Source organism: Pusillimonas sp. T2 (genome assembly GCF_002236805.1).
Taxonomy (GTDB): Bacteria; Pseudomonadota; Gammaproteobacteria; order Burkholderiales; family Burkholderiaceae_B; genus Neopusillimonas.
Window position 1 is genome coordinate 575,895 of record NZ_NIQA01000001.1, and the last position, 57,671, is coordinate 633,565.

49 protein-coding genes, 1 tRNA gene and 1 riboswitch (2 of these 51 cut by a window edge) are annotated in these 57,671 nt (G+C 57.1%); of the genes, 18 read left to right on the forward strand and 32 right to left on the reverse strand.

Going from position 1 to position 57,671, the window contains the following annotated elements; all coding sequences use genetic code 11:
- Positions 1 to 762, forward strand: partial view of a glutamate 5-kinase gene (proB, locus tag PuT2_RS02635; RefSeq protein WP_093969464.1) — the 3' portion only. The gene continues 375 nt to the left of window position 1, outside the view; the window shows 762 of its 1,137 coding nt (coding positions 376-1,137); the start codon falls outside the window, past its left edge; its stop codon occupies positions 760 to 762.
- A gap of 19 nt (positions 763 to 781) precedes the next feature.
- Here the strand turns inward: proB and PuT2_RS02640 are convergent, their stop codons facing one another.
- Positions 782 to 1,543 (reverse strand): helix-turn-helix domain-containing protein, encoded by a 762-nt coding sequence (locus tag PuT2_RS02640; protein WP_093969465.1) that lies wholly within the window; start codon positions 1,541 to 1,543, stop codon positions 782 to 784.
- Between the two features lie 115 nt (positions 1,544 to 1,658).
- On the opposite strand from PuT2_RS02640, the gene PuT2_RS02645 reads away from it, so the two are divergent.
- Both PuT2_RS02645 and thiC read left to right on the forward strand, forming a co-directional pair.
- Entirely contained in the window at positions 1,659 to 2,039 is a 381-nt protein-coding gene (locus PuT2_RS02645; protein WP_158214000.1) for a helix-turn-helix domain-containing protein, read from the forward strand.
- A 104-nt stretch (positions 2,040 to 2,143) separates the two neighbouring features.
- Positions 2,144 to 2,239, forward strand: a riboswitch (TPP riboswitch).
- A 44-nt stretch (positions 2,240 to 2,283) separates the two neighbouring features.
- Positions 2,284 to 4,197, forward strand: a complete 1,914-nt coding sequence (gene thiC / locus PuT2_RS02650) for a phosphomethylpyrimidine synthase ThiC (RefSeq protein ID WP_093969467.1) — start codon at positions 2,284 to 2,286, stop codon at positions 4,195 to 4,197.
- Positions 4,198 to 4,255: 58 nt separating this feature from the next.
- Here the strand turns inward: thiC and PuT2_RS02655 are convergent, their stop codons facing one another.
- The 3 genes from PuT2_RS02655 to ilvD all read right to left on the reverse strand — a co-directional run bounded on the left by PuT2_RS02655 (position 4,256) and on the right by ilvD (position 7,074).
- On the reverse strand, positions 4,256 to 4,546 hold the full coding sequence (locus PuT2_RS02655) for a type II toxin-antitoxin system RelE/ParE family toxin (RefSeq protein ID WP_093969468.1): 291 nt from the start codon (positions 4,544 to 4,546) through the stop codon (positions 4,256 to 4,258).
- Positions 4,534 to 4,824 (reverse strand): CopG family ribbon-helix-helix protein, encoded by a 291-nt coding sequence (locus PuT2_RS02660; RefSeq protein ID WP_093969582.1) that lies wholly within the window; start codon positions 4,822 to 4,824, stop codon positions 4,534 to 4,536. Before PuT2_RS02660 ends, PuT2_RS02655 begins: the two co-directional genes overlap by 13 nt.
- 384 nt (positions 4,825 to 5,208) lie before the next feature.
- On the reverse strand, positions 5,209 to 7,074 hold the full coding sequence (gene ilvD, locus PuT2_RS02665; RefSeq protein WP_093969469.1) for a dihydroxy-acid dehydratase: 1,866 nt from the start codon (positions 7,072 to 7,074) through the stop codon (positions 5,209 to 5,211).
- A 221-nt stretch (positions 7,075 to 7,295) separates the two neighbouring features.
- Between ilvD and PuT2_RS02670 the strand changes: the two genes are divergently transcribed.
- From PuT2_RS02670 to PuT2_RS02680, 3 genes are all read left to right on the forward strand, one after another.
- A complete protein-coding gene (locus PuT2_RS02670; protein ID WP_093969583.1) occupies positions 7,296 to 8,333 on the forward strand; it encodes a zinc-dependent alcohol dehydrogenase family protein in 1,038 nt (345 codons plus the stop codon).
- A 141-nt stretch (positions 8,334 to 8,474) separates the two neighbouring features.
- Entirely contained in the window at positions 8,475 to 8,921 is a 447-nt protein-coding gene (locus tag PuT2_RS02675) for an OsmC family protein (RefSeq protein ID WP_093969470.1), read from the forward strand.
- 14 nt (positions 8,922 to 8,935) lie between these two features.
- Positions 8,936 to 10,759, forward strand: coding sequence for a hypothetical protein (locus PuT2_RS02680; protein ID WP_093969471.1), 1,824 nt, complete (start codon positions 8,936 to 8,938; stop codon positions 10,757 to 10,759).
- Here the strand turns inward: PuT2_RS02680 and PuT2_RS02685 are convergent.
- Positions 10,719 to 11,807: a cupin domain-containing protein gene (locus PuT2_RS02685; protein ID WP_216820790.1), complete on the reverse strand. Its 1,089-nt coding sequence runs from the start codon at positions 11,805 to 11,807 to the stop codon at positions 10,719 to 10,721. The two genes, PuT2_RS02680 and PuT2_RS02685, sit on opposite strands and share 41 nt — an antisense overlap.
- Before the next feature lie 199 nt (positions 11,808 to 12,006).
- Between PuT2_RS02685 and PuT2_RS02690 the strand changes: the two genes are divergently transcribed.
- Positions 12,007 to 12,972, forward strand: coding sequence for a cation diffusion facilitator family transporter (locus PuT2_RS02690; RefSeq protein WP_093969472.1), 966 nt, complete (start codon positions 12,007 to 12,009; stop codon positions 12,970 to 12,972).
- Between the two features lie 11 nt (positions 12,973 to 12,983).
- Here the strand turns inward: PuT2_RS02690 and catA are convergent, their stop codons facing one another.
- The 6 genes from catA to ispB all read right to left on the reverse strand — a co-directional run bounded on the left by catA (position 12,984) and on the right by ispB (position 17,604).
- Entirely contained in the window at positions 12,984 to 13,895 is a 912-nt protein-coding gene (catA, locus tag PuT2_RS02695; RefSeq protein WP_093969473.1) for a catechol 1,2-dioxygenase, read from the reverse strand.
- Between the two features lie 27 nt (positions 13,896 to 13,922).
- Positions 13,923 to 14,213 carry a muconolactone Delta-isomerase gene (gene catC / locus PuT2_RS02700; RefSeq protein WP_093969474.1) on the reverse strand — a complete coding sequence of 97 codons (291 nt, stop codon included), beginning with the start codon at positions 14,211 to 14,213 and terminating at the stop codon, positions 13,923 to 13,925.
- Positions 14,214 to 14,234: 21 nt separating this feature from the next.
- The gene (locus PuT2_RS02705; protein WP_093969475.1) at positions 14,235 to 15,356 is read right to left on the reverse strand and encodes a muconate/chloromuconate family cycloisomerase; all 1,122 of its coding nucleotides are present in this window, start codon (positions 15,354 to 15,356) and stop codon (positions 14,235 to 14,237) included.
- Between the two features lie 133 nt (positions 15,357 to 15,489).
- On the reverse strand, positions 15,490 to 16,380 hold the full coding sequence (locus tag PuT2_RS02710; protein WP_093969476.1) for a LysR family transcriptional regulator: 891 nt from the start codon (positions 16,378 to 16,380) through the stop codon (positions 15,490 to 15,492).
- A 163-nt stretch (positions 16,381 to 16,543) separates the two neighbouring features.
- A tRNA-Pro gene (locus PuT2_RS02715) sits at positions 16,544 to 16,620 on the reverse strand.
- Positions 16,621 to 16,638: 18 nt separating this feature from the next.
- Positions 16,639 to 17,604, reverse strand: coding sequence for an octaprenyl diphosphate synthase (gene ispB / locus PuT2_RS02720; protein WP_093969477.1), 966 nt, complete (start codon positions 17,602 to 17,604; stop codon positions 16,639 to 16,641).
- Positions 17,605 to 17,742: 138 nt separating this feature from the next.
- On the opposite strand from ispB, the gene PuT2_RS02725 reads away from it, so the two are divergent.
- Both PuT2_RS02725 and PuT2_RS02730 read left to right on the forward strand, forming a co-directional pair.
- Positions 17,743 to 18,609, forward strand: coding sequence for an ATP-binding protein (locus PuT2_RS02725; RefSeq protein WP_093969585.1), 867 nt, complete (start codon positions 17,743 to 17,745; stop codon positions 18,607 to 18,609).
- A complete protein-coding gene (locus PuT2_RS02730; protein WP_093969478.1) occupies positions 18,602 to 19,567 on the forward strand; it encodes a Nudix family hydrolase in 966 nt (321 codons plus the stop codon). The genes PuT2_RS02725 and PuT2_RS02730 overlap by 8 nt, the downstream gene beginning before the upstream one ends.
- A gap of 58 nt (positions 19,568 to 19,625) precedes the next feature.
- Here the strand turns inward: PuT2_RS02730 and PuT2_RS02735 are convergent, their stop codons facing one another.
- The 7 genes from PuT2_RS02735 to PuT2_RS02765 form a co-directional block, all read right to left on the reverse strand.
- Positions 19,626 to 21,071, reverse strand: a complete 1,446-nt coding sequence (locus PuT2_RS02735) for an efflux transporter outer membrane subunit (protein ID WP_093969479.1) — start codon at positions 21,069 to 21,071, stop codon at positions 19,626 to 19,628.
- A 6-nt stretch (positions 21,072 to 21,077) separates the two neighbouring features.
- On the reverse strand, positions 21,078 to 24,179 hold the full coding sequence (locus tag PuT2_RS02740; RefSeq protein ID WP_093969480.1) for an efflux RND transporter permease subunit: 3,102 nt from the start codon (positions 24,177 to 24,179) through the stop codon (positions 21,078 to 21,080).
- Positions 24,176 to 27,277, reverse strand: coding sequence for a multidrug efflux RND transporter permease subunit (locus PuT2_RS02745; protein WP_093969481.1), 3,102 nt, complete (start codon positions 27,275 to 27,277; stop codon positions 24,176 to 24,178). The genes PuT2_RS02740 and PuT2_RS02745 overlap by 4 nt, the downstream gene beginning before the upstream one ends.
- A gap of 8 nt (positions 27,278 to 27,285) precedes the next feature.
- Positions 27,286 to 28,512 carry an MdtA/MuxA family multidrug efflux RND transporter periplasmic adaptor subunit gene (locus PuT2_RS02750; RefSeq protein ID WP_093969482.1) on the reverse strand — a complete coding sequence of 409 codons (1,227 nt, stop codon included), beginning with the start codon at positions 28,510 to 28,512 and terminating at the stop codon, positions 27,286 to 27,288.
- Between the two features lie 154 nt (positions 28,513 to 28,666).
- A complete protein-coding gene (gene zapD, locus PuT2_RS02755; protein ID WP_093969483.1) occupies positions 28,667 to 29,419 on the reverse strand; it encodes a cell division protein ZapD in 753 nt (250 codons plus the stop codon).
- Positions 29,420 to 29,449: 30 nt separating this feature from the next.
- Positions 29,450 to 30,058, reverse strand: a complete 609-nt coding sequence (gene coaE, locus PuT2_RS02760) for a dephospho-CoA kinase (protein WP_093969484.1) — start codon at positions 30,056 to 30,058, stop codon at positions 29,450 to 29,452.
- Positions 30,059 to 30,090: 32 nt separating this feature from the next.
- On the reverse strand, positions 30,091 to 30,873 hold the full coding sequence (locus tag PuT2_RS02765; protein ID WP_158214001.1) for an A24 family peptidase: 783 nt from the start codon (positions 30,871 to 30,873) through the stop codon (positions 30,091 to 30,093).
- On the opposite strand from PuT2_RS02765, the gene PuT2_RS02770 reads away from it, so the two are divergent.
- Complete coding sequence (locus PuT2_RS02770; RefSeq protein WP_093969486.1) at positions 30,872 to 31,519, forward strand: copper resistance protein NlpE N-terminal domain-containing protein; 648 nt, start codon at positions 30,872 to 30,874, stop codon at positions 31,517 to 31,519. The genes PuT2_RS02765 and PuT2_RS02770 overlap by 2 nt on opposite strands.
- 46 nt (positions 31,520 to 31,565) lie before the next feature.
- Here PuT2_RS02770 and PuT2_RS02775 read toward each other — a convergent pair whose 3' ends face one another.
- The 4 genes from PuT2_RS02775 to PuT2_RS02790 form a co-directional block, all read right to left on the reverse strand.
- Positions 31,566 to 31,802, reverse strand: a complete 237-nt coding sequence (locus PuT2_RS02775) for a response regulator transcription factor (protein ID WP_093969487.1) — start codon at positions 31,800 to 31,802, stop codon at positions 31,566 to 31,568.
- 144 nt (positions 31,803 to 31,946) lie between these two features.
- On the reverse strand, positions 31,947 to 32,792 hold the full coding sequence (gene panC, locus PuT2_RS02780) for a pantoate--beta-alanine ligase (RefSeq protein ID WP_093969488.1): 846 nt from the start codon (positions 32,790 to 32,792) through the stop codon (positions 31,947 to 31,949).
- 23 nt (positions 32,793 to 32,815) lie between these two features.
- The gene (locus PuT2_RS02785) at positions 32,816 to 33,694 is read right to left on the reverse strand and encodes a ScpA family protein (protein WP_093969489.1); all 879 of its coding nucleotides are present in this window, start codon (positions 33,692 to 33,694) and stop codon (positions 32,816 to 32,818) included.
- A gap of 5 nt (positions 33,695 to 33,699) precedes the next feature.
- Positions 33,700 to 33,888, reverse strand: a complete 189-nt coding sequence (locus tag PuT2_RS02790; protein WP_093969490.1) for a DUF3460 family protein — start codon at positions 33,886 to 33,888, stop codon at positions 33,700 to 33,702.
- A gap of 139 nt (positions 33,889 to 34,027) precedes the next feature.
- On the opposite strand from PuT2_RS02790, the gene PuT2_RS02795 reads away from it, so the two are divergent.
- Positions 34,028 to 35,401 carry a DHA2 family efflux MFS transporter permease subunit gene (locus PuT2_RS02795; protein ID WP_370318058.1) on the forward strand — a complete coding sequence of 458 codons (1,374 nt, stop codon included), beginning with the start codon at positions 34,028 to 34,030 and terminating at the stop codon, positions 35,399 to 35,401.
- Between the two features lie 25 nt (positions 35,402 to 35,426).
- Here PuT2_RS02795 and PuT2_RS02800 read toward each other — a convergent pair whose 3' ends face one another.
- Entirely contained in the window at positions 35,427 to 36,269 is an 843-nt protein-coding gene (locus PuT2_RS02800) for a helix-turn-helix transcriptional regulator (protein ID WP_093969492.1), read from the reverse strand.
- 3 nt (positions 36,270 to 36,272) lie between these two features.
- Positions 36,273 to 40,052, reverse strand: coding sequence for a methionine synthase (gene metH, locus PuT2_RS02805; protein WP_093969493.1), 3,780 nt, complete (start codon positions 40,050 to 40,052; stop codon positions 36,273 to 36,275).
- Positions 40,053 to 40,187: 135 nt separating this feature from the next.
- Here metH and PuT2_RS02810 point away from each other — a divergent pair, with 135 nt between their 5' ends.
- The 4 genes from PuT2_RS02810 (at position 40,188) to PuT2_RS02825 (ending at position 43,886) form a co-directional block, all read left to right on the forward strand.
- Positions 40,188 to 40,991, forward strand: coding sequence for a thiazole synthase (locus tag PuT2_RS02810; protein WP_093969494.1), 804 nt, complete (start codon positions 40,188 to 40,190; stop codon positions 40,989 to 40,991).
- Positions 40,988 to 41,797 (forward strand): bifunctional hydroxymethylpyrimidine kinase/phosphomethylpyrimidine kinase, encoded by an 810-nt coding sequence (thiD, locus tag PuT2_RS02815; RefSeq protein ID WP_093969495.1) that lies wholly within the window; start codon positions 40,988 to 40,990, stop codon positions 41,795 to 41,797. The genes PuT2_RS02810 and thiD overlap by 4 nt, the downstream gene beginning before the upstream one ends.
- 70 nt (positions 41,798 to 41,867) lie before the next feature.
- Complete coding sequence (locus tag PuT2_RS02820) at positions 41,868 to 42,548, forward strand: protein-L-isoaspartate O-methyltransferase (protein WP_093969586.1); 681 nt, start codon at positions 41,868 to 41,870, stop codon at positions 42,546 to 42,548.
- Complete coding sequence (locus PuT2_RS02825; protein WP_093969496.1) at positions 42,549 to 43,886, forward strand: TolC family outer membrane protein; 1,338 nt, start codon at positions 42,549 to 42,551, stop codon at positions 43,884 to 43,886.
- An 18-nt stretch (positions 43,887 to 43,904) separates the two neighbouring features.
- Here the strand turns inward: PuT2_RS02825 and rfaE2 are convergent, their stop codons facing one another.
- The 6 genes from rfaE2 to ubiE form a co-directional block, all read right to left on the reverse strand.
- Positions 43,905 to 44,390, reverse strand: a complete 486-nt coding sequence (rfaE2, locus tag PuT2_RS02830; RefSeq protein WP_093969497.1) for a D-glycero-beta-D-manno-heptose 1-phosphate adenylyltransferase — start codon at positions 44,388 to 44,390, stop codon at positions 43,905 to 43,907.
- A gap of 16 nt (positions 44,391 to 44,406) precedes the next feature.
- The gene (locus PuT2_RS02835) at positions 44,407 to 45,261 is read right to left on the reverse strand and encodes a ferritin (RefSeq protein ID WP_093969498.1); all 855 of its coding nucleotides are present in this window, start codon (positions 45,259 to 45,261) and stop codon (positions 44,407 to 44,409) included.
- 120 nt (positions 45,262 to 45,381) lie between these two features.
- Positions 45,382 to 46,938 carry a ubiquinone biosynthesis regulatory protein kinase UbiB gene (gene ubiB / locus PuT2_RS02840; RefSeq protein ID WP_093969499.1) on the reverse strand — a complete coding sequence of 519 codons (1,557 nt, stop codon included), beginning with the start codon at positions 46,936 to 46,938 and terminating at the stop codon, positions 45,382 to 45,384.
- Positions 46,938 to 47,573: an SCP2 domain-containing protein gene (locus PuT2_RS02845; protein WP_093969500.1), complete on the reverse strand. Its 636-nt coding sequence runs from the start codon at positions 47,571 to 47,573 to the stop codon at positions 46,938 to 46,940. Before PuT2_RS02845 ends, ubiB begins: the two co-directional genes overlap by 1 nt.
- A gap of 166 nt (positions 47,574 to 47,739) precedes the next feature.
- A complete protein-coding gene (locus PuT2_RS02850; RefSeq protein ID WP_093969501.1) occupies positions 47,740 to 48,708 on the reverse strand; it encodes a Tim44 domain-containing protein in 969 nt (322 codons plus the stop codon).
- Positions 48,709 to 48,786: 78 nt separating this feature from the next.
- A complete protein-coding gene (gene ubiE, locus PuT2_RS02855; protein ID WP_093969587.1) occupies positions 48,787 to 49,563 on the reverse strand; it encodes a bifunctional demethylmenaquinone methyltransferase/2-methoxy-6-polyprenyl-1,4-benzoquinol methylase UbiE in 777 nt (258 codons plus the stop codon).
- Between the two features lie 135 nt (positions 49,564 to 49,698).
- On the opposite strand from ubiE, the gene phoB reads away from it, so the two are divergent.
- Both phoB and phoR read left to right on the forward strand, forming a co-directional pair.
- Positions 49,699 to 50,418: a phosphate regulon transcriptional regulator PhoB gene (gene phoB, locus PuT2_RS02860; RefSeq protein WP_093969502.1), complete on the forward strand. Its 720-nt coding sequence runs from the start codon at positions 49,699 to 49,701 to the stop codon at positions 50,416 to 50,418.
- Between the two features lie 2 nt (positions 50,419 to 50,420).
- Positions 50,421 to 51,725: a phosphate regulon sensor histidine kinase PhoR gene (gene phoR, locus PuT2_RS02865; protein ID WP_093969503.1), complete on the forward strand. Its 1,305-nt coding sequence runs from the start codon at positions 50,421 to 50,423 to the stop codon at positions 51,723 to 51,725.
- A 20-nt stretch (positions 51,726 to 51,745) separates the two neighbouring features.
- Here the strand turns inward: phoR and PuT2_RS02870 are convergent, their stop codons facing one another.
- Both PuT2_RS02870 and PuT2_RS02875 read right to left on the reverse strand, forming a co-directional pair.
- Positions 51,746 to 55,690 carry an FAD/FMN-binding oxidoreductase gene (locus PuT2_RS02870; RefSeq protein WP_093969504.1) on the reverse strand — a complete coding sequence of 1,315 codons (3,945 nt, stop codon included), beginning with the start codon at positions 55,688 to 55,690 and terminating at the stop codon, positions 51,746 to 51,748.
- Between the two features lie 71 nt (positions 55,691 to 55,761).
- Positions 55,762 to 56,244, reverse strand: coding sequence for a YqaA family protein (locus PuT2_RS02875; protein WP_254046917.1), 483 nt, complete (start codon positions 56,242 to 56,244; stop codon positions 55,762 to 55,764).
- A 92-nt stretch (positions 56,245 to 56,336) separates the two neighbouring features.
- Here PuT2_RS02875 and ilvA point away from each other — a divergent pair, with 92 nt between their 5' ends.
- A protein-coding gene (ilvA, locus tag PuT2_RS02880; RefSeq protein WP_093969506.1) for a threonine ammonia-lyase, biosynthetic crosses the window boundary here: on the forward strand, positions 56,337 to 57,671 show its 5' portion. Its footprint extends 174 nt past the window's final position; 1,335 of the gene's 1,509 nt are visible here — the first part of the coding sequence; it begins with the start codon at positions 56,337 to 56,339; the stop codon falls past the right edge of the window.

Here is a 57,671-nt window from a genome sequence, read left to right on the forward strand (position 1 = left end):
ACAACGCTATATACCTTGCTGTCGCTGGGTGTGGTGCCCATCGTCAACGAAAATGACACCGTCGTCACCGATGAAATTCGGTTTGGTGACAACGACACATTGGGCGCACTCGTTACCAATCTTATCGAAGCCGACGCGCTGATCATTCTTACTGATCAGGCCGGTCTGTTCAGCGCCGACCCGCGCAAAAACCCCGAAGCCGAACTGATTCAGGTCGCACAAGCCGGAGACCCAGCACTGGAAGCCATGGCCGGCGGCGCCGGCAGCGGCATCGGAACAGGCGGCATGCTGACCAAAGTAATGGCAGCGCGCCGCGCCGCCAATAGCGGCGCCCACACCATCATTGCGTCAGGGCGCGAGCCGCACGTCTTGCAGCGGCTTGCCAACGGCGAACGTATAGGCAGTGAACTACGCGCCCTGCTCCCGGTCAGATCCGCGCGTCAGCGCTGGATTGCCAATCATCTTCGGCTGCGCGGCAAAGTCACGCTTGACGACGGCGCAGTCAAAGCCTTGACCAGTGGTCGCAAAAGCCTCCTGCCAATTGGCGTCATTCATGTCGACGGTGATTTCGAACGGGGTGATGTCGTGGCCTGTATCGACCAGCAAGGACGCGAATGCGGGCGAGGCCTGATCAATTATTCGGCCACTGACACCCGGCGCATCATGCGCCAGCCCACCGCACGCATTGCCGAAATTCTCGGCAGCATGTCGGATGCCGAACTGATGCATCGTGACAATATGGTGTTTTTGCGGCAATCGTAGGTCGGCCAATAACAACTGATTACGCCATCGGCCCCACAAACATATAGCCCGAGCCGTGTAAAGAGCGCACTGGCAACTCGAGGTTTCGAGCCTGAAACTTGCGACGCATTCTACTGACAAGCACGCTTAATCGTTCGCGTTTGGCGCCATCGGCTTCTGCCGCCAAATAACTGCCTGCGGCTTTCAGCAGTTGCTCGTGTGTTGCGCTACGCTCGTCAGACGATGCCAACGCCAGCATGAAGGCGCGCTCGGTCGTGGTCAACGGTACCTCTTGGCCTTCAGGGCTGACCAATTTCCAGGCATTTTCTGTAAAACGCCACGCGGGCGGAGCATCGAACAACTGTGCAGCGGGGTCACTACCCGTCATACGACGCAACAGCGCAAATACGCCAGCCACCACAAGGCGATCGGACGCATTTGGTGTGAAATACATATCAATGCCAGACTGCAAGGCTAATAGTTGAGTGTCTTCGTGCAAGTCAGGGACGAATGCCGCAATACCCATGTGCGGAAAATCTACGCGCAACAAGTGTGCCAACGCGGCATTTTCGGCCAGCAAGCCGCACAGCACGGCAAACATACGTGGCCTGCTATCTTCGTCATCAAGCGCACGCTTTCGCGCTATTAAGGCCGCTTTTGACAATAATTGCGATGCGCTCTTACAGCTGACCCGTTCGAAGCCAGCAGCGCCCAAGGTCGTGCAACACGCCACCAGACCTTGCTCGGAGACCTGGGCTGGCGTGTCTTTCGGCTCGTACCAAAGTATTAACGGCAACGACATTTTGATCACACCTCACGAAACGTAATAAAAAATCTAATCGATAATTTACCCGAATATCACATACGTAATTTTAATTATTACCAACGTGATTGAACTAGGCGCTTCAATCACGTTTGTGAACACCTTAGCCGAACGCCTCAAACACGCTCGAAATTTGCGCAACCTGACCCAGAAAGAACTGGCGCAGGCAGCGAAAATCTCTCAGGGCGCAATTTCCAATTACGAAACTCGGTTGCGCGCCAGCCCACGACAGTTGTTGAAATTGGCCGCCGCACTGAAGATAAGCCCGTCATGGCTGGCAGAAGGCATCGGCGCCATGGAGATCCCGGCCAGTTCTGCGTTAACGCTGCAAGACAACAGTCTGGCGAACCACGCAGCTCAAGTCTGGCCCTTTGAACGCATCAGCGTAGCCGACGTCCAGTCCTTGTCGGCAGAGCAACGACGCATGATCGAAGACGTCATCCTGACCTGGACACAAAACGTCAGAACCGGTTAACGCAGCACATCTCTAGCTAAGGGCTTTAGCCAATCGCGTCTTCCGATGACGCTACATAACGCTTCGGGCGGGCTGGCGCAATTTGCACCAATCTCCTATACTGCGCGCTCATGCAGGGGTACTTGCCTTCGGGCAGGTTGAGACAAACCCTTTGTACCAGTACGGATAATGCCGATGCTGGGAGCAAAATCCTTCAGTACCGTTGCCTCCCTATTCGGCTCCATAGCGTCATTTTGGAGCAACCATGACCACCCTCCCCCCCCTTTCCGCCTCGGCAATCGCCGACCCGGCCGCTGTTCAAGCCTTCCCCAACGCCCGCAAAATCTACCAAACGGGTTCCCGTCCGGATATCCGCGTGCCGTTTCGCGAAATTTCTCAACACGCCACGCCCGACGTAGGCGGAGAGGAAGCCAACCCACCCATTACGGTGTACGACACCAGCGGCCCTTATACCGATCCGGACGTCATCATTGATATTCGCAGAGGCCTGGCCGAGGTCAGAACGCCATGGATCGAAGAGCGCAATGACACTGAGCGTTTGCCTGGACCAAGCAGCGCATTTGGTCAGGCCCGCCGCCAAGACCCAACGACAGAAGCGCTACGCTTTGATTTGAAGCGTTTGCCACGCCGCGCAATACCCGGACGTAATGTGACGCAAATGCACTACGCACGTCAGGGCATTGTCACACCGGAAATGGAATACGTAGCGATTCGCGAAAACTTGCGCCGGGATGCCTACCTGGACAGCCTGAAGGCACTCGGCCCCAAGGGCGAACGCATGTACCGGCAACTGACACGAGAGCACCCCGGCGCACCTTTGGGTGCCAATATTCCGACCATCATCACGCCCGAATTCGTACGCGACGAGATTGCGCGCGGACGAGCGATCATTCCGGCCAACATCAACCACCCCGAACTTGAGCCGATGATCATTGGCCGTAACTTTCTGGTGAAAATTAACGCCAACATCGGGAATTCGGCACTGCAATCAGATATTGCACAGGAAGTCGAGAAAATGACGTGGGCCATTCGCTGGGGCGGCGATACGGTCATGGACTTGTCGACCGGCAAAAATATCCATGAAACCCGCGAATGGATCATCCGGAACTCACCGGTACCGATAGGGACCGTACCGCTTTACCAAGCCTTGGAAAAGGTAGACGGAAAGGCCGAGGAACTGACGTGGGAAATTTTCCGCGACACCTTAATCGAGCAAGCCGAGCAAGGGGTGGACTACTTCACAATTCATGCCGGCGTGCGGCTGCCCTTCATACCACTCACAGCAGAACGCCTGACCGGCATTGTCTCGCGGGGTGGGTCGATCATGGCCAAATGGTGCCTGGCGCATCACCGCGAAAGCTTTTTATACGAGCACTTCGAAGAGATATGCGACATCATGAAAGCGTACGACGTCAGCTTCTCGCTGGGGGACGGTTTGCGGCCGGGGTCCATTCACGACGCCAATGATGAAGCGCAGTTTGCCGAACTACGTACATTGGGCGAACTGACGAAAATTGCCTGGAAGCACGACGTACAGGTCATGATCGAAGGTCCGGGCCATGTGCCCATGCACCTGATCAAACGAAACATGGACGAGCAGCTCAAGCACTGCCATGAAGCGCCCTTTTATACGCTTGGCCCCCTGACGACCGACATTGCGCCAGGTTATGACCACATCACATCAGGCATTGGCGCCGCACTGATCGGCTGGTACGGTACCGCCATGCTGTGCTACGTCACACCCAAAGAACACCTTGGATTGCCCAACAAGAAAGATGTCAAGGACGGCATCATTACCTACAAAATTGCGGCACACGCTGCCGACTTGGCTAAAGGGCATCCGGGCGCGGCCATTCGCGACAACGCCCTGTCCAAGGCGCGCTTCGAGTTCCGCTGGGAAGATCAGTTCAACCTGGGCCTTGACCCCGACACTGCACGCGATTTTCACGACCAGACGTTACCCAAAGCTGCCATGAAAACCGCGCACTTCTGCTCGATGTGCGGCCCGCATTTTTGCAGCATGAAAATTACACAAGATGTACGGGAATACGCCGCCGGGCGCGGTATCGAAGCAGAAAAAGCCTTGCAGCTAGGAATGCAGGAAAAGGCCGTAGAGTTTGTGAAACAAGGTCAGCGGTTGTATACCAGCGTCAAATGACGCACAGGCCGGCAGCGCAAAACGCTGCCGGCGTTGAGCAGTACAACCCCAATACATCTCAGAACCCGATTTCTTTCTGATGGCGCACTGCCAGGATCGTGACGAACTGCAGGCCTACGCGGTAGCGGGCCACATAACCGCTGTCACCAAAGTCAATGATCCAGTCTCGGAACTCGTCAGCCATGCCATCGACCGGTCGCCCCACCCCCGGTTGCTGTTCCAGTACTTTGACGCCTTGACGTATCGCCGTAACAGCACGTTTTGCGGCGTCCGGATTGCGTGATGCGAGAAAGCGATAAAGGCGCTGAACATCCTGCAGCGCAGAAGGCGACCAAATCAGACGTGACATTCGGGAGGCTCAGTGTCTTGACCTTGTTCGAGCTGGGCCATCCACCCATCAGCCTCATCGGCGGTGACGTGCAAACCGTTTGAGCGGAAAGCTTCCCACGCATTCAGTGCATCTTGCCTGAATACTTCCCGCTTCTCTTCTCGGTCTACATACTGTTTAATCGCCTCGCGCATCAACCAATGAGGGGTGCGTTGACGCGCATCGGCCAAGCGCTTTATGCGAGCTTTGGTGTCTTCGTCGATCTTGATCGCCACCGGACGCATGGTGGTATCAGCCATGGCGTTCTCCGCAGGGGTATTTATAGGTATTACCTTACCATACCTACCTATTGTTTGCCATCTGTCGGAAATCCCCTGCATCTGTCCAGCTGGCAACTGATTTGGCTTCTTTCGCAAACAGCGCATCCCTGGCCGTACCGGCAACGCCTGCGAAAGGACGCTCATGATGACCGAACGATGAATGACACAAACCGAACTGGGCGAGCGCTGGCGAATTAGCAAGGCAACGCTGAAACGTTGGCTGGATTGGCCTCTACGGGCGTAAAGAATACATAACGCGGCGCACTTCGTCGGTGAGATCGATAGAAGCACCCCTACGGGCGTGGGGTAGACAGAATAAAAAACGGGGCCAAAGCCCCGTTTCTTTCAACACAACTTACCGCTTTACTTGCGCGTCAGCTGGCTGATGTCGCGTACCGCACCGCGGTCAGCCGAGGTGGCCATTGCAGCGTAGGCAAGCAACGCCTGAGACACCACACGCTCGCGGCTTACCGGCTTCCAGGCTTTATCTCCACGCGCTTCCATAGCCGCGCGGCGCTGTTCGAGCTCGGCATCGGAAATCGCCAGATTGATGGTGCGATTCGGGATGTCGATTTCGATGGTATCGCCATCGTTGACCAAACCGATATTGCCGCCTTCGGCCGCTTCGGGTGATGCATGACCGATAACCAGCCCCGACGACCCGCCGGAAAAACGGCCATCGGTAAGCAATGCCGACGACGCGCCCAAACCCTTGGATTTGAGGTAAGACGTGGGATACAGCATTTCTTGCATGCCGGGGCCGCCTTTGGGGCCCTCGTAGCGAATAATGACAACGTCGCCTGCCTTGACTTGGTCTTCAAGAATGCCTGCAACGGCGTCTTCCTGGCTTTCGTAGACGCGGGCCTTGCCCGTGAACTTGAGGATGCTGTCATCAACGCCAGCAGTCTTGACAATACAACCGTTAGGCGCCAGGTTGCCATACAACACCGCCAAGCCGCCATCTTGCGAATAGGCGTGTGCCTTGTCACGAATACAGCCGCTCTCGCGATCGAGGTCGAGTGCGTCATAGTAGCGGTCTTGGCTGAACGCGACCTGGGTAGGAATACCGCCTGGCGATGCGCGGAAGAACTCGAGCACTTCGGGATTCACGTCGGGCGACTTGACGTCCCATTGTTTGATGGCATTGCCCAGCGTGCCGCTATGTACGTTACCTACGTCAAGATTCAGCAGACCGGCGCGGGCCAGTTCGGCCAAAATACCGATAATGCCGCCGGCGCGATGCACGTCTTCGATGTGGTATTTGTCGGTTGCCGGCGCCACTTTAGACAAACAAGGGACACGACGCGAGATATGGTCGATGTCGGACATCGTGAAATTGACACCGGCCTCTTGGGCAGCGGCCAACAGGTGCAACACCGTATTGGTCGACCCGCCCATAGACACGTCGAGCGTCATAGCGTTTTCGAAGGCTTCGAAGGTGGCAATACTGCGCGGCAATACCGAGACATCGTCTTGTTCGTAGTAACGCTTGCACAGGTCGACCACCAGCTTGCCGGCGTTTTCGAACAGCGTTTTACGGCGCGCATGGGTAGCCACAATGGTGCCGTTACCGGGCAACGACAGACCCAGGGCTTCGGTCAGACAGTTCATGGAGTTGGCCGTGAACATGCCCGAACACGAACCACAAGTAGGGCACGCGCTACGTTCGATTTCGGCGACTTCGGCGTCGGACACTTTGTCGTCGGCCGCTTTGACCATGGCGTCTACCAGGTCAAGCTTCATGATGATTTTTTTGCTGGTGGGGTCGATCACCTTACCCGCTTCCATGGGGCCGCCCGACACAAAAACCACTGGAATATTCAGGCGCATCGCGGCCATGAGCATACCGGGGGTGATTTTGTCGCAATTGGAAATGCACACCATAGCGTCGGCACAATGGGCATTGACCATGTACTCGACTGAGTCGGCGATAAGTTCGCGCGAGGGCAGCGAATACAGCATGCCGCCGTGGCCCATGGCGATGCCGTCGTCGACCGCAATAGTGTTGAACTCTTTGGCCACGCCGCCGGCTGCCTCGATTTGGCGGGCAACCAGTTGCCCCATGTCTTTAAGATGCACGTGACCCGGCACAAACTGGGTGAACGAATTGACGACGGCAATAATGGGTTTTTCGAAGTCGCCGTCTTTCATGCCGGTGGCACGCCAAAGCGCGCGGGCACCGGCCATGTTGCGGCCGTGAGTCGAGGTACGGGAACGATATTGGGGCATGGAAATTCTCTGCAAATGTTGCGCTTGAATTCTTCAATGATACCAAGTATGAAGGGCTAGCGTTGATCAAAATCAAACTCTGCAAGCCCCTGATATGCAACGATGAACATATGTTCAAGGCGTGACCTGCAACAGCACTGGCCATAAGCCATACCGCCGGCGGCCCAAACACACTGCCGCTGGCATTACCCAAGGAGCCCGCAATGTCGTTACCCCAAAAGATGAATGCCATGGTGTACCACGGCCCCGGCCAAAAGGCCTGGGAGTCAGTCGACACCCCAAAAGTCCTGCACCCCACTGACGCCGTCATCCGCGTAACCAAAACCACTATTTGCGGCACCGACCTGCATATTCTGAAAGGCGACGTGCCTGCGGTAACAGATGGCCGCATTCTGGGGCACGAAGGGGTGGGTGTTGTCGAGGCTGTCGGCGACGCCGTCAGCAACTTCAAACCCGGCGACCGGGTACTGATTTCGTGCATAACCTCTTGCGGCAAATGCGAATACTGCAAAAAGCAAATGTATTCACATTGCGAAGACGGCGGCTGGATTCTGGGCCATTTAATTAATGGCACGCAAGCCGAATATGTACGCATTCCCCATGCCGACAACAGCCTGTATCCGATTCCGGCCGGGTCCGACGAAGAAGCCTTGGTCATGTTAAGCGACATTTTGCCCACCGGCTTTGAAATCGGCGTGCTGTATGGTGCTGTCAAGCCAGGTGACACCGTGGCCATTGTGGGAGCCGGCCCGGTAGGCATGGCGTCTTTGCTGACGGCGCAGTTCTATTCGCCCGCACGCCTGATTATGATCGACGTTGACGACGCACGCCTTGAAATGGCCATGAAGTTCGGTGCCACCGAAGTCATCAACAGCACCAAAGCCGATGTTGCCGCGCATATCAAGGCGACGACCAAAGACGGCGTTGACGTGGCCATAGAAGCCGTGGGTATCCCACAAACCTTCGACGTCTGCCAGAACATCATCCGCCCCGGGGGGCATTTGGCCAACGTCGGCGTACACGGCACCAGCGTCGACCTGCAAATCCAGAAGCTCTGGATCCAGAACGTCACCATCACCACTGGCCTGGTCAATACCAACACCACCCCCATGCTGCTCAAAAACGTAACATCGGGTCGCCTGCAACCCGAGGGGTTGATTACGCATCGCTTTAAATTCAACGATTTCCCTCAGGCCTACGAGGTCTTCGGAAACGCTGCCAAAGAAAAAGCGATGAAAGTCATTATCAGCAGCGATTAAACCCGGCTACTCGGCGCAATAATAGCGACGCAGGGCAGTAGACATGGATCTTGAATGGCGCTCAAATAGAGCGCCATTTTGTATTCAGACTCGAGAGCTAGCAGGTATGATTACCTGACTTTTTATTTTATCGAGACCGCCATGTCCGAAAACGCCATCTCCGTTCATCTACGTCAGCAAAAAGACTTCCAATTCGAAATTTCTTTTGGCGAGGGCATCCCCACCGTACTGGGCGACGAACCGGCACCCATCGGCGAAGGCAAAGGTCCCTCTCCCGCGCAATTTCTGGCGGCTGCCGTCGGCAACTGTTTGTCCGACTCCCTGTTTTTTGCGATTAAAAAGTACAAGCAAGATCCCCAGCCCATCCAGTGCAAAGTCACGGCCGAAATCGGCCGCAACGAACAGGGGCGCTTGCGCATCACGCATATGCAGGCCACGCTTACGCTCGGTGTCCCGGCCACATCACTGCAACACATGGACCGCGTTCTATCGTCGTTCGAAGCCTTCTGCACCGTTACGCAAAGCGTGGGCCAGGGTATCCCCATCAGCATCGAAGTATTCGATAGCGAAAACACTCGACTCAAGTAGAAGCGGGGTCGCGTGTGCGTGCGGGTTATCGCTTTGGGTTGGCTCAACACGACCAGTCACTGACGCTGCAGTTCAAGGCGTTATCGCCGACGCTGTCACTCGAGACACTTGATGCCCGGCTGGCGGCCTTACTGGCTTTCGGGCCGGGGCCCTTGCCCCTGCGCCCCGATTGGGCACCAGACAAGACCTTGGCAATGGCGCTGTCGGCCCGCATTTTACAAGTCGCCGCCGAGCTTCAACGCTCGGTACACTTGCCTGCGTTTGATGCCGGCAAAGTCTTGACGTGCGACCCTATGCCCGACCAGCCTGGGGGCTGGGTCATGACACTGGCGGTACCGGCCATCGACTACTTTGCGCCCCCCATACTTCATCAACTGTACTCACGTGTGACGACGCTGGTACTGAACTTGGCGAACCCGGCCCACATCCCCGGCAACATTGAACAGCTCTCTAACGAAGTCGACACTGAAATCCGCCTGCCGGCCAGATCCGCAGTCCCGCTCAGCCAGTCCACGTATCATTTGCTGCGCACGGCTCAGGCAGCAGGGATGCCATGGCGACACACTGGCAATGGTATTTTTCAGATAGGTTGGGGCGAACGTCAGACGCGCGTTCGCAGCAGCCAGCTATGGGGCGATACGGCCTTGGGCTGCGAAACAGCCCAACACAAATACTGGGCGGCGCAATGGCTAAACCAGGCCGGCCTACCCGCCGCCCAACACGGTGTCGCAAACACCGAAGCCCAGGCGTTTGAACTGGCCCGACAGTTGGGCAACAAAGTTGTCATCAAGCCGGTTGATCGCGATCGGGGCGAGGGCATTACCGTGCTGCCTCAGGGCGAAGAAGCCCTACGCCATGCCTTTCTGGCGGCACAACAGTATTCGCCCCAGGTTCTGGTCGAAGCCTGGGCGCCCGGCGTGTGCCATCGCGTCCTGGTCGTCAAAGACAAAATGGTTTATGCCGTCAAGCGTTTACCCATTGCTGTCGAGGGCGATGGCGTCAACACAATTGCAGACTTGATACGCAGGGCAAACGAAAGGCGCCAGGGCCTGCCTGTATGGCAACGCAAGCCCCCTTTACCCGACGACACGCAAACACAAGCCTGCTTACAACTGTACGGTTTATCTTTAAACGATGTATTGCCGGCCGGGCAATGGGCGCCGCTACGCGATATTGAATCTACTGCCTGGGGCGGTATCGACCTCGAGCTGACGGACCACATTCATCCCGAAAACATTGCCTTGGCCATCCGTGCCGCCCAAGTGTTCGGGCTGAGCGCGGCAGGGGTGGACATCATGAGCACCGACATCACACGCCCTTGGTACGAAAACGGCGCCATCATCAACGAGGTCAACGTAGCCCCCCTCTTGGGCGGCGGACCGGCGTCGTTGCGCACCCTACCGGCCCTTATCGCTCATTTGCTACCCAACGGCGCACATATCCCCATTGACGTGTATTTAGGTGGCCCAGAAGCCCTGCAGGCCGCACAAGAACGGCACGCAACGCTTTGCCAAAGCGGGGTCAATGCGTTTTTGTGCACGCCAGACCAGACGTGGTCAAGCCATCAGAAACTGCTACCAACACCGCATCAGAACCTGTTCGACAGATGTCTGATTCAACTGGGCAACCCTCAGGCCGGTCATTTGGTCGTCGTCATCCAGAACACCGAGTTCCTGACGACCGGCCTGCCCTTCAATCGCTGCGCCACGTTTACTGTCGTCGACGCCCAGAAATGCCAAAGCGCCCAAACGGGCGCCCTGGCATCAGACGACGAGGTCAGACAATTGCTGTCTTTATTTAGCCCACCTGCACGCGATCAAAGTTCAAGCGCTCCATAATGGGTGCGTCGGAGAAGTGGAATAAATCGAACTGCGTTTCGGCCTGCAACGACCACTGCACCCAAGACGGCACCACGAACAAATCGCCGACATCCAGTTTGTGTGTTTCGCCGTTAAGCACGACTGCGCCGCGCCCTTCGAAAACCTGAAATACGCTGGAGCCGACTTCGCGGCGTGGCGCGCTTTGCGCACCCGCACGCAGGCGGTGAAACTGGGCGCGAATGGTTGGCATAACGTCGCCCCCGGTGGTGGGATTAACGTAACGTACGGCGGCGTGACCCGGTTCAAACACGCCAGGATACCCCTCGTCTTCAAGGCGAAGCTGCTCCGCCAGAGCACGATCGGTATGCTCCCAACGATAGGCCCCGATAGGCGAGCTGATGGTGGCCTGCAAGCCCGACAAGGGACGCAAACCTGGGTGACACCACAACCGTTCGCCACGCGAAAACTCGGGCGTGGTTTCGTCCGACAGTTTCTCTGGGCCGAATTCAAAAAAGCCGACGTCATTCTGGTACGAGAACGGGATGTCGAGGCCGTCGATCCAGGCCATCGGTTTGTCGGTAACGTTCTGGTGACCATGGAAATTCCAGCCCGGCGTCAGCAGAAAGTCGCCCCGGCTCATACGCACAGGGTCACCGCTGACGACTGTCCAGACGCCCTCACCTTCGACCACAAAACGGAACGCATTCTGTGCGTGACGATGCTCGGGCGCCGTTTCTTTAGGGCCCAAATATTGAATGGCAGCCCATAGCGTGGGGCTGACATATGCGCGCCCACCCAAACCAGGGTTAGCCAAACCCAACGCACGACGCTCGCCGCCGCGCCCAACCGGTACCAGGTCGCCAGAGCGCTTGGCTGCTGGATACAACTTGGACCATTTCCACACATGAGGCACCGCCTGAGGTGCGGGGTGCTGCGGCATCAAGGAACCCGTTTGCGTCCAGAGCGGCATGATATGCAACGATTCGAAATCGGCATACAACTGACGCAATTCCGGGGTATCTTCTGGGGCCATGGCGTTGTGGCCGCCGGCGTTATCGGGTTTCATAGATCATTACCTCCTGGTCGATTGGGCAAAGGGTCAAGCCTTTGATTTTAACTGCCACGAACGTCAGGACGGTTATGCCAGGGCATCATGGGGCTTATACAGTGCATTCATATGCTGAATGTTGCCGCCCAACCCGTGGCCTGCACGGCATGCGTTAGATGTAATAGCGTAACGTGGGGTGGCTTGCCTAGAATAAGTCATGGACCACGACCATCATCACCACAACGACCACACCCATCACCATGGCAACAGCCACGGGCACCATCACGACGTCGCACCCGACCGTCTGGGCATCGCTTTTTTGCTCAATTTTTGCTTCACCATCATCGAGCTGATCGGCGGCTGGTTAACTCAAAGTACCGCCATCATGGCCGACGCCGTGCACGACCTAGGCGACAGCCTGGCATTAGGCAGTGCCTGGCTGCTGCAGCGACTGGGTAAACGCAGCAAGGCCACGCCCACGTTTACCTACGGGCTCAAGCGCGCGTCGCTATTCAGCGCCCTGCTCAATGCCATCATTCTTATCATCGCATCAATCTGGGTGCTTTCCGAAGCCATCCATCGTCTCCAGAACCCCATCATGCCAGTAACTGAAGGCATGTTTGCGTTGGCGCTTTTGGGTATTTCGGTCAACGGTTATGCCGCCTACAAACTGCACGGCGGCGAATCATTAAACGAAAAGGTCATGAACTGGCACCTGCTGGAAGACGTGCTGGGCTGGGTCGCCGTACTTATCGTGTCGGTAGTGCTGTATTTCTTTGACTGGCCCATACTCGACCCGCTACTGTCTATCGCGTTTACCCTGTTCATTTTAATAAACGTAGTGCGCATGCTATGGGCCACCGGGCGGCTGTTTTTTCAAGCGACGCCCAACCGGAAGTTACTGCACGATATACAAACCGCCCTACTTGCCCTGCCTCAAACGCAGGGCTTGCATCACCTGCATTTATGGTCGCTAGATGGCGAACACCACGTACTGACGGCACATGTCGTCGTGGGCAACGACCTGTCCATCGATGACTACCAGGTCGTCAAAACGCAATTACACGCCGCACTTGCGCAATTCCGGTTGGCCCACACCACCATCGAAATCGAACTCGACAATGAAAATTGCCGGGATGACGGACATCATCAAGATACCCGCCATCCCGGCGTCAACAGCTAAGCGGCGGTAAATCAGGCCGCGGCGCGAGCGCGCGTCACCTCGGTGCTGAACAGGCTGTCTGCCGATTTATGCAACGCAAAATTGAACTCAATGCGCGCAAACTCCCCTTCCAGACCGTATTTGCTGCCCTCGGCTGGGTCATTGACCATCACAACGGGCGGGACCAGACCTTCACGGGTAGCAAAGGCGAAGTCGTCCCACAGGTAGGGGTCGCCTTCAATATTGATTTGTGTGGTCAGCTTGCGGTGGCCATCGGCCGTCACAAAGAAATGGATGTGTGCCGGACGATTCCCGTGACGACCGACAGCCTTCAGAATTTTGTCGGTTGCCCCGTTGGGCGGCACGCTATAGCCAATGGGCAACACGCTCTGGAAACAGTAACGGCCGTTTTCATCAGTACGGATGCTGCGACGCAAATTGAATGCGGGCTGCGATGGGTCGAAATAAGAGTAATTGCCCAAATGGTTGGCGTGCCATACCTCGACCAGTGCGTTGGCCAGCGGTGTCACGCCGTCTTCCGAGAACACCTGTCCATGCATGACCAGGGGCTCACCCACCTCGTCGTCGCCGCACATGCGGGCAAAGCCTTTAGACTCAGGCGCTCCGGCCACGTACAACGGGCCTTCGATCGTGCGCGGGGTAGCATTGGGTGACAAGCCTGCAGCGGCTTCTGCCTCGTCCATCCGGATATCCAGCAAGCGTTCAAAGCCCAGGCCGGCAGCGATCAGGCCAAACTCTTGCGCCCCTGCCCCCAGAAAATTAAGCGCCGTCCAAAACTCGCTGGGCGTCACGTCGAACTCGTCGATGGTATTGAACAGGTCGTGAACAATACGGTTCACAATGGCTTTAACGCGCTCGTCCGCCACGGCCCCTTCAGTGGCTTCAATTTGTTTGATCAGTGCTTCAACAGCTTGTTTACTCATCTTTATCTCCAGATAGACTTCTTGAATTTATCGGTCATCGTCGCGTATGGACGACGGATGGCGGCACAACGCCTCGACTTTGATTTCCATGAACTTGTATAGCGGCAAACCCAACAGAACGTCGTGAAGTTCCTGGGCGTTTTCAACATCAAAAATACTGACGTTCGCGTACTGACCGGCCACACGCCAGATATGACGCCACTTACCAGCCTGCTGCAAAGCCTGCGAGTAGGCCTTTTCTTCGCGCTTGATATCCTCGATGAGCGCGGGGTCAGCATCCAGGGGGATATTGACCTGCATATCTACTTTAAAGAGCATGTCTGTTTACCTTGTTTAGTGTTAGGGCTTGCGGGCGTAAAACGCCAGCTTGTCGTCGTCCAGCGTCACGCCCAGCCCCGGGCCTGCCGGCAACTTAAGCGTGAAATCGCTGTAATCAAGCGGTTCGGTCAAAATGTCATCGGTCAACAACAAAGGGCCGAACATTTCGGTTCCCCACTCAAGGCGAGGCATGGTCGAGAACAAATGAGCGGCGGCAATCGTCGACACGGAGCCTTCGAGCATGGTGCCGCCGTAAAGCGAAATATCGGCGGCCTCGGCAATGGCCATCAGGTCGCGCGCCGGCTGAAGCCCCCCAGCCTGCTCAATCTTTATGGCGAACACATTGGCGCAGTGCTTGCCCGCCAGCACAAAACCGTCCTGCGGCCCGCGTAACGACTCGTCGGCCATGATCGGCACCCGACCTAAAGCCGTCAGGCGAGCCATACCGTCCAGATTCTTGAAGTGAATCGGCTGCTCCACGAGTTCAACACCAAGATCTGCCAGCGGCTGCAAATAGCGCACCGCCTGGGTTTCACTCCAACCCTGATTCAGATCAACACGAAGACTGATGTCGTCACCTACGGCCTTGCGGATGCTTTCGATATAACTCAGGTCTTCTTTGGGTTCGCGGCGACCGATTTTCAGCTTGAAAATATTGTGGCGTCGCAGGTCAAGCATCTTTTGAGCTTCGGCCACATCAACCGCCGTCTCACCGCTGGCCAGTGTCCAGGCGACAGAAATAGCATCGTGAATACGGCCGCCGAACAAATCGGCAACCGACACGCCCAGACGCTTGGCACGCGCATCGTACAAAGCCGTCTCGATGGCCGAGCGTGCAAAATGATTGTCTTTGATGTTCTTGGCAATCAAGCGCCGCAGTGCCGCAATCTGATTGGCAGGCTGGCCAATAAGCAACGGTCGAAAATAGGTTTCGATATTGGTCTTAATGCTTTCGGGGCTTTCGCCCCCATAGTTCAGGCCCGCAATGGTTGTGGCCTCACCAATACCTTCAACATCATCTGAAGACATTATCCGCACGATAACCATCGACTGCGAACCCATGGTCGCAACCGACATTTTGTGCGGGCGGATAGTAGGGATATCAACAATCAAGCAGTTGATATCTATGATAATTGGCGTCATTGAATACCTGTCTGACTCTAAATGCGTGTCGCAGTTTAGAGTGCTGGTATTAACGTCGTCCAATATCTTTTTAGGCCCAACCTATACCCTAAAGGTATTACAAAACAAAGACCATACCGCCTGTTCTTTGCAATTAGGGCGCTTCTTTGGCGGTTTGTTTTGCCAACGCAACTACCTCGCGCAAGATGGGAGACGCACTATCTTTCAGCCAGCTCATCACTATCGGTGAGGTAAATTCAGGCTCGTTCAGCGGGATGAATACCACATCATCTCGTTGCATGCGCATCACTGTGCTGGGCACCAAGGTAACCCCCAATCCCGCCGCGACCAGGCCAATCGCCGTTTGCATTTCATTGGCTTCAAAAGCGACAGACACACGGTGGTCGCGCTGCTCGAACAAACCAATGACATGGTCGGCATAACTAGGGCGCGGCTTGGCCGGATACAACACGTAAGACAAGTCTGCAATATCGTCCAGCGACGCATCCCGGCGCCCGGCCAGCGCATGTTGCGCAGGCACGGCCAGCACCAAAGGCTCTTGAAGCAAAGTCAGTCCGGCGATATCCGGGGCATCCAGGGCAATACGGCCAAAGCCGATGTCAATCTGCCCGGCACGCAGTGCCTTTAACTGCTCAACCGTCGTCATTTCACTCAAACCGATCTCGGCCTGTACGCCCGAAGCACGCATTTTGCGAAACAAGGTTGGACCGAAGCCATACATAATCGACGGCACAAACCCGATGCCAAACCATTTTTTGCCCGATTCCGCGATGCGACGCGTGGCCACCACAACGTCATCAAGACGCGCGGACAACTGCATGGTTTTGTCGAAGAAGAACTTGCCGGCGTCAGTCAGACGTATAGAGCGCCCAAGGCGCTCGAACAACTGAACGCCCAACTCTTCTTCAAGCTGACGGATCTGACGGCTGAGCGGCGGCTGGGCAATGTGTAGCCGCTGCGACGCCTTGGTAAAGCTAAGTTCTTGGGCCACGCACTGAAAATACCGGATCTGCCGCATTTCCATGGTTGTCTCCACCGGATTATTGATCTGTTTCTTTGATTGTAGCGGCGGGCACATGGCGTTGATCTGGCCACATAAGATAGATGGCCGGGCGCGTAAAGCACAAAACAAAAGCGCACGATCTTGTCGTGCGCTTCAGGTGCTGGCTTTTGGGGCGTGCCAATAATGGTCGGGGCGAGAGGATTCGAACCTCCGACTCCTACGTCCCGAACGTAGTACTCTACCAGGCTGAGCTACGCCCCGACTTGGACACGGCATTGATTAGCGGTCGCGATTAACCGCAAAGCCGCAAAATTGTAGCAAAGATTCTGTGGCCTCGGACGCCGGGAATGCCTGCAATTGCTCACGGGCCTTTTCGGCTTCGGCAATGGCCACCTGACGCGTGTACTCAAGCGCATCAGTATCGTGAATAGCGCGCGCTACAGCTTCGAAATCGGCGTCTCCGGTCCGAATAGCTTCGCGGATCAATTCACGCTGCGCCGCCGTGCCGACCTCCATGGCGCGGATCAGGGGCAGCGTAGGCTTGCCCTCGCGCAAGTCGTCGCCCACGTTTTTACCCAAGGCCTGAGCATCGCCCTCGTAATCGAGCACGTCGTCAATCAGCTGAAACGCCGTCCCGATATGTCGACCGTACGCGGCAGCGGCGGCCTCTTGGGTGGCGGAGGCCCCAGCCACGATCGCACCCACCTGGGTGGAGGCTTCGAACAGCTTGGCCGTTTTGTACTGCACCACCTGCAAATAGCGCTCGAAGGAGACGTCGGGGTCGTGCACGTTGAGTAATTGCAGCACCTCGCCTTCGGCAATGATGGTGGTGGCCTGCGAAAACACCTGCATGACGCGCATGGAGTCGGCTTCGACCATCATTTCGAAAGAGCGCGAATAAAGATAGTCGCCCACCAGCACGCTGGCGGCATTGCCAAACACGGCATTGGCCGTACTGCGGCCGCGGCGCATGTCTGACTCATCGACGACATCGTCGTGCAACAACGTAGAGGTATGAATGAACTCGACCACCGCAGCAAGCAAATGGTGCAAGGTGCCGTTGTAGCCCAGCGCCCGGGCAACCATAAGCAACATGGCGGGGCGCATACGCTTGCCGCCGGCCTGGATGATGTAATCGCCCACCGTGCGGATAAGCACCACCTCGGAATTAAGCCGCTCGCGGATGACCGCGTCGACCGATTTCATGTCGTTGGCAATGGGCGTAAACAGTTCAGCGATATTCAAGGTGGACTCGTGTTCAGCAGAATCTTGGGGGCAAAGGCCAGCCCCTGATTATACGTTCTGCACGGACCGACCCGCATGAGCCCGCAAAAAATTGGCGATAATGCGCCATGGTTCGCCAACGATTTCCGGAGAAAAACTGTGAGTGCTGTAGATTTGACCACGCTGATCACCCGGGCCGAGCGGGTACTGGCCCAGCTTGAAGCCTGGCTGCCCCCCGCCCCGCCCGCCATCAACTGGGACGCCCGCGCCTACCGCTGGCGACGCCAAGGCGCACAAGGCTGGCTCGAAGCCATCAAGCATGTCTCGCACATCCAGCCCGAAGACCTACAACACATCGAAGAACAAAAAGCCATTATCGAACGCAACACCCAGCATTTCCTGCAGGGCAAGCCGGCAAACAATGTGCTGATGACGGGTGCGCGCGGCACGGGCAAAAGCTCTTTGGTCAAAGCCATGCTGGCCGCCTATAGCGAACAAGGGCTGCGGCTCATTGAAGTAGACAAGGCGCACTTGGGCGATTTGGGCGACATCGTCGATCTGGTCAGTGCACGACCCGAAAAATTCATTATCTTCTGCGACGACTTGTCGTTTGAAGAAGGTGAGGGTGGCTACAAAGCACTCAAATCGGTACTCGACGGGTCGATCAGCGCGTCCGGAGACAACGTCCTCATTTACGCCACGTCCAATCGCCGTCACCTGATGCCCGAGTACATGAGCGAAAACCTGACGGCCAAGCATCAGCCCGACGGCGAAGTTCACCCCGGCGAAACCGTCGAGGAAAAGATCTCTTTGTCTGAGCGATTCGGCATCTGGGTCTCGTTCCGGCCATTCCGCCAAGACGATTATCTGGACATTGTTTACTACTGGCTGAAAGAACTGGGTTGCCCACAAGCCGACATCGAAGCCTCACGCACCGAAGCGCTGCAATGGGCGCTGGGCCGCGGATCACGCTCGGGTCGCGTGGCACGCCAATTTGCGCAAGACTGGGCGGCGCGACATGTCTAAGCCGTTTGTCGATGTCGCCGCGGGGCTAATCCTGAAGCCCGATGGCGCTTTATTGCTGGGCCAACGCCCCGAAGGCAAGCCTTGGTCGGGGTGGTGGGAGCTGCCTGGCGGCAAGATCGAGCCCGGCGAGACCGTGTTGCAGGCGCTAGCACGCGAACTGAAAGAAGAACTGGATATTGAAGTCACGCAGGCCACACCCTGGGTCACCTACATCCACGAATACCCTAAAAATATTGTTCGACTGGCCTTTTGCAAAGTCACTGGCTGGGAGGGCTCGCCCCAAGGCATCGAAGGCCAGCAACTGGCCTGGGTCGACCCGCAAGGCCATATCGATGTGGGGCCGCTATTGCCAGCCACCGAACCACCCTTGCGCTGGCTGCGGTTGCCGCAACAGTATCTGCTAACGTCCATCGGCAACCCCGAGAACCTCGACGGCTTTCTAGAAAGGCTTGAGCGCAGCCTGAAGACAGGCGTGGGTATGGTGCAGTTTCGTGAACCCGAGTGGGCAGCAAAATCCGCCCTGGCCTCATCGCTGGAGGCCGCGTTCCGCGCCGTGCTGAAGGTATGCCGCCGCTACAACGTGCCCTGCCTGGTTAACAGCGCGCACCCCGCCGACTGGTGGGCCGACGCCGACGGCGTGCAGGTGCGCAGCGCTGACGCAAAAACATTTACCCGGACATTACCTGCCGAAAAATGGGTTGGCGTGTCGGCGCACAGCACAGAAGAGCTTGCCCGAGCGCAAGCTATTGGCGCCGACTTTGCCGTATTGGGCCATGTGTTGCCCACCGCGTCGCACCCCGAGCAACCCGCGTTGGGCTGGGACACCTTCGAAACCATGGCGCAAACGGCGGGCGTACCCGTTTATGCCATTGGGGGGCAATCGCCGGAAACGCTGCTCACGGCTCAACAGCACGGCGCCCACGGCATTGCGGCCATTCAGGGTTTGCTGACCACTTAACACCAGGCCAATAAAGCCTTCGCCCCCGATTTCAGGCTCGGACCTGTACGCTGCCCTTTTACCGCGCCGCCGTCTCGGGGGTGATCACTTCGATCGCCGTGTCTTGAGGCGTATCGACCTGCCAGCCCCCTCCCAATGCAGCCATCAGTTGCACACTGGCAATCAGGCGATCAGCACCCAAAGAAATTGCCTCACGCTCGGCGCTAAGCGCCGAGGTTTCCACCTGCACGACGCTCAGATAATCGATCAGGCCCGCCTCATACTGGTTTCGCGTCAGGCGCAAAGACTCTCGCGCAGCGGCTAACGCACGGCCTTGCGACACCTGCTCGCGCCCTAATCCCGAAATGGCCACCAGATAATCCTCAACCTCCTGCAAGGCGGTCAATACGGTTTGACGATATGCAGCCACGTCCGCGTCGTACTGGGCACGTGCCTGATCGACCCGGGCACTGCGCGTGCCACCGTCGAACAACGTCATGGCCAAGGCCGGCCCCACCGACCAGAAGCTGAACGGTGCCGTCAGCCACTGCGCCCACTGCCCGCTTCTGAAACCACCTTGGGCAGACAGGGTCAAATCGGGGAACCAGGCCGACTGAGCGACCCCGATCTCGGCGTTGGCTGCAGCCACACGCCGCTCCGCCGCAGCCACGTCGGGACGGCGCTCGAGCAATTGCGAAGGCAAGCCCGCAGGCACGCTCGGCACATCGACCAGCACTCGCGCCTCTGCCAACTGAAACGCAGACGGCGCTTTGCCCAGCAGCACCGCCAAGGCGTGCTCTAACTGAGCGCGCTGGCGATCAAGCGCCAAGCGTTGCGTCAGGGCGTTTTCCAGTTGCACCTGCGCGGACGACACATCGAGCTGGGACGCAACGCCTGCATCGTAGCGATTGCGGGTCATTTGCAACGATCGCTCGTACGCGGTAATGGTCTGATCCAGCAAGCGGCGCTCGGCATCGTAGGCGCGAACCCGAAAGTACGTTTGAGCCAGCGTCGACTGCACGCTCAGACGTGTCCCAGCCAGCTCGGCCGATGACGCCTGAACCTGCGCGCGATCTGCTTCGACCGTGCGGCGAATACGCCCCCACAAGTCGGCCTCCCAGGTCACACTTCCGCCCAGGTTGTATTGTCGTGTGGCATCGGCCTGCCCGGTACGCGACCGCGTCACGCCGGCGTCGACACCCAGCACCGGAAAGAACAAGGCGCCGCTGGCACGCAGCAACGCCTGAGCCTGCCGATATTGAGCCTCAACCTGCGCAATAGTCTGGTTAGACACCAAGACGTCCTGCATCAGTTGATCGAGCACCGGATCGTTGAATAGCCGCCACCAGTCGGCCCGCAACGCCTCGTCGGCTGGCCGGACGGGCGTCCAGCCCTCGACCGCACGATACTGGACACCAACATCGACAGCAGGCCGTTGGTAATCGGGACCTACAGCACAACCCGCCAACGTCAACGCAGACAGCGCCAACCCCAAACTTCGAAGACAACGTTCCGCTCTTGTCATACGGCACTACCCTTGATTATTTTGCCGCAAAGCGCGGCGATTCAGCGACCACCAGCGCAGCCGGTCAAGATATAAGTACACAACAGGCGTTGTATACAAGGTCAAAATCTGGCTCAGGATCAGGCCACCCACAATAGTGATACCCAGGGGTTGGCGCAGCTCTACACCTGCCCCGGTCGCAAACACCAGCGGTACCGCCCCAAACAACGCCGATAACGTCGTCATCATGATTGGCCGAAACCGGATCAAACATGCCTGATAGATAGCTTCACGCGGCGACAAACCTTGCTCGCGCTCGGCGTGCAGCGCAAAATCGACCATCATGATGGCATTCTTCTTGACGATGCCGATCAGGAGAAAAACGCCGATCAGCGCAATCAGCGAAAACTCCATGCCCACCATCATCAACGCCAGTAAGGCACCGATGCCGGCAGAGGGCAAAGTAGACAGGATCGTCAACGGGTGAATGTAGCTCTCGTAAAGCATGCCCAACACAATGTACATGGTGACAAGCGCAGCCAGAATCAGCCAGGGTTGCTGGGCAAGCGATTCCTGCAAGGCTTGGGCATTACCCTGAAACGACGCTTGAATTTCCTGGGTAGGCAAGCCTATGCGCGCAACCGCCGTTTCAATCGCCTGAGTGGCCTGATCAAGCGACACGCCGGGTGCCAGGCTGAACGACACCGACTCTTCGGCAAACAATCCGGCATGGCGCACGCTAAGCGGGGCCGTGCCGATCTTGAAGGTTGTAAAGGCCGATAACGGAATTCGATTTCCGTCGGCGGTGACCACCTGAACCCGTTTCAACGACTCTGCATCTTCTGCGTATCTGGGGTCAACCGCCATGACGACGCGGTACTGGTTAAGCGGTTCGTAAATCACTGACACCTGACGCTGGCTGAATGAATTGTTCAACGTACTGGCAATCAACGCCATATCCACGCCCAAACGGGTAGCCGCATCGCGATCAATCACCAACTCAACCCGACGGCCCTTGTCTTCAATATCGCTATCAACGTCGACCAACTCGGGTAAGCCGGCCAGCGCACGCTGCACCTGCGGCAACCAGGTTTTCAGCAGATCAAGATCACTCCCCATCAACGAGTACTCGTAGGACGAGAGCCCTTGGCGCCCCCCAACGCGGATATCTTGTTGCGGCACCAGAAAAAGCCGCGCCCCGGGTTCTCGCATGAAACGCCCCCGAAGTCGGTTGACGACGTCGTTTGCACTCACATTGCGCTGGTCGACTGGCTTGAGTTGAATAAGCAAGAAGCTGGAGTTACTGCCACCACGCCCGCCAGCAAACCCGGTCACACTGTCAACCGCGGGATCTTTTAAAAGCTCGTTGCGAAATTTTTCGAGCTTGGGAAGCAACGACTGAAATGACGTACCCTGGTCGGTTCGGAAAAACCCCAACAGTTGGCCGGTATCTTGCTGCGGGAAGAAACCTTTGGGTACCACGGTGTACAAATAGACGTTAAGGCCCACCGTAGCCACAAGCACCAGCAACATCAATCGACTGTGGGCCAGCGCCCAGTCGAGCGATCGGCGATACCAGCGACCTGAAACGGCGCCGACACAGTCCAAAAATCGCCGGCCAGGCCCATCGGCGGGCTTTGACCCGGGTACCGCCGGCTTAAGCAAACGTGCGCACATCATGGGCGTGAGAATCAGCGACAACAGCAATGACACCAGAATGGCCGCCGACAAGGTAATGGCAAACTCTCGGAACAAACGGCCGACTACGCCCGACATCAGCAAGATAGGGATGAACACCGCTACCAGAGACAGGCTCATCGCGACTACCGTGAATCCGACCTCTTGCACGCCACGTATCGCGGCACGCACCGGGCTGTAACCCCGCTCGATATACCGCATAATATTTTCGAGGACCACAATGGCATCATCGACCACAAAACCGGTCGCTACGATCAGTGCCATCAGCGACATGGTGTTCAACGTAAAGCCAAACGCCCACATCAGGGTAAAGGTGGTAACCAACGACGCCGGCACCACAATACTGGGAATAAGCGCTGCCCGTGCATTACGCAAAAACAGCAATACCACCCACACCACCAATACGATGGCGATAATGAGCGTCAGACGCGCTTCGGCCAGCGACGCACGAATGCTGGGGGTACGGTCCTGGGCCACCGTCACATTGACCTGAGCCGGCACCATGCTTTGAAACGCCGGCATCAAATCGTGAATTGCATCTACCGTCTCAATAATGTTGGCGTCGGGTTGCCGGCGAATAATCAACAACACAGCTTTGCTATCGTTGTAAAACCCAACGTTGAAAATTTCTTCCACACCATCTTCAACCGTAGCCACATCCTGCAGCCGAATCGGCGCACCATCACGCCAGGCCACAATCAGCGGCCTGTACTGCTCGGCGCGATCCATTTGCGGGCCCGTACCGATCTGCCAGTGGTAATCGTCATTTTCAATCACCCCGTTCGGGCGTACGACATTGGCATTGGCCAGGGCACTGCGCACCTCGTCAAGAGCTACGCCAGCCGCCACCAAAGCCTGTGGGTTCAAACTGATTTTGACGGCAGGCAACGAACTGCCGCCTACGCTGACCTCCCCCACGCCCGGCACCTGCGCCAATTTTTGGGCCAGCACCGTTGAAGCCAGATCGTAAAGCTGTCCCTGCGTATAGGTGTCTGACGTAAGCGCCAGAACCATAATGGGCGACGACGCGGGGTTGACCTTGTTATAGGTCGGGTTATCGCGCAGGCCCGAGGGCAACGAGCCACGCGCCGCATTGATGGCTGCTTGTACATCACGCGCCGCGCTGTTGATATCGCGATTCAGATCAAAGACCAGTGAAATTCGCGTCGAGCCTTCGGTGCTGCGCGAGGTCATTTCAGTCACGCCGGCAATCGAGCCCAAGGCCTGTTCGAGCGGCATGGCGACACTGGACGCCATGGTCTCGGGGCTGGCTCCCGCCATACGAGCGGTGACGGAAATCATGGGGTAATCGACCTGAGGCAATGGCGCCACCGGCAGCACCCGCAGTGCCAAAGCGCCGGCCAGCACCATCGCCAGACAAACCAGCGTTGTGCCCACAGGGCGGACAATAAAGGCCGCCAGCCACCTCATGCAGAATCTCCGGTTGCCGCGTTTTGTGCGGCACCACGCCAACGTCGTGCCAGGCGGTCAAACATCAAGTAAATGACCGGCGTCGTAAAGAGCGTAAGCAACTGGCTGCAAATCAAGCCGCCCACCATAACCAAACCCAATGGCTGCCGCAACTCGGAACCTGCACCCGTCGCCAACATCAGGGGAATCGCACTGAATAATGCCGCCAGCGTCGTCATGAGAATCGGACGAAAACGCAGCAGAGCCGCCTCGCGGATGGCCTCGACGGGCGAAAGGCCTCGCCCACGCTCGGCCTCGAGCGCAAAGTCGATCATCATGATGGCGTTCTTTTTGACAATGCCAATCAACAAAATGATGCCGATCACCCCGATCATGTCGAGCGCCTTGCCGGTCAACAATAACGCCAGCAGCGCCCCAACCGTAGCCGACGGCAAGGTCGACAAAATAGTGATGGGATGAATATAGCTTTCATACAAGATGCCCAGCACGATGTACATGGCGACCACCGCGGCCAGCATCAACCAAAGCGTGCTGCTCAACGACGCCTCGAAAGCACGCGCAGCGCCCTGAAAACGCAATTCGGTTGACGCAGGCACGCCGATACTCTGATAGGTACGCTCGATCGCGGCAACCGCATCCGACAGCGCCACGCCCTCGGGCAAATTGAACGACACCGTCACCGCAGGAAACTGGTCAAGGCGGCCCACCGAAAGCAGGCTGTCGACCTGGCTGACCTTGACCAGCCCCGTTAGCGGCACCGTGCCCCCGGACGTGGTCTGCACATAGATATGATCAAGCGCGGAAGGATCCTGGCGATACTGGGGGGACACTTCCAACACAACGCGATATTGGGCGGACTGCGTAAAAATCGTCGAAATTTGACGCTGCCCGAACGCGTCGTAGAGCGCCTCGCTGATGGCCGATAACGTCACGCCGACACGTGCGGCCGCATCGCGATCGACAGTTAGCGTGGTCTGCAAGCCACGGGTTTGCAAGTCGTCGGTAACATCCGCCAGTTCGGGCTGTTCAGCCAAAGCGTCCACAAACTTTGGCACCCAATCGTAAAGCACCGAGGGCTCGGGGTCTGACAGTGACAGCTGATACTGGGTACGACTGACACGATCGTCGATGGTCAGGTCTTGAACCGGCTGCATGAACACCTCAAGCCCCGACACCGCTTTCAATTGCTCTTGTAAACGCTGAATAATGGCCTGCGCATTGTCGCTGCGCTCGGCCAACGGGCGCAGGGCAATCTGCATGCGGCCAGTGTTAAGCGTCACGTTGGTGCCGTCTACGCCAATAAACGAAGTCACCTGCTCCACATCGGGGTCTTCGACAATAATTCGCGCGGCCTCTTGCTGAAGACGCGACATCCCGCCAAAAGAAATAGATTGCTCACCCTGACTGATCGCTTGAATCAAACCCGTATCTTGTTGCGGGAAAAACCCCTTGGGCACCCACACATACAACAAGACTGTGACTAGCAAAGTACCCAGCGCGACCCACAGCGTGGTGCGCTGATGCGATAACACCCAAACCAGTCCGCGGTCATAACCCCTTATCAGGCCGTCGATCCATCGCCCAAGACGCTGCTGCAATGGCCCCAAATCGGCTTCAGACTCGGCGCGCAACAGGCGTGCACACATCATGGGCGTGAGGGTTAGCGAAATGACCAGCGACAGCAAAATAGCCACCGCCAACGTAATGGCAAACTCACTGAACAGGCGACCGATGACATCACTCATGAACAGCAGCGGAATCAAGACGGCCACCAACGACAGCGTCAACGACACCAACGTAAACCCGATCTGCGCCGCCCCCTTCAGAGCTGCTTGAAGCGGCGACAAACCCTCTTCAAGATGACGCGCGATATTCTCGATCATGACAATGGCATCATCGACCACAAACCCGGTGGCAATGGTCAGGGCCATCAGGGTCAGATTATTAATACTGAAGCCCACCAAGTACATGATGGCAAACGTACCTACCAACGACAGCGGCACCACGACGCTGGGTATAAAAGTGGCCGTCCAAGTGCGCAAAAAGACGAATGTCACCAACACCACCAGCGTGATCGCCAGCACCATCTCGGTCTGCACATGGCGCACTGCTTCGCGAATGGTCTGAGTACGGTCTGAAGCCACGGCAACATCTACACCTGCCGGCAACCCCTGGCGCAATTCGGGCAATAACGCCTTGACCCGATCTACGACCTGAATCACGTTAGCGCCGGGCTGACGCTGGATATTGAGCAAAATGGCCGGTGTTGTACCTACCCAGGCCGCCTGCCGGATATTCTCGGCGTCACGCACCACTTGCGCCACATCACCCAGCCGCAATGCCCCCTGGTTTTCATACGCCAGAATAAGGGCCTCATAATCTTCCGGAGACCGCAACTGATCGTTTGCATTAATGGTTGTCGAACGCTCGGGGCCATCAAGATTGCCCTTGGGCTGATTCACGTTGGCTGACACAATGGCACTGCGCACCGATGACAAGGTCAGACTATGCGACGACAAGGCCTGCGGGTCGACCTGCACCCGTACCGCCGGCCGTTGCCCGCCCGCAATACTAACCAGCCCTACCCCCGAAATTTGCGATAATTTTTGGGCAACACGCAAATCGATCAGGTCGCGCACCTGGTACAAGGGCAGCGTGGGCGAAGTAATGGCCAGACTAATCACAGCCGTGTCTGCCGGATTCACCTTGTTGTATACCGGCGGCGCGGGCAGATCGTTAGGCAGCAAATTTGACGCCGCATTAATGGCCGCCTGCACCTCTTGCTCGGCAACATCCAGCGGCACATCAAGGCCAAACTGCAACGTAATTTGCGATGCCCCGCCGGAACTCGTCGAGGACATTTGGGTTAGCCCCGACATCTGTCCGAACTGCCGCTCGAGCGGCGACGTGACCAACGCAGTCATGACGTCGGGACTGGCCCCCGGATACAAGGTTGACACTTGAATGGTCGGGTAATCAACCTCTGGCAAGGCCGAAACCGGCAACATGCGGTAGGCCAGGATACCGGCAATCAACAAGGCAACCATGGCCAGCGTCGTGGCCACCGGGCGCAAAATAAATTGGCGTGACAGGTTCACGGCAGCCCTCAGGGTTCAATAACTTGAACACGCGTCCCGTTTCGCAAACGGTCAACGCCATCGGTAACCACCCGTTGGCCGGCCGTCACCCCTTCAACCACGGCAACCCGTCGCCCCTCTATCGTGCCCGTCACAATGGGCTGTACCGTTACGGTGTTGTCGTCGGCCACCAAATACACAAATGCGCCAGCTGACCCTTGCTGCACCGCCTGGGTCGGAACAATAACGGCGTCCGGCTGTGTACTCACACGCAAACGCACATTGACAAACTGGTTCGGAAACAGCGTTTCGTCCTGATTTTCGAATGTTGCTTTAAGCCTTACCGTGCCGGTTGCGATGTCAATCTGGTTATCTATTGAAGACAATTCGCCCGTGGCCAACAGGCGACGCTCTGCGCTATCAAACAAATCGACCACCAAAGGCTGACCTTGATTGAAACGTTCGAGCACCGCAGGCAACTGAGCCTGGGGCAACGAAAACACCACCGAAATGGGCTGGGTTTGGGTGATAACCACCAAACCCTCGGTGCTGCCGGCCGAAATGAGATTACCCTGATCAATTACTCGCAGGCCCAACCGGCCACTGATCGGGGCCGTAATTTGCGTGAATTCAAGCTGCAAGCGCGCGCTATCGACATTAGCCTGATCGGTTTTTTGAGCGCCCAAGTACTGCTGAACGAGCGCCTGCTGAGCTTCCAGTTGCTGACGCGCCAGCGAGTTCTGCCGAAACAGCTGCTCATAGCGCTTCAAGTCTTGGCGGGCATTGTTCAGCTGCGCCAGGTTTTGAGCCTGCTGCCCAAGCGCCTGATCAAGCTGTACCTGATATGGACGTGGGTCGATTTGCGCCAACAGGTCGCCGGCCTTTACTTTCTGACCATCGGTGAAGAATATTTTTTGCAGTTCGCCATCGACCCGGCTGCGCACCGTCACAGTATTGAACGCAGTCACCGTACCCAAAGCCGTGAATATGTTCTGTATTGGCCCTTGCTCGACAGTGGCCACCTTGACAGGCACCGCCATCGCCGCCATACCCGGCGGCCCGCCCGGGCGCCCACCGGCAGCCTGAGCGGGCCGCGAACCGACGGGCTGGCCCGGCGATTGGTTTGCGCCTTCGGAGCCCGGAGGCTGACCAGAACCACTCCACAAAAAATAGCCAAGCCCCAATGCGCCCAGTACCACCAGCGCCAGGAGCCCCTTGCGTAACCCATATCGATTTCTTGCTTGCGATTCGGACATGCACCGTCCCCGATTTTTATTGGAGTGAGAATGCTTGCAATTTTCGCCGATAAAAACGAAAACGCGCGACCCGACTGCCGCGTTCTGAAATCGAACGCAACAATTACGTGACAAAAGCTAGGAGAAACTCACGCGCGGGATGGCGACGCGGCGACTAGAAATTACAACGGGACAGTCGGAAGGGAACGCGTTGCGTGACAGAAATGGGCTTGAGCTCGTTATCTTGCATTGAGAAACGCACCCAGATAACGTATTTGTTTGCACTCATTTCGGGGAAGACGCCCAAAGCCGGGTCAACCCAAACGCGCAGCAGCTGAAACGTTTTGCCTGTCAGCATTTCTTGATACGCCCCTTGCGGCGCCTCGAGCTCGACCGGATTACCTGATTCGCGCAGCAGGCGCAAAATAAGCGCCAGACCGTTGTAAAGCGGCATGAAAGGATCGACCCATTGCTGCAGGTCGCTCATGCGGACCTGAGTCGGCTTAATTTGCCAGGCGTAATACGAGGGGATGTCGGCAGGCGAGGACCCTCCTGGTACAGTCAAACGGCCACGCAAGCTAGCCAACCATTCGTTGTCGCGCAAAACCTGGCCAATACGCCCTTGCGCTGCAAGTTCAGCACTTGCACGCTCGATGTCGGCCAGCATTTTGTCGACAGTTTCGACATCGACCCCGGGGTGCTGGCGCAAACCGCCCAACGCCGCCCGCTGCCGTTCAAGGTCTTGCAATACCGACCCACGCAAGTCGGTGCGTTCGCAAACCTCGAGGAGGTCGAACAAGGTGCTCATGGCCACTTGATGATGGTTGACGTCTTCCTGATTGGCGAAAAAAAACAAACGCCCGAACAAATGCTCGACCCTAAGCAAGGATCGAACGCGTTCGTTACAGGGATATTCGTACAAAATCACTGGACCAGCTACCTTATTGCTTTGTGTATTCTATGAATGAGCACCCAGTACACACCACTTTTCGTGCAACTGCCGTGCGCGGTGCTGCAATTGTTGCGGCGTGGTTTGGCCATCGTTAAGGACGACATCGTGGGCAACGGCCAAACGCGCCTCTCGGGTGGCTTGTGCCAACATAATACGCCTAATGGCCTCAGGCGTCAGCCCGCTACGCGCCTGAACCCGAGCGATCTGGGTTTCCGGGTCGCAATCAACCACGCAAACCCGGTCTACGCGACTAACCCAACGCTTCGACTCGACCAGCAGCGGCACAACGAAGACAAGATAACACCCCGAAGCCACCTCGGCCTGCGCTTGTGTAACTTGGGCTATCAACGGGTGAATAATCGCTTCCAGACGACCTCGTGCCTCGGCATCCTGAAACACAAGCTCACGCATTGCCGCACGATCGAGCGCCGCATCGGGGGTTAACACCCCGCTACCAAAAGCTGCGCGTATGGGTTCGATGGCCTGGCCGCCAGGCGCGGTAAGCTGGTGGGCAATGACATCGGTATCGATCACGGCAGCGCCCCACGCCTGAAACAAGTCAGCCACCCGAGTTTTGCCCGAGCCGATTCCACCGGTGAGTCCGATTTTAAGCATTTGATTGGCCTGTTTAAGTCACAGACCGCATTTTAGGGCGAGACCACCCATAAAAAAACCGCCCCGGCAGCTGACAGGCAAGGCCCGAACGGGAAAACGCCTGTAAACCCTGGCCGGCGGCTGAGGGCAAGCGCGGTAAACACACCCATCGAGCAAGCCAGCAACAACACCCAGGGCAAAGCCGCTAACCCAACCCAGGCCCCCAGTGCAGCAGCAAACTTGAAGTCGCCGCCGCCCATACCTTCTCGCCCCCTGAGCCAACGGTACAGCCAGAAGATTAAAAACAAAAAGACATAGCCCGCCATGGCACCGCCCAAGGCCTGCACAACCCCAACGCCATAGCCCAGCCACGACCAAACCAAACCCGCCCACATCAACGGTAACGTCAGTTCGTCGGGCAAAAAGCCGGTGTGCCAGTCGGTAAGTGCCAACACCCCCAGTACCAACAAAACAAGAACAAACACAAGCAGACCCGCCGGGCCATCAGACGCGCCCCGCGGGCTGACCGCCAGACCAAGCCCGACCAGCGCCCCGAAAAACGCCCAGGGTACAGCGCACGGCCAACGCCATCGCTCAGACAATTCGACCGAGTCGGCGAGCGCAAATGCCAGCACAACCCGGCGCGTGTACCGCAAACCTACGCCGTACACCACAAGGCCCGCCAGCAGGCCGCCTACCAGATATGACAGCCATAACCCACCCGGCAAGCCGGCAAGATGCGCTAACCATTCGAACTCGCCGCCCGGGGGATTACCGGCGTGCAGATAGTTGCGTAGAATAAGCGCTGAATCGAATTCTTGATGGAACATCAGCATGCCCGCCCTGAAGAAGCCCACTTTCCGTTTCGGCCTTTTAGCCGTCATTAGCGCCGTTGCCCTTGCCGGTTGCGCCAAGCAGCAATCCCCCGGTTACTACGAAACAGGACCCGAGTCGACACTGTCTGATGCGCAGTCGCAGGCCCAGGGGCGCAATGGCCAACGCGCGCCGTCGCAACTGCAGCTAGGCTTTGGCGACACTGCCGAAAAACCTACCGCGCAGCCAACCGAAAGCGCGCCGCGCGCTGCTGCGGCCAGCATCCGCCCCTTGCTTGAGCCAAAAACCTTTTTAGGCACAACACCTTGCCTACCCGAAGGTCAAGACTGCCCTGCCACGCGCATTACCCTAACCATGGCCCCCGACGGCGAGTGGCGCGCACGCACCGTGCAACTGGGCACAACCAACCCGGTAACCACCTTCGAGCAAGGCTGTTGGGTTGTTGTGGGCACCGCCCCTTGGCGTGTCTTACTCGAAACCGACACCAAAGCCACCAAAGCACGGCTTACCTTTCAAACCGACAACATCTTGCGTATAGATGCCATCAACGACCACCGCCCAACACTCGATTACCACCTGACGCGTCAGGCCGAAGTTGACGGCATCACCGAAATGAACGCCCGCCCCAAGCTGAACTGCCGACCCTGAACGTTCTGAGCATGCAGGCCTAAGGGGCGGCGCACGCCCTTGGGGGCTAATGCGGCTGGGATTCGTGCAACGACATCATGACCTGCCCAGCCAGCTCAACGGCGTTACGTACTTTCAGCTTCTGAAAAATACGCGCACGGTGGGCTTCTATGGTGCGTTGCGACACCCCCAGCTCTGAGGCAATCACTTTATTGGCCGTACCCCTGACGACATATTGCATGACGTCGCGTTCGCGCGGGGTAAGTACAGCCATAGCCTGGTCTTTGGTGTAGGTAAATGCCATATCCGGATGTCTCCTGTGTTGTTATGTCTGCCGATTGTTCCACGTAAAAGAACAGTTGTCTGCTGACAGATCTGACAGGGTAAAAACCGAGGCCCCGAAAAACGGGGCCTCGAATGACATCGGGAAACACACCAAACAAGCGGGTTAAAACACCTCGAGATTGTCGATCAGGCGCGTTGCCCCCAACTTGGCTGCTGACAACACGACTAACGGCTCTCGCGCCTTGATTTCTTCAGCCGATGGGGTGCCCAGATCACGCTGACGGCGCAGTGTGAGGTAATCAACGTCCCAGCCTCGAGCCGTCAACCGGCTTATAGCCGCCTGCGTCAGCTCGGCCGAATCGGTTGCGCCGGCCTGCAACTGATCTTGAATGGCACTCAGGCAAGCGTAAAGCTGCGGCGCTTCGGCCCGCTCTTCCGGCGACAGGTAACGATTGCGTGAAGACAATGCCAGGCCATCGGCATCACGCACTGTCTCGTGCGCCAGAATTTTTACGGGTAACTGAAACTGGCGGCACATATGACGAACCACCATAAGCTGCTGGTAATCTTTTTTGCCAAAAACGGCTACACGGGGCTGCACACACGAAAAAAGCTTGAGGACAACGGTACTGACGCCCGTAAAAAAGCCGGGCCTGAACTCGCCTTCGAGGATACCGCCCAGATCGGGGGGAGGCAGAATTTGATAGCTCTGAGGCTCGGGGTACATCTCTTTTTCGTGCGGCGCAAATAACACGTACACGTCGCGTTCGCGCTCGAGCTTTTCGATGTCGGCCTGAAGCGTACGCGGATAACGATCGAAGTCTTCGTTGGGTCCGAATTGAAGCCGATTGACAAAAATACTGGCGACAACAGGATCACCATGCTGACGTGCCAGCTTCATGAGCGACAGGTGGCCCTGATGCAAATTGCCCATAGTGGGCACAAACGACACGCGCAACTGCCCGCGCAGCTGGTCACGCAACTCTTCAATGGTATGAACGACTTTCAAATAGGTCTCCGTATGCGGGCGTATTAATCGACTGCGCGAATATACGCCAAACGCACGTAAATTGGGGCATAGGGCTCGGCCTGCGTAATTTCGAGCAGTGACTCTCGTGCAAGCTCGAGCATGGCCAGAAAATGCACGACAATCACCGGCACGCCCTGCCCGCTACGAACCGCCTCGTCAAACAGCTGAGTAAACTCGAGGAAGCGAACATCGGACAAACGGCGCAAAATTTTAGTCATGTGTTCTCGCACCGACAACTGTTCGCGCGTGATTTTATGATGCGCATTCAGGCTGGCGCGTTTCATGATGTCGGCCCAGGCCTGGCGCAGATCTTCAGGCGAAACATCAGGCAGCATGCGCTCGACCTGAATGTCCATGAAAGCACGCGCACGCTGAAAATCACGGCCCAACACCGGCAGCGCATTCAGTTTTTGCGCGGCAAGTTTCATTTGCTCGTATTCAAGCAAACGGCGCACGAGCTCAGCACGTGGGTCGTCGACCTCTTCACCGGTATCAGTTTTTTTAACCGGCAGCAACATCCGTGACTTGATCTCGATCAGCAACGCAGCCATTAGCAAGTACTCGCCTGCCAATTCGAGGTTATGCGAACGGATCTGCTCGACGTAAGACAAATACTGCTGCGTCACCTCGGCCATGGGGATGTCGAGGACATTAAAATTTTGCTTACGAATCAGGTAAAGCAGCAGATCGAGCGGCCCCTGAAACGTTTCGAGGAACACCTCGAGGGCGTCAGGCGGAATATAAAGGTCTTGCGGCAGCGCAAACAATGGCTCGCCATAAAGTCGCGCCAACGCCACGTGGTCGACAACGTCGGGCGTACTGTCGACACTAGGATCAACCAGCGCAGACAGATCGGGAGATGTTGCGCCCGGACCAGCCATCAGACTTATTTGGTCTGGTAAACGTAAGCCGACTGCACCACACGCCCAGCCTTGAACTGCTCTTGAAGCTCTGGGTCGATATGTTTGTCCCACAGGCGGGCGCGCCCCTCACGCTGACGCTGCTCGGTATCGGGGTGGGTTTGTTTGAACTGCTTGATGAACTGAGTAATTTCAGATTCGTAATTTTTGGCCATGACCTGGGCTCGCTAAAATAACAGACACGCAAAATTGCCTTCAACCCGCAAGTTTACTTCAGCCGGGTAAAGTTAGAATCTAGCCATGAGCAGCACACCATCTCCGCACCTATCAAATCGCGAACGCACGGCGATACGCATGATCCCGTTCATAGTCGGGTGCGCCTTGTTCATGCAAATGCTCGACGCCACCGTCGTGGCCACCGCCATTCCGGCCATGGCGGCAGCGCTTCAAACCACGCCGGTCAAAATGAACGTGGCCATCACCAGCTACTTACTGGCACTGGCTGTGTTTGTGCCCATCAGCGGATGGGCTGCCGAACGCTTCGGCGCCCGCAAAGTGTTCATTGTGGCCATCTTGCTGTTTTCTGCGGCGTCAGTGGCCTGCGCCCTGTCGCAAAGCCTGCCGCAATTGGTCGTCGCCCGGTTGTTTCAGGGGCTGGCCGGCGCCATGATGGTACCCGTCGGCAGGATCATCATGTTGCAACGCACGCCGAAAGAAGATCTGCTCAAGGCCATGTCATTCTTGGCCATGCCCGCGCTTTTAGGCCCGATCATCGGGCCGCCGTTAGGCGGCTTTCTGGTCACATATGCCTCGTGGCACTGGATCTTCCTGATCAATGTCCCTGTCGGCGCACTGGGCATTTATCTCATTCTTAAATATATCCGCCCCGACCTGCCAGCCCACACTCGCCCTCTGGACTGGTTAGGCTTTGCGCTTAGCGGTATTGCACTGGCCACGCTGGTATGGGGGTTTGAATCCATCGGAAACACCGACGCGACGCGCACGCACACCCTGGGGCTGCTCGCCACGGGCACGATCTGCGGCTTGTTTTACGTGTGGCATGCCCGCCATCACCCGCATCCTATCCTTGACCTTAGCCTGCTGCGTATCCCGTCGTTCGCCATTTCGGTACTGGGTGGAAACCTGTGCCGGTTCACGGTGGGTGCCACCCCGTTTTTGCTGGCTATTTTGCTGCAAGTCGCCTTCGACATGTCGGCCTTTGCCGCCGGTCTCATTTCATTTACAGGGGCCGCCGGCGCCTTGCTCATGAAGTTCATCGCAACGCGCGTCATAGAAACTTTTGGGTACAAAAACGTGCTGACCATCAACGCGTTGATTTCCGGCGCCTTCACCGCGGCATGCGCTCTATTCGAGGCCACAACGCCTTTTTGGATCATGGTGACCATTCTGGCCGTGGGTGGCGTATTTAGGTCGCTGCAATTTACGGCGGTGAACACTCTCACCTACGCACAGCTTACGTCGGCACAAATGAGCAAAGCCAGCACATTTGCGGCCATGGCTCAACAGTTAGGGATCAGCCTGGGGGTGGGTTGTGCCGCGCTGATCATGAATGTCAGCATGAACGCCCGAGGCGCCACAACGCTAGCACAAGACGACGTGGCCTGGGCATTTGCGGCCATCGGCGCAATGACTGCGCTGTCGTTCTTTTCGTTTATACGTCTGCCCGCCAATGCCGCAGAACAGCTTCACCAGAAGAAAAGACCATAAGCGGCAAGAAATAACGGTAAGCGCTTTACCGGCCGCCTGGCGTGGGCTCGTCTTCCAACAGCATTACCAGTTTGCAATCGGGGCGGACCGCCAAATTGAACGTCACCTGGCGATAAAACACCTTGCCCAGGTCAGGATGATGAAAGCCGCGCCGCCCGCCCTCGCGCTCCACCACGGTTTGCCGCGTCCACCAGTGTGCAAACGTTGGGCTTGCCTCTAGCAAGGCGTCTATCAGGCGGCTAATCTGCGGCGCTTCTGTATGCGCCACGGTGTCAGCCCGAAACTCGGCCACAACCCGTCGCGCCCGCGTTTCCCAATCAACGACCAAATCGAGCGCTGCCGGGTCAAGAAAGATGTAGCGCAACAGATTGGGAGAGGCCTCGCCGCCAGGCCAACCACCAAAGAGCCGTTCAAGCGGCACATTGCGAGCCAACACATTCCAGGCCCTGTCGATAATATAAGCGGGCACAACAATGCTATCGACGCACGCTTGCAAGCCCTCCGGCAACTCTTCAGGGGTCTCTTTACCGTGATCGGGGTCGGCACACTCGGCCAGCTCGAACAAATAATGGCGCTCAGCCCGCGTCATGTGCAATACATCGGCCAAACGCGCCCATACCTGAGCCGACACCGAAACATCGCGCCCCTGTTCGATCCAGGTATACCAAGTAATGCTGATACCCGCCAGCTGCGCTACTTCTTCGCGACGTAACCCCGGCGTGCGTCGACGGATGCCCGCCGGCAACCCTACGCTTGAGGGCGTTACCCGGGCGCGAACACTGCGCAGGAATTCGCCCAACGCACGGCGCCGGGCTTGTCCGGGTGGATGATCGGACGCCGCTGCCGAAGACCGGGATTCGGCGTCCATGATTTACTTCAACCCAAGAATACTGGACAAGGTGCGACGCACATCGTCCTCCGGGCGACCACTACGCTGAACATAGTCAGCCAACTGATCGGCGCCAATATTGCCTACGTTGAAGTACTGTGACTGCGGGTGACTGAAGTAAAAGCCCGACACGCTGGAGGCCGGATACATGGCATAACTGTCGGTCAGCTGCATCTGAATGTCGTCAGCATCGAGCACACGGAACATCTCTTTTTTGACGATATGTTCGGGACAAGCGGGGTAGCCAGGCGCAGGACGAATTCCCTGATACTTCTCGGCAATCATGGCCTCGTTATCAAGGGCTTCGGCAGGTACATAACCCCATAAATCGGTGCGAACCCGGGCGTGCAGGCACTCGGCAAAAGCCTCGGCGAAACGGTCGGCCAAAGCCTTAAGCATAATGACCGAATAGTCATCATTTTGCCTTTCGAATTCGGCTTCCCATTTTTCGATGCCCAGCCCTCCGGTGACTGCAAACATACCGATGTAATCAGCTACTCCAGACGATTTGGGTGCGATGAAGTCAGCCAGGCATTTGTTGTCGACACCTTCGCGCTTGACGCCTTGCTGGCGTACATTGCGCCAGGTAAACAACACCTCGCTGCGGCTTTCGTCGGTGTAAATTTCGATATCGTCATCGTTGACCGTATTGGCCGGGTAAAAAGCCACGACGCCATTGGCCGTCAGCCAACGGCCGTCGATAATTTTACGCAGCATGGCCTGCCCTTCGGCAAAGACCTTCTGGGCCTGCTCGCCCACCACTTTGTCTTGCAAAATGCCCGGGTACTGCCCAAACAAGCTCCAGGTCTGGAAGAACGGTGTCCAGTCGATGTAACGGGCCAGCTCGGCCAAATCGTAATTTTTGAACGTGCGCCGGCCAATAAATTTGGGGCGTGGCGGCGTATACGCTGCCCAGTCGATCACCGGCTTGTTGGCCCTGGCCTGCTCAATGCTGACCATTGGCGTCTCTTTGCGGTTGGCATGACGCTCGCGAACTTGGTCGTACTCTTTGGCCAGGTCATCAAGATAGACTTGGCTTTGATCCGACATCAGGTTGGTGGCGACGCCTACCGACCGACTGGCATCAGGCACATAAATAACCGGCCCGCTGTAATTGGGCGCAATTTTTACGGCCGTGTGCACCCGACTAGTGGTGGCCCCGCCCACCAGCAAAGGCATTTTGCGGCTACGGAAGTAGTCGTCACGCTCCATTTCAGAAGCCACATAGGCCATTTCTTCAAGACTGGGTGTAATCAAGCCCGACAGGCCGACCATGTCAGCATTCTCTTCTTTGGCTTTAGCCAGAATTTCAGCGCAAGGCACCATCACGCCCATGTTCACAACTTCGAAGTTGTTGCACTGGAGCACGACTGTCACGATGTTTTTGCCGATATCGTGGACATCGCCCTTGACCGTGGCCATGACAATTTTGCCCTTGGCTCGCACATCGCCGCCGGCGGCCGCAATCTGGCGCTTTTCTTCTTCAATGAAAGGCACGAGGTGCGCTACGGCCTGCTTCATGACTCGGGCGGATTTAACCACCTGCGGCAAGAACATTTTCCCCGCACCGAACAGGTCGCCCACCACATTCATGCCGTCCATCAAAGGCCCTTCGATGACCTGAATGGGTCGACCGCCTTGATCGGCAATTTTCTGGCGGACCTCTTCGGTGTCTTCAACGATGAACGTTGTAATACCGTGCACCAGCGCATGAGCAAGCCTTTGCTCAACCGGGTTCTGACGCCACGTCAGGTCTTCTTCTTTTTTGGTACCCGAGCCTTTAACAGTCTCGGCATATTCGACCAGACGTTCGGTCGGCGTACGGGTGTCGGCCTCATCAACCTTGCCCAGCGGCGTCTGGCGGTCGAGCACGACGTCCTCGATCAGGTCGAGCAAACGCTTGTCGATATCTTGATAAACACCAAGCTGCCCGGCATTGACGATCCCCATCGTCATGCCCTCTTGGATGGCGTAATACAGGAAAACGGTATGGATGGCTTCACGAACCGCCTCGTTGCCCCGGAAAGAGAAGCTGACGTTGGACACGCCACCCGACACACGCGCGTGAGGCAAATTCTGGGTAATCCAACGCGTACCTTCGATAAAGTCGACCGCGTAGTGGTTATGCTCTTCGATGCCGGTGGCAATAGCAAAAACGTTGGGGTCAAAAATAATGTCTTCGGGCGGGAAACCGACCTCTTCGACCAGCAATTTATACGCCAGTCCGCAAATATCGATACGGCGCTGGAGTGTGTCGGCCTGACCTTTTTCGTCGAAAGCCATGACGACCGCCGCTGCACCATACTTGCGGCACAGACGGGCATGCGCCAAGAAGGCCTCAACGCCTTCTTTCATGGAAATGGAGTTAACCACCGCCTTGCCCTGCACACACTTCAGGCCAGCCTCGATGACTTCCCATTTCGAGCTGTCGATCATGATGGGCACGCGTGAGATATCGGGCTCGGACGCCACCATATTCAGGAACCGGCTCATGCACGAGACCGAGTCGAGCATGGCCTCGTCCATGTTGATATCGATGATTTGCGCACCGTTCTCGACCTGCTGGCGTGCTACAGCCAGCGCTTCGTCGTACTTTTCTTCGCGAATCAGCCGCAAGAACATTTTGCTGCCGGTCACGTTGGTGCGCTCGCCCACGTTGATGAAAAGCGAGTTTTCGTCGAAATTTAGCGCTTCGAGGCCGGACAACCGCGTCTTAACGGGTATTTCGGGCACCTGCCGAATGGGCAGGTCTTTAACGCGCTCGGCGATGGCGCGAACGTGCTCAGGCGTCGTCCCACAACAACCGCCCACCATGTTGACCAAGCCTGCCGTTGCGAACTCACGCAACAACGACGAGGTGTCTTCGGGGGTTTCATCGAATCCGGTCTCGGCCATGGGGTTGGGCAAGCCGGCATTGGGGTAAACGCAAACGTAGGTGTCGCAAATCTTCGACAGTTCGGCCACGTAGGGGCGCATGAGCGCCGCACCCAACGCACAGTTCAAGCCAATGGTGACCGGACGGGCGTGACGGACGGAGTTCCAGAAGGCCTCGACGGTTTGGCCGGACAAAATACGACCGGATGCATCGGTCACGGTGCCCGAAATCATGACGGGCAAGCGCACGCCGCGCGCCTCGAACACGCTTTCAACGGCAAAAATTGCCGCTTTGGCATTGAGCGTGTCGAAAATAGTTTCGATCAGGACGATGTCAATCCCGCCGTCGAGGAGACCCTCGAGCTGTTCGGTGTAGGCCACACGCAGCTCGTCAAATGTGACATTGCGCGCCGCCGGGTCGTTGACATCGGGCGAAATCGAGGCGGTTTTAGGCTGAGGCCCCAAGGCGCCAGCCACAAAACGGGGCTTGTCGGGCGTGCTGAATTCGTCGCAGGCTTGACGTGCCAGCCGCGCCGACTCAAGATTCAGCTCGTAAGCCAGGCCGGGCAAGCCATAGTCGCCCTGCGCAACTGACGTGGCGCCAAAAGTATTGGTCTCAATGACATCAGAACCCGCCTCAAGGTATTGGCGATGAATATCAAGAATGATGTCGGGCCGCACCAGTGACAACAGTTCGTTATTACCCTTGACGTCGCTGGGATGATCGGCAAAGCGCTCGCCCCGGAAGTCTTGTTCCGACAGCTTGTATCGCTGGATCATTGTCCCCATGGCGCCATCGAGGACCAGAATGCGGGACGCGAGCAAACGAACGAACTCGGCACCATGAGTGTAAGACGACAAAGGGTAGGGCAGCTTGGGATAGGACACGCGTCAAGACCTGTTGAAAAAAAAGACAATTTTGTCCCTTATTGTAGCTTCATGACCCGCGACCCACAGCACGAAAGCAGCGCTGACTCTACAATAAGGCCATTCGAAGGCACTCAGAATCCGCATAAATCAACCATGAACTCCAACGACCTTTTCACCCTGGCTGGTAAAACCTACGCATCCCGTTTGCTGGTTGGCACCGGCAAATACAAAGATTTCCAAGAAACCCGCGAGGCCATCGACGCCAGCGGCGCCGACATTGTCACTGTGGCCATCCGTCGCACCAATATTGGCCAAAACGCCAACGAACCGAACCTGCTCGACTTCCTGCCGCCCTCGCGCTTTACCATTTTGCCCAATACGGCCGGCTGCTTTACTGCCGACGATGCCGTGCGCACCCTGCGACTGGCGCGCGAGCTGCTCGACGGGCATGCACTTGTCAAACTCGAAGTGTTAGGCAGCGCCGACAATCTCTTCCCTAATATGCCCGAAACGCTGAAAGCGGCAAAAACACTGGTCGACGACGGCTTTGACGTCATGGTTTACTGCACCGACGACCCTATTCAGTGTCGTATGCTTGAAGACATCGGCTGTGTCGCCATCATGCCACTGGCATCGCTGATTGGGTCGGGCATGGGCATTCTTAACCCCTGGAATCTGCGCCTGATCATCGACCAGGCCAGCGTCCCCGTGCTGGTAGATGCCGGTGTGGGCACCGCCTCCGACGCTGCAATTGCCATGGAACTGGGCTGCGATGGGGTCTTGATGAATACCGCCATCGCCGGGGCACAAAACCCCGTCCTCATGGCCAGCGCCATGAAAAAAGCCGTCGAAGCCGGCCGCGAGGCTTTCCTGGCCGGCCGCATGCCGCGCAAGTTTTATGCGGCCAGCCCAAGCTCGCCCACCGAAGGTTTAATTCAGTCCAAAACCAAGTCATGACCCCGAATACGCTAACCATCGCAGGCGTCGACCCCTCGGGCGGTGCCGGTATCCTTGCCGACATCAAGGCCATGAGCGCACTGGGCGCCTATGGCACAGCGGTCGTCGCCGCGCTTACCGCGCAAAACACTCAAGGGGTTACCGGCATTGCACCGGTACCGCCCGACTTTGTCGCACTACAAATCGACACCTTGTTCAGCGACGTCAGAATTGATGCCGTAAAAATCGGCATGCTGGGCCAGCAACCGGTAACACGCACCGTGGCCGAACGACTTGCGCACTGGAAGCCCGCGCACATTGTGCTTGACCCGGTCATGATCGCAAAAAGTGGCGATACCCTGCTCGAAAAGCCGGCCATCGCCGAGCTGAGGGAGAGCTTGCTGCCCCTGGCAACAGTCATGACACCTAATTTACCCGAAGCTGGGGTATTGCTCGGGACCAGCGCGGTCGAAAATCTTAAAGAAATGCGTCGCATGGCCGAACGCCTTCGCCGACTCATGAACGACAACGGCCACCGATGGGTATTCCTTAAGGGGGGCCACCTCCCCGGCAACGACACCATCGACGTGCTTTACGATGGCGATAAGCTCATCGAGCTACCGGGTCAGCGCATTGCCACGCGCAACACTCACGGCACCGGCTGCACGCTGTCTGCTGCATTGGCCGCCCTACTGCCACAAACCGACAGTTTCCCCGAAGCTGCGCAGCGTGCGAAAGACTACCTGGTGTCGGCCATCTTGCGTGCAGACGACCTTGCCGTTGGCCATGGCCACGGTCCGGTTCATCATTTCCACCAATGGTGGTAACGCGCCCCAGACGCCGCCAGCGCCCACGAATGGGTACAATACCTTTACCTTTATTTTTGCATCGAATGTTATGAACGCCACCGGTCTCTCCGACATCGAACAAGCCCGTTTCAATATGGTCGAACAACAAATTCGGCCCTGGAACGTCTTCGACAAAAAAGTGCTCCAGGCACTTTTCGACGTCCCTCGCGAGCGCTTTGTGCCGCAGGGCATGCAGGCCATGGCGTTCTCCGATGTCGAGCTGCCGCTCATCATCAATGCCATCGATTCGCACGAAACCATGCTGACCCCAAAAGTCGAGGCCCGGCTGGCGCAAGATCTCTTGCTCGAACCCACTGACTGTGTCCTCGAAATCGGTACAGGCTCGGGCTACCAGGCCGCATTGCTGGGGCGCCTGGCTCAGCAGGTCACTACCGTCGAAATCGACAGTCGTATCGCCGCCTTTGCAGCCGACCACCTGCAGCGCGAGCACGTCAACAACGTCAACGTCGAAGTGGGTGATGGCCATGCAGGCTGGGGAACCGCCGAATACGACGCGATCTTACTGACTGGCTCGGTACCCGTCATTCCCGATGCGCTCAAGTACCAACTGTGTGTGGGCGGCCGTATGGTGGTTGTCGTGGGCAATCAGCCCGTCATGACGGCCTACCGCATTACCCGTACCAGTGCCGCCAGCTTCGAGACACAGTCGCTGTTCGATACCGTCATTAAGCCGCTGCGTGGCACGGCGCAACCTCAGTTCAAATTCTGAATGCGCGGGCGTCGGTGGCATCTCGTTGCAAGCGCCACACTGGCGCTGTGGGTCGGTTCGGCATCGGCCCAAACACAGAACCTGCTCGATATCTGGAGTAAAGCGCTTGAGCGCGACCCGGTATTTGCATCGGCCAAAGCCAACCGCAACGCCATCCTCGAGAAAGTCCCTCAGGCACGCGCCCAACTTCTGCCGTTTTTAACCGGCAGCACGGGTGCCGAACTCGACGATGTACGCCGCACAAATTTCGATCGCGACCGCACCGAAAAAAGAGGCACCTGGGCCGTCACCCTAACGCAGCCTATCATCGACATCGCTGCCTGGGAACAACTCAAGCAGTCGCAGCTTGAAGCCGAATCGGCCGACCTGGCCGTGCAACAAGCCTGGCAAGACCTGTTATTGCGCGTTGCCCAGGCCTATTTCGGGGTACTGGCCGCGCAAGACACTCTGGTCACACTCGATGCGCAGAAGCGGGCCATTACCAATCAACTTGAAGCTGCAAAAAAAGGGTTTGAACTAGGCAGCGCCACCATCGCCGACACCTACGAGGCGCAAGCCCGACTCGACCTGATCAACGCCAGCGAAATCGAAGCCCGAAACACGCTGCAGGTCAGTCAAGACCAGCTTCAAAAAATTATCAACGAACGGCCACAAGATTTGGCCGGGTTGTCAGGCAATATCAGCCTGCCACCGCCACAACCCGCACGCATTACCGACTGGACATCGCAAGCCGGGCAAGCCAGCCTGGAAGTTGCACGGGCGTTGCTGTCTACCCGCATTGCCGAAAAACAAATCAACATTGCGAAAAGCGGTCATTACCCAACACTCGACTTTTACGCGCAATCGGGCAGCACCTCCGATCGCGGCATCTATGGCCCGCAAGCGGGCCCACGGTCAGTCGACAGTACGGTAGGGGTTCAATTGTCTATCCCTATTTTTGCGGGTGGGGGCATTTCTTCGCGCGTACGCGAACAAACATCAGTGCTGCAACGCACCCGCTACGACCTCGAGTCTACTCGTCGCCAGGCGGTACAACTCACACAACAGTATTTTTCGGGTGTCGTATCAGGTCTGGCTCAGGTCAACGCGCTGCAAGCCGCCGAGAAATCAAGCAAAGCCTCGCTCGATGCCAACCAGACCGGCTACGAGGTGGGCGTGCGCGTTAATATCGACGTCTTGAATGCGCAGCAACAACTGTATGAAACTCAACGGGCCCTGGCCAATGCGCGGTACAACACACTGCTTAACGGGCTACGCCTGAAAGCCGTTGCCGGCACCCTGACCGAAGACGACCTGCGCGGTGTCAACGCCCTACTGGCAAGCCAGAATAATAAATAAGCCGGCGGCGGCAGCCGGCTATGATTGCCTGACTTTTTTCAGCAACGATGTCGTCGAGCGATTAAACCGAAACGGGATAGCTACGGCATCGCCCCCCCACTGCCTGACCGCAGCGGTTTCAGGCAGCGCCTCCATGTTGTAATCGCCCCCTTTTACAATCAGGTCAGGCTTTAAAGCTTCGATTAGCGCCTGAGGCGTATCTTCGTCAAAAACCGTCACAGCACTCACACACTCGAGGGCAGCCAGCAGGGCCAGGCGATCGTCTTGTGTATTGATGGGCCGATCGTCGCCCTTGCCCAGGCGTTTGACCGAGGCATCGGTATTAACAGCAACAATAAGGCTGGCGCCAAGTTGCGCAGCCTCGTCAAGATAGCTGACATGCCCACGGTGCAAAATATCGAACACCCCATTAGTGAACACCAAGGGCCGCGGAAAGCGCCCCTCGCTCACCGCAGCCTCGCACTCAGCGCGCGAGAGGATTTTTTTTTCGAAACGAACGCCCATAACGCAGCTACCGGCCTTAAACAGCTGGCGACGTTTCGCGCGTAAGGCTCTTTCGGTACCGATTGAGGTCTTGTACGGTTTTGAAGCTGCTGTCGAGCAGCAGCGACAGGTTGTGCAAAATACGTGAGCTGACCTTGCCTTCCCAGTCTTTATCGAAATGGATTTGCTGATCAAGCCAATTTTCAAGCCAACCGGGCGAAGGCAGCTTGGATTGCACGGTGTCGTCGGGGAACATGTTTTTATTGACGTGCAAATTGGTAGGATGAAGTGCCTGCGGCGTACGATGCGCCGAGGCCATGAGCACGCCAATTTTAGAAAACGCCATACGGGCCTGCTGACCGATGAGGTCGCCGCGCTGGGCCAACGCACGCTTCATGTAGCGCAAATAGGCGCCCGCATGACGAGCTTCATCGTGCGCGATGGTTTGATAAATCGCCTTGATAACGGGCTCGGTGTGCCATTCGGCAGCCCGACGGTACCAGTGATTAAGGCGAATCTCGCCACAAAAATGCAGCATCAGGGTTTCGAGCGCTGGTGCCGGGTCGAACTCGAAGCGCACCTTGTGCAACTCTTCTTCGGTAGGCACCAGTTCGGGACGGAAACGACGCAAGTACTCGATCAAAACCAGCGAATGCTTTTGCTCTTCGAAAAACCAGACTGACATGAAAGCCGAAAAGTCGCTGTCGTCTTGATTGTCTCGAAGAAACATTTCAGTTGCCGGCAACGCCGCCCACTCGGTGATGGCATTCATCTTGATCGTGTAGGCCTGCTCATCGGAGAGTTTGCTGCCATCAAAATCATCCCATGGAATATCAGTCGCCATATTCCAGCGTACTGCCTCCATTGATTTGAACAATTCAGGGTAAAGCATATTAAATCTCTCTTTAAACGACACTTGACGAACAAAAAACCGCATAAACAATAAACATACTACGCGAAGAACATCGCAATAATATGTCAGCGGCCTGACGGACTAACAAGAACACAAATTTCAGCGACCGGCTATGACCCAGATCGCGACACCAATCGCAACTGCAACAACGGCTGCAAACACCATGACCAAACGGTTATTAAACTCTTGTGCCTTGCGCAAACGGTGCAGCTCTTGCTGCATGCCTGGCAAGGCATCGGGACGCGACAAACTGGCGTGCACCAAGCGCGGCAACTGGGGGAGCATCTGCGCCCATTGCCCGGCTTCCTGGTCAAGGCGCTTCTTCAAGCCCTTAAGACCTATCCGCTCATGCATCCAATTTTCTAGATACGGCTTGGCAGTTTTCCATAAATCCAGGTCTGGATCGAGGTCGCGCCCCATACCCTCGACATTAAGTAGCGTTTTTTGCAACAACACCAGTTGAGGCTGAATCTCTACATTAAAACGACGCGACGTCTGAAACAAACGCAACAGCACCTGACCCAATGATATTTGCGCCAAAGGCCGATCGAAATAGGGCTCGCACACCGCGCGCACAGCGCCTTCAAGGGCCTCTTCGCGCGTAGAGGGCGGCACCCACCCAGATTCGATATGAAGCTGAGCCACCCGGCGGTAATCTCGGCGGAAAAAAGCCAGAAAATTCTGTGCCAGGTAATTTTTGTCATGTTCGGACAACGACCCCACAATGCCGAAGTCCAGAGCGATATAGCGCCCCAAAGTTTCGGGCGCATCGGACACGTAAATATTACCCGGATGCATGTCGGCATGGAAGAACCCATCGGTAAAGACCTGGGTAAAGAAAATTTCGACCCCCGTGCGCGCAAGGTCTTTAATATTGACACCCGCGTCTTGCAGACGTTCAATCTGGCTTACCGGTATGCCCCGCATGCGCTCCATGGTGAACACTGTGGTCGTGGTGTATTCCCATATTACCTCGGGCACCATCAGCAAATTTTGCCGACCGGTTTCTGGGCCAAAGTTCCGGCGCAACTGACTGCAATTTGCAGCCTCGCGCACCAAGTCAAGCTCGTCGTGCAGGTAAATATCAAACTCGGCCACAACCTCGCGCGGCTTCAGGCGACGGCTGTCGGGCACCAGCTTTTCAATGACGCCGGCCAGAATACGCATCAGGGCCAGATCTTTTTCAATGATCGACAGCATGCCGGGCCGCAGCACCTTGACGGCTACATCACGCCCGTCGTGCAAGATTGCAAAGTGCACTTGCGCTATAGACGCCGACGCCACCGGATCTTTGTCGAAATGGCGAAACAGCGTCGAGGGCGGCGCCCCCAAGGCGGCCTCGACACACTGGGCGGCCTTGTCAGACGGAAACGGGGGTACACGGTCTTGCAACTTGGCCAGTTCAAGGGCCAGGTCGGGCGGAATCAGGTCGCGACGCGTTGACAACACTTGCCCGAACTTTACAAATATGGGTCCTAAAGACTCAAGCGCTAACCGCAACCTGACACCGCGATCGTCGCGTGGCGGGCGACCAAAACGAACAATACGCAGCAACGAATACGCCACGGGATGCTTAATGCTGGACAGCACCAGTTCGTCGAGCCGATAACGCAAGGCAATAAATACAATGCCGATCAATCGGAAAAACGTCAGCATCAGCGCCCCCTGCCCCATGCGTTGCGCCGCTCTAGCTGCTCCACACGGCGATCTAATTGATCAAGCTGTTGCAGCAACTGAGCCGTGCGTTCTTGATGAACCGGCAGATGGGCTTTCGCCATAAGTGTTGGGGACTCTTCGGTAAGATATTCGGCGACATTGCCTGCTAAGCGTTGGCCGGCCGCCGCAAAGCTGCGCGAAACGGCACGGGCTCCCGCCATAATACGTGTTGCCGGAATATCACCGACCACGCGCGCCAGGTCATCTTCGACATCCCATCGCAAGTGACGCGCCAGATCAGCCACCACATTGGCCAGCCCGGCATCGCCTTGGATATGCAAGGCATCAACAATTTGCTCTGGGTCTTGATGACGAATAACGTCGAACAAACGACCGGTTTGCTTCTCGGGCAGTGTCAGGGTGACATCGGGCACGACGGCAGCATCGGCCGATTGCAATGTGCCTTGACTACCAATCACCAGCGACACTTCGGCACGCCCAATAATAAACCTGACGGTTTTACCGGCATGACGTGATAACCGTTCGGCCGCCCAGGGCTCGCGGCGTAGCAGCCGGTTAAAGGCGCTGATGCCTGCCGAGGCAACAAAAGGTGGCGGTGGAAAAAAAGGCAGCATGAATCACCACGCGCGGGCCGCGCGCACTATGACAGGTAAAATGACAGGCCCAAGTTTAACGGTTTTAGCCGCACAACGGTCTACAGACAAAGGGCCGGTGGCCGCACACAAGTGCGACACCGGCCCAAACCACGCCTAGGGGGAAAGGCGCGGACTCACGGGGACTTTAATTTCCCTCGACAGGAATTTGCTGAATACCAGCCAACAACCAGCCCTGACCATCAGCCTTGTACAGATTCCAGACCTCTTCGAAGCGGAAGGCTTCTGCACCGGGCGCTTCGCGCAGCATGCCCGAGTATCGAACACTGGCCAGATGACCACCGCTGACGGTTTCAATGCCTAAAAGCTCGGCGGTAAGCAACACGATTTCGGTGTGCTCGGCCTTGCCGCCTCGGGCTTCTATTTGAGGCTTGATTTCGGCGATCAGATCGTCGGTGACGTAGTCGGACAACTGAGATACGTCGCCGCTGTCCCAGATGCGCTGAATTTGCGCAAACTGCTTCTTGGCGTTGGCCAGGAAAGCAGCCGTGTCGAAGTCGCCGGGGATGAACCAAGACTCATCAACAGGCGAGGGAGCCGGGGCGGCGTCGGCGGCAACTGATGTACCAGAAGTAGCGGCCGATTGTGCGGGGGCACCCGAAGCAGGTTGCCAGACCTCGGCACTACGCTGCATGCCACCGGCACCCGCTGCCTGAGTTGCCGTACGTGCCGCGCCACCGCGCAGACGACGAACAATAAACAGTACGGCGAAGACCAGCAGCCCGATAAGCAAGAGGCTGGACATCATTTCGAGGAAGGCACCAGACAGGCCCATGTGCGACAACAGGGCAGCAATACCCAGACCTGCGGCTATGCCTGCGATGGGCCCCAGAAAGCGGGACATGCCGGTTTTGGCCGCTGTGCCGGCGGCGGCAGCGCCTGCCGCGGGCGCGGCCGACGTCGCGCTGCGCTGCGTTGTGGTTGCCGCAGGCGGGGTTGTCGCCTGGCGCTGCTGGGTAACATTACTGGACTGACGGCCAAAACTTGAGCCACCGCCCATGCGGCGCGCTTCGGCGTCGAAAGAGACAGCCACCATACCGACAGTGGAAACTGCCAGTAGTGCTACAGCCAGAAAACGGGAGATGCGTCGAGACATGTGTTGGCTCCGAACCAAAAAAGGCAAAAAACTTGTGAATACACAAGAATCTTACTGGAACCTGAATAATATCTCAAGTTAACCCAAATTGACACCTTCGTGCAGTGCGACGAGGCCTGCCGTAAGGTTGAAATAACGCACGCGATCAAGGCCTGCCTCTTTCATCATGGCGGCCAGGGTGTCCTGATCGGGATGCATGCGAATAGATTCGGCCAAATAACGATAACTTTCTTCGTCGCCCGCTACCTTCTTGCCCAGCCACGGCAAGATATTAAAGGAATACCAGTCGTAAACCGGGGCCAGAGGTTTGGCCACATGCGAAAATTCGAGCACCAGCAATTTGCCACCCGGCTTGAGCACACGTCGCATTTCGGACAAGGCAATGTCTTTATGCGTCATGTTGCGCAACCCAAAAGCAACACTGACACGATCAAAGTAATGGTCGGGGAACGGCAGCTTTTCGGCATCGCAAACAGCCGTGGGCACCACGAGACCTTTGTCGATCAGGCGATCACGGCCCACCCGCAACATGGAGTCATTGATATCGGTAAGCCATACCTGCCCACTGGGCCCTGCCTTGCGCGCAAACGCCTTGGCCAGGTCGCCAGTGCCACCCGCAATATCAAGCACTTTCATGCCGGGGCGAACATCAGCGCGCGCAATGGTAAACGCCTTCCAGGCGCGATGCAGGCCTGCCGACATCAGATCATTCATCAGGTCGTAGCGCTGCGCCACCGAATGAAAAACCTCGGCCACCTTGGCGGCTTTTTCGGCCTCGGCAACGGTTTTATACCCAAAATGTGTGGTTGGCCCGGCGTTTGGTTCGCCCTGCCCCGAAGAGGATGTATTTTGCATAGCGCGTATGGTATCCCAAGTATGGCGGGTTTGCGGCTGTCGAACCGCGCCTGACCCGAACATGACAGTTTTCACAAACCTGAAACATTCAAGCCATAATATTGAAGCTTCTTCGGTTATTTTATCCTGCACACCATGAGCACAACCATACTGGTCATTGAAGACGAACCCGCGATCCAGGAGCTGATTTCAGTCAACCTGTCATTTGCAGGACACAAAGTACTGCGGGCCTTCGACGCCGAACAGGCGCAAACTCTGATCCGCGCCGAACTTCCCGACCTAATCCTGCTTGACTGGATGCTGCCCGGCGCATCGGGCATTACGCTGGCAAAGAAACTGCGCGCCGACGAGCGTACCCGCCAAGTGCCCGTCATTATGCTGACAGCCAAGGGTGCCGAAAGCGACAAGATAGAAGGCCTTGAGGCCGGCGCCGATGACTACATCACCAAACCGTTTTCGCCCAAAGAGCTCATGGCGCGCATCAAGGCCGTACTGCGCCGCCGCGCGCCGCAGCTCACCGACGACCTCATTCAAATTGGCACGTTAAAACTCGACCCGGCCACGCACCGCGTGACAGGCAACGGGCTGTCACTGACAGTCGGCCCCACCGAGTTCCGTCTGCTGCACTTTTTCATGACCCACACCGAACGTGTGTTTTCGCGCGCACAGCTGCTCGACCAGGTGTGGGGCGACCACGTTTTTGTCGAAGAGCGCACAGTAGACGTACATATCCGGCGCCTGCGCAAAGCGCTTGAGCCCAGCGCGCACGAAAATCACATTGAAACCGTACGCGGTGCAGGGTACCGCTTTGCCGTGCAACTGCCGCAAGCGCCGAACAAACCAGCCGGCACCTGATCATGCCCAAGACCCTCGCCTATATTGCCCTCTGGATGATGCTTGCCATGGCGGTAGGCTACTGGACAACGCCCACCGCGGGGTGGGTCTTGCTGACAGCCGGGCTATCGCTCATGGTTCTGGCCAGCGGACGGCAATTAACGCAAATTCGTAAATGGGTCACCGACTTCTCGGCGTCGCCCCCCGCCTCTGTCGGCCCCTGGGACGAAATCATTGCCCCGATATATCGCGAAATTCGCCGAAATAGCGCGCATATCAAAGAGCTTGACCAGCACATCGACAACATTATGCTGGCGGCGGAGGCCTTGCCCGACGGCGCCATTACCCTTGATGCAGACATGATGGTGACGTGGTGCAATAAAACCGCGTGCACTCACACTGGGCTGGATCTTCAAAAAGACCGCAACTACAGTATTTTCAATATCTTGCGATCGCCCGAATTCAACAAGTACGCGCGGCAATCTACGTGGCCCGAACCCATGCTGCTGCATCACACGGCACACGATCACGTCGAACGAGCCTTACAGCTGCAGCTTACTCGTTATGGCGCCGACCAATACCTGGTTGTCACACGCGACGTCACGCAAGTAGAAAAACTCGAAACCACGCGCAAAGACTTTGTGGCCAATGTGTCCCACGAACTGCGCACCCCGTTGACCGTTCTGTCCGGGTTTCTGGAAACGCTGCACGATATCCCGCGCGAAGAAATTTCAGACGAGCAACGCAAACACTATCTTGACCTGATGATGCAACAGGCCAGCCGCATGCAAGCCATTGTGGCCGACTTGCTGACGCTATCTACACTGGAGTCGTCGCCCACCCAGGCCGGCGAACCGGTTCATATGAAAGAAGTGATCGACCGGGCGCTGGAACAAGCCAAATTGCTGTCGGCCGGACAGCATGTGTTTGTAGAAAACATTGCCGACGACCTGTATATAAAAGGCATTGAAACCGAGCTGGCGTCGGCAGTCAGCAACCTGCTGACCAATGCCATCAGATACACGCCCAAAGACGGCACCATTACCACCAGTTGGTACTTGACCGAATCTGGGCTGGCTTGCTACTCGGTGCAAGACACGGGCATAGGCATTGCGGCGCAAGATATCCCGCGCCTGACCGAACGTTTTTACCGCGTGGACCGCGGGCGCTCACGCGCTACCGGCGGCACCGGCCTTGGCCTGGCCATCACAAAGCATGTCGCCATGCGCCACAACGCCGAATTGCACATACAAAGCCGTATCGGCGCAGGCAGCATATTTTCGCTGGAATTTCCGGCGTCACGCGTGATGACGCCGCCCAGCCCATAAGCCCGGAGCGCGGTAACCTTTTAAACCAGCACCCGCTCGATTCCGCCTGCGTTAGCCGACTTCACGTAGTCTTCCATCCAAGACTCGCCCAAGACATGGCGCGCCATCTCAACAACGATATAGTCTGCCTGCATGCCAGTATCGCCCTCGTACCGCGATAAGCCCTGCAAACACGACGGGCACGAGGTAAGGATCTTGACCTGGCCATCGTAACCATCAGCCCGAACCTGGGCTGTGTTCTTGAGCAGTTCTTCTTGCTTGCGGAAACGCACTTGCGTTGAGACGTCGGGGCGGCTGACGGCCAACGTACCCGACTCGCCACAGCAGCGGTCTGTTTTGACAGCGCTATCCCCCACCAGCGCCTTGACCGTTTTCATGGGGTCTTGCAGCTTCATGGGGGTATGGCAAGGGTCGTGGTACATGTAGCGGCTACCCGTCACGCCCTCAAGCTTCATACTCTTTTCAAGCAGATACTCGTGGATGTCGATGAGACGGCAACCCGGGAAGATTTTCTCAAACTCGTAACCGGCCAACTGGTCGTAACAGGTGCCGCAACTGACCACGACGGTTTTGATGTCGAGGTAATTTAGGGTGTTAGCTACCCGATGGAACAACACCCGGTTGTCGGTGATGATTTTTTCGGCCTTGTCGGTCATGCCATTGCCGCGCTGCGGGTAGCCACAACACAAATAGCCCGGAGGCAATACCGTTTGCACCCCGGCATGCCACAACATGGCCTGCGTCGCCAACCCGACCTGGGAGAACAACCGTTCAGACCCGCAACCCGGGAAATAAAAGACGGCCTCGGTGTCGGCCGTGGTTGAAGACGGGTTACGGATAATAGGCACGTAATTGGCGTCTTCGATGTCGAGCAATTTGCGCGCGGTTTGCTTGGGCAAGCCCCCCGGCATTTTTTTATTGATGAAATGCACGACCTGTTCGCGGATAGGCGCCTTGCCAATGGTGGCAGGAGGCTGCTCGACCTGCTTGCGCGCAGGCGCCGCCAACAAATCATGGGCAAACCTTTGTGCCTTGTAGCCCAGGTCGACCATAGCCGTGCGCGTGGCCTTGATGACACGCGGATCTTTCGCATTAAGAAAGAACATGGCGGCCGTCGTACCGGGATTAAAAGACTTTTTGCCCATGCGGCGCAACAAAGCGCGCATTTCCATGGAGACATCGCCAAAGTCGATATCGACCGGACAGGGGTTGTAGCACTTGTGGCACACCGTGCAGTGATCGGCCACATCTTCAAATTCGGACCAGTGATGCAAACTAATGCCGCGTCGGGTTTGCTCTTCGTACAAGAAGGCCTCGATCAGCAAAGACGTTGCCAGAATTTTATTGCGCGGCGAATACAGCAAGTTGGCGCGCGGGACATGTGTTGAGCAAACAGGCTTACACTTGCCGCAACGCAGGCAATCTTTGATCGCAGTGGAAATAGCGCCGATTTCGCTTTGCTGCATAATGAGCGACTCGTGCCCCAGCAAGTTGAAACTAGGCGTCCAGGCATGACGCAAATCGGCCCCAGGCATTAACTTGCCGGCGTTGAACCGACCCTGCGGGTCGATACGACGCTTGTAGTCCTGGAACGGTTGCAGCTCTTCTTGAGTCAAAAATTCGAACTTGGTCAGGCCAATGCCGTGCTCGCCTGAAATCACGCCATCGAGGTCCCGGGCGATTTGCATGATACGGGCCACGGCCTCGTTGGCCTCGCCCAGCATCTCGTAGTTATCTGAGTTGACGGGGATATTGGTGTGCACGTTGCCATCGCCAGCGTGCATGTGCAACGCTACGAAAACCCGGCCTTTAAGCACCCGGTCGTGGATGGCCTGAATTTCGGCCAAAACCGCCGCACAAGCGGCGCCCGCAAAATAGCGCTCCATCAGGGCACGGACTTCGGTCTTCCAGGAGATACGAATGGTATGGTCCTGGATCACGTCGAAAACACGTACACCCGGCTGCTGCGCAACGCGCTCGGTCAGCCCTTGTTCGGCATCGGCCATACCGATAGACGGCAGCACCGCAAGCGCCTGATCCAACGGCATGTCGAGATTTTCAAGAAGCCATGTCCAGCGCATACGGACATCTCGCAGGGTATCGAGCGCGTCTTGCGTGCGGTCGTGAAGGATTTCGGCACGGGTTTGCTCGGCGTCATCGGCGTCTTCAGATTTGCCTACCGGCAAATCGCCGCTACCCAAAAAGACCTCAAGCGCGTCGAGCAGACGCAACTTGTTGCGAGTCGACAGTTCGATGTTGATCCGTTCGATGGCGTCGGTGTACTCGCCCATACGGTTCAACGGAATCACGACGTCTTCGTTGATTTTAAACGCGTTGGTATGACGCGCGATGGCGGCGGTACGTGCGCGATCGAGCCAGAACTTTTTGCGGGCTTCGGCACTTACGGCAACAAACCCTTCGCCATGACGGGTATTGGACAAGCGCACGACTTCGCTGGCGGCCAGCGCAACAGCGTCGGCATCGTCGCCGACAATATCGCCAATGAGCACCATTTTGGGCAGCCCGCCGCGTTTGCTTTTTGTGGCGTAACCCACCGCACGCAAGTAACGTTCGTCGAGGTGTTCGAGCCCAGCCAGAATGGCGCCTTTTTCGCGCCCGGTGCTATCGAGATAATCTTTAATTTCGACAATCGACGGGATTGCATCGCGCGCCTGCCCAAAAAATTCGAGACAAACCGTTCGGGTATGCGCCGGCATGCGGTGCAATACCCATCGCGCGGACGTAATCAAGCCATCGCAACCTTCTTTCTGGATACCCGGCAAGCCAGCCAGGAATTTATCGGTCACATCTTTACCCAAACCCGCTTTGCGGAACCTGCGCCCCTCGATTACCAAGGTTTCGGTGCGCAGCAAACGCTCGCCGGGTGCGGCAGTGCCGTCAAACCACTTGACCTCGAATGTCGCCTCGGCAACATCGTGAATTTTGCCCATATTGTGGCCAATACGGGTCACCTCGAGCCAGTTGCCATCGGGATCGACCATGCGCCACCACGCAAGATTGTCGAGGGCAGTACCCCACAGCACAGCTTTCTTGCCACCAGCATTCATGGCCACGTTGCCGCCAACACACGAGGCTTCGGCCGAGGTAGGGTCGACGGCGAACACAAAGCCTGCTGCTTCGGCCGCCTCGGTAACCCGCTTTGTCACCACCCCTGCGCCCGACCACACCGTAGCCACAGGTTGATCGACGCCGGGCAGCGTTGTGGTTTCAACCGCCCCTAATTGATCGAGCTTTTCGGTGTTAATGACGACTGAGCGCCAGGTAAGCGGAATTGCGCCACCGGTATAGCCGGTACCACCGCCTCGCGGAATTATCGTGAGCTCGAGCTCGATACAGGCGCGCACCAAGGCTGCCATTTCGCGCTCGGTGTCGGGGGTCAGGACAACAAAGGGATATTCGACACGCCAGTCGGTAGCGTCGGTGACATGCGATACCCGCGACAAACCGTCGAACTTAATGTTGTCTTTGGCCGTTACCTTGGCCAAACGGCGCTGTACTTTTTTGCGCAGCTCACGGGTATGCTCGAACTCGTATTCGAATGCACTGACCGCGCCGCGTGCCGCTTGCAGCAGCAAAACAACCTTGTTATCTCGGTCGGGGTCACTAGGGTCACGACGTCGATCAATTTCGGACAGCCGGTGTTGCAAGGCCTCGATCAGCATGGCCAGGCGCTTCGGGTTTTCGAGAAGATCGTCTTGCAGATAAGGATTTCGACGCACCACCCAGATATCGCCCAGCACCTCGAAGAGCATGCGGGCCGAACGCCCTGTACGCCGTTCGGTACGCAGATCGGACAGCCAGTGCCAGGCTTCCTCGCCCAACAACCGGGACACAATCTCGCGATCGGAGAACGATGTGTAGTTGTAGGGGATTTCACGCAAACGCGGCACGTCTGGCGAAGGCGATTTAGAGGCAAGCAACTGACTGGCTAGAGGGGCGTTCATGAAGTCGCATTCAAAAGGAGGACATGGTTAACCCTCAGTTTACTTCATCAGTCAAGCCGACGACGAGACCATCACTGCCCAAAAAACCATGAAACCGAGAGGGCTAAAGCCATGTAACGCAAGCACTTGCCCACAGCAATGTAAAAAACCGATGTCCAGAAAGGCAGCTTCAACCAGCCAGCCACGGCGCATAGCGGGTCACCGATAACGGGTAACCACGACAACAAGAGCACCGGGGTGCCCCAACGTTGCGTCCAGGTTTGGGCCCTCAGCGCCCAAGGGCCAGCCCGTGACGGGTCGGCATAATGCTCGTACACGGCTTCCGCCCCCCTGCCCATGCCATAGGTAATCACGCCCCCCAGCGTATTGCCCAGCGTTGCGACGGCAACCGCTGCCCACAACATATCGGGGGCAACGTTCAAATACGCCAGTAAAACGGCCTCTGACCCCATAGGTAACAGCGTCGCCGAAACCAGGCTGGCCAGAAAAATGGCCGTCAACCCGGCCTGCGGCAGCGCCAGGGTCCGAAAAAGCCCGTCAAACAAGTCCATCATTGCAATTTCCATGGCGTGCAGTGTAGCGTCAAGCCGCCATTTCGCTGTGGTAATCTAGTTCTTTACGTGCACCCTTTGCGCCCCAACCCATCATGTCCACCGACTACCTCAAACGCATCCTTACCTCAAAAGTCTACGACGTCGCCATCGAATCCCCGCTCGAATTTGCACCGCAAATTTCTGCACGTACCAACAACAACTTTTATCTCAAGCGCGAAGACACACAAGCCGTCTTCAGCTTCAAGCTGCGTGGCGCCTATAACAAAATGGCCAACCTCAGCCAGGCCGAACTCAAACGAGGGGTCATTGCCGCCTCAGCCGGCAACCACGCCCAAGGCGTTGCCCTATCGGCGCGCAAACTGGGCTGCCGGGCAGTCATCGTCATGCCCACCACTACCCCAAAGGTCAAGGTCAACGCCGTGCAAGCCCTGGGCGGCGAAACGGTTTTGGTCGGCAACAGTTATTCCGACGCCTACCTGCACGCCAAAGAGCTCGAGAAAAAAGAAAAACTCACTTTCGTGCACCCCTTTGATGACCCCGACGTCATTGCCGGGCAGGGCACCATTGGCATGGAAATCCTGCGCCAGCACCCCGGCCCGATCGATGCCATTTTCGCCGCTATCGGCGGAGGTGGGCTGATTGCCGGCGTCGCCAGCTACATCAAGCAACTGCGCCCCGACATCAAAATCATCGGGGTGCAAACCGAAGACTCCAACGCCATGATCCGCAGCGTCAAGGCGGGCCGCCGCATCGAACTGAACGACGTGGGTCTGTTTTCCGACGGTACGGCCGTTAAACAAGTCGGCCTCGAAACATTCCGGCTCACTCGCGAATACGTCGACGACTTCATTACGGTCGATACCGACGCCATCTGCGGCGCGATCAAAGACGTTTTCCAAGACACACGCAGCGTGCTTGAACCCTCGGGCGCACTGGCCATCGCCGGCGCCAAACGCTATGCCGCACTACACAAGCTGAAAAATAAAAATCTGGTGGCCATTGCCAGCGGCGCCAACATGAACTTCGACCGGCTACGCTTTGTAGCCGACCGGGCCGATGTGGGCGAAGCCCGCGAAGCGCTGTTTGCGCTCACAATCCCCGAACAACGCGGCAGCTTTCTTAAACTGTGCGAAACCATCGGCTCACGCAGTGTCACCGAGTTCAATTACCGTATTTCCGACGCGTCCAGTGCACACGTATTTGTCGGCGTGCAAATTAGCGCCGCCACCGAGCCCGAGAAAATCGCCGCCACGCTACGCAAAAAAGGCTTCGAAACCCTCGATCTGACGCACAACGAAATGGCCAAGACGCACTTGCGTTTCATGGTGGGAGGCCGCTCGTCGCTGGCCGAACACGAAATGCTGTTCCGCTTCGAGTTCCCCGAACGGCCTGGCGCCCTGATGAAATTTTTAAGCACCATGAGCCCC

What these genes read in the sequence shown, in the direction of transcription:
- PuT2_RS02640 (WP_093969465.1), bottom strand. Translation starts at nt 1,543, where the DNA reads ATGTCGTTGCCGTTAATACTTTGGTACGAGCCGAAAGACACGCCAGCC.
- thiC (WP_093969467.1), top strand. Translation starts at nt 2,284, where the DNA reads ATGACCACCCTCCCCCCCCTTTCCGCCTCGGCAATCGCCGACCCGGCC.
- PuT2_RS02655 (WP_093969468.1), bottom strand. Translation starts at nt 4,546, where the DNA reads ATGTCACGTCTGATTTGGTCGCCTTCTGCGCTGCAGGATGTTCAGCGC.
- PuT2_RS02660 (WP_093969582.1), bottom strand. Translation starts at nt 4,824, where the DNA reads ATGGCTGATACCACCATGCGTCCGGTGGCGATCAAGATCGACGAAGAC.
- ilvD (WP_093969469.1), bottom strand. Translation starts at nt 7,074, where the DNA reads ATGCCCCAATATCGTTCCCGTACCTCGACTCACGGCCGCAACATGGCC.
- PuT2_RS02670 (WP_093969583.1), top strand. Translation starts at nt 7,296, where the DNA reads ATGAATGCCATGGTGTACCACGGCCCCGGCCAAAAGGCCTGGGAGTCA.
- PuT2_RS02675 (WP_093969470.1), top strand. Translation starts at nt 8,475, where the DNA reads ATGTCCGAAAACGCCATCTCCGTTCATCTACGTCAGCAAAAAGACTTC.
- PuT2_RS02685 (WP_216820790.1), bottom strand. Translation starts at nt 11,807, where the DNA reads ATGAAACCCGATAACGCCGGCGGCCACAACGCCATGGCCCCAGAAGAT.
- PuT2_RS02690 (WP_093969472.1), top strand. Translation starts at nt 12,007, where the DNA reads ATGGACCACGACCATCATCACCACAACGACCACACCCATCACCATGGC.
- catA (WP_093969473.1), bottom strand. Translation starts at nt 13,895, where the DNA reads ATGAGTAAACAAGCTGTTGAAGCACTGATCAAACAAATTGAAGCCACT.
- catC (WP_093969474.1), bottom strand. Translation starts at nt 14,213, where the DNA reads ATGCTCTTTAAAGTAGATATGCAGGTCAATATCCCCCTGGATGCTGAC.
- PuT2_RS02705 (WP_093969475.1), bottom strand. Translation starts at nt 15,356, where the DNA reads ATGACGCCAATTATCATAGATATCAACTGCTTGATTGTTGATATCCCT.
- PuT2_RS02710 (WP_093969476.1), bottom strand. Translation starts at nt 16,380, where the DNA reads ATGGAAATGCGGCAGATCCGGTATTTTCAGTGCGTGGCCCAAGAACTT.
- PuT2_RS02730 (WP_093969478.1), top strand. Translation starts at nt 18,602, where the DNA reads ATGTCTAAGCCGTTTGTCGATGTCGCCGCGGGGCTAATCCTGAAGCCC.
- PuT2_RS02735 (WP_093969479.1), bottom strand. Translation starts at nt 21,071, where the DNA reads ATGACAAGAGCGGAACGTTGTCTTCGAAGTTTGGGGTTGGCGCTGTCT.
- PuT2_RS02740 (WP_093969480.1), bottom strand. Translation starts at nt 24,179, where the DNA reads ATGAGGTGGCTGGCGGCCTTTATTGTCCGCCCTGTGGGCACAACGCTG.
- PuT2_RS02750 (WP_093969482.1), bottom strand. Translation starts at nt 28,512, where the DNA reads ATGTCCGAATCGCAAGCAAGAAATCGATATGGGTTACGCAAGGGGCTC.
- coaE (WP_093969484.1), bottom strand. Translation starts at nt 30,058, where the DNA reads ATGCTTAAAATCGGACTCACCGGTGGAATCGGCTCGGGCAAAACTCGG.
- PuT2_RS02770 (WP_093969486.1), top strand. Translation starts at nt 30,872, where the DNA reads ATGCCCGCCCTGAAGAAGCCCACTTTCCGTTTCGGCCTTTTAGCCGTC.
- PuT2_RS02765 (WP_158214001.1), bottom strand. Translation starts at nt 30,873, where the DNA reads ATGCTGATGTTCCATCAAGAATTCGATTCAGCGCTTATTCTACGCAAC.
- PuT2_RS02775 (WP_093969487.1), bottom strand. Translation starts at nt 31,802, where the DNA reads ATGGCATTTACCTACACCAAAGACCAGGCTATGGCTGTACTTACCCCG.
- PuT2_RS02785 (WP_093969489.1), bottom strand. Translation starts at nt 33,694, where the DNA reads ATGGCTGGTCCGGGCGCAACATCTCCCGATCTGTCTGCGCTGGTTGAT.
- PuT2_RS02790 (WP_093969490.1), bottom strand. Translation starts at nt 33,888, where the DNA reads ATGGCCAAAAATTACGAATCTGAAATTACTCAGTTCATCAAGCAGTTC.
- PuT2_RS02795 (WP_370318058.1), top strand. Translation starts at nt 34,028, where the DNA reads ATGATCCCGTTCATAGTCGGGTGCGCCTTGTTCATGCAAATGCTCGAC.
- PuT2_RS02800 (WP_093969492.1), bottom strand. Translation starts at nt 36,269, where the DNA reads ATGGACGCCGAATCCCGGTCTTCGGCAGCGGCGTCCGATCATCCACCC.
- PuT2_RS02810 (WP_093969494.1), top strand. Translation starts at nt 40,188, where the DNA reads ATGAACTCCAACGACCTTTTCACCCTGGCTGGTAAAACCTACGCATCC.
- thiD (WP_093969495.1), top strand. Translation starts at nt 40,988, where the DNA reads ATGACCCCGAATACGCTAACCATCGCAGGCGTCGACCCCTCGGGCGGT.
- PuT2_RS02820 (WP_093969586.1), top strand. Translation starts at nt 41,868, where the DNA reads ATGAACGCCACCGGTCTCTCCGACATCGAACAAGCCCGTTTCAATATG.
- PuT2_RS02825 (WP_093969496.1), top strand. Translation starts at nt 42,549, where the DNA reads ATGCGCGGGCGTCGGTGGCATCTCGTTGCAAGCGCCACACTGGCGCTG.
- rfaE2 (WP_093969497.1), bottom strand. Translation starts at nt 44,390, where the DNA reads ATGGGCGTTCGTTTCGAAAAAAAAATCCTCTCGCGCGCTGAGTGCGAG.
- PuT2_RS02835 (WP_093969498.1), bottom strand. Translation starts at nt 45,261, where the DNA reads ATGCTTTACCCTGAATTGTTCAAATCAATGGAGGCAGTACGCTGGAAT.
- ubiB (WP_093969499.1), bottom strand. Translation starts at nt 46,938, where the DNA reads ATGCTGACGTTTTTCCGATTGATCGGCATTGTATTTATTGCCTTGCGT.
- PuT2_RS02845 (WP_093969500.1), bottom strand. Translation starts at nt 47,573, where the DNA reads ATGCTGCCTTTTTTTCCACCGCCACCTTTTGTTGCCTCGGCAGGCATC.
- PuT2_RS02850 (WP_093969501.1), bottom strand. Translation starts at nt 48,708, where the DNA reads ATGTCTCGACGCATCTCCCGTTTTCTGGCTGTAGCACTACTGGCAGTT.
- ubiE (WP_093969587.1), bottom strand. Translation starts at nt 49,563, where the DNA reads ATGCAAAATACATCCTCTTCGGGGCAGGGCGAACCAAACGCCGGGCCA.
- phoB (WP_093969502.1), top strand. Translation starts at nt 49,699, where the DNA reads ATGAGCACAACCATACTGGTCATTGAAGACGAACCCGCGATCCAGGAG.
- phoR (WP_093969503.1), top strand. Translation starts at nt 50,421, where the DNA reads ATGCCCAAGACCCTCGCCTATATTGCCCTCTGGATGATGCTTGCCATG.
- PuT2_RS02870 (WP_093969504.1), bottom strand. Translation starts at nt 55,690, where the DNA reads ATGAACGCCCCTCTAGCCAGTCAGTTGCTTGCCTCTAAATCGCCTTCG.
- PuT2_RS02875 (WP_254046917.1), bottom strand. Translation starts at nt 56,244, where the DNA reads ATGATGGACTTGTTTGACGGGCTTTTTCGGACCCTGGCGCTGCCGCAG.